Raw genomic sequence first — 41615 nt, forward strand, 5'->3', positions numbered from 1 at the left:
CGATGTCGTCCGGCACGGCGGGCGGGCCCTGCGCCGCGGCGGGGCGCCGGCGCAGCCGCGCGGCGGTGTCGGCGCACAGGCGGGCGGCCGCCGATCCGTCCTCGAAACGGGCCCAGGGGGCGTCCGGGTCGGCGCCCAGGCGGGGCGCGAGCTCGGCGATCTGGTCGGCGGTGAGGAGGGACGAGTGGTTCTGCGGGTGGCCCTCGCTGGGCAGGCCGTGGCCCTTGACCGTGTAGGCGAAGATCACGGTGGGCCGGGTGTCGTCGATGGCGTCGAACGCCTCGGCCAGGGTGCCGAGGTCGTGGCCGCCGAGGTTGCGGAGGGCCGCGAGGAGGGTGGCGTCGTCGAGTTCCGCGATCAGGCGGGCGACGGGCTCACTGCCGCCGGGGAGGCGGTCGCGCAGTTCGGCGGCGTCGCAGCGCAGCAGGCGCTGGTACTCGGGGTTGGGCATCGCGTCGATGCGGGCGCGCAGGTCCGCGCCGCCGGGGCGCTCGAACAGCTCGGTCAGCAGCCGGCCGTACTTCAGCGTCAGCACCTGCCAGCCGGCGGCGGCGAACATGCCCTTCAGCCGGTGCGCGGCCAGGTACGGCACGACGCGGTCGAGGGACTGGCGGTTGAGGTCGACGATCCACACGATCTCGCCCAGGTCCGCCACGCCCGGGTCGAGGATCGCCTCCCAGACGGCGCCCTCGTCCAGTTCGGCGTCGCCGACGAGGGAGTACTGGCGTCCCGCGGGCGCCCCTTCCACGTACCGGCGGGCGACCGCGCCCCAGATCGGCGCGGTGGCGCCGATGCCCACCGATCCGGTGGAGTAGTCGACCGGGTCGGGGTCCTTGGTCCGGCTCGGGTAGCTCTGCAGGCCGCCGAACTCGCGCAGGGTCGTCAGGTACCGCTCGTCGAGCTCGCCGAGCAGGTAGTTGATCGCGTGCAGGACGGGGGACGCGTGCGGCTTGACCGAGACGCGGTCCTGCGGCCCGAGGTGGCGGAACCACAGCGCCGTCATGATCGAGGCGATCGACGCCGAGGATGCCTGGTGGCCTCCCACCTTCAGCCCGGACGGGTTGGGCCGGACGCGGTTGGCGTGGTGCACGATGGCCGTGGACAGCCACAGCACCCGCCGCTCGACCTCCTCCAGCACCCCGGAGTGCGTGGCCGCCGCCACCGGTTCGTTCATCTTCGGCTCCTTTGCCTCAGCGCCAGGGCGGGGTCAGGTCGACGGAGATCGACTGGATCTCCGTGACGGCCTCCGCGATGTAGCGGCCGCCCAGCCGGCCGTGACCGCTGTCGGTGCCCGGCGCACCGCCGAACGGCAGATGCAGCTCCCAGTAGTTGCTGGTGTCGTTGACGGTGACCTGCCCCGCGCGGAGCCGGCCGGCCACCGCCAGGGTACGGTCCAGATCGCGTCCGAAGACCGCCGAGCTGAGCCCGTACCGGCCGCGGTTCGCGGCGGCGAGGATCGCCTCGGTGTCGTCGGCGACCCGCAGCACCGGCGCCAGCGGGCCGAACGTCTCCTCGCCCATGGCCGCGGCCTCCGCGTCCAGCCCGACCAGGACGGTGGGACGCCAGAACAGGTCGGTGGGGCGGTCCGGCAGGGGGCCGCCGCCGAACGCCGCGCGGCCGCCGCGGGCCAGACCGTCGGCGACGTGCCGGGCCATCGTGTCGGCCACGGCGCGGGTGTGGACCGGCCCCATGGTGGTGCCTGCCTCGAAGGGCGATCCGACCACCTCGCGCCGGGCCTCCTCGACGAGGCGTTCTTCCAGTTCCGCCGCGATCGACCTCGCGGCGATGACGCGTCCGGCGGCCGCGCAGGACTGGCCGGAGTTGGCGAACGCGGCGGAGGCGATCGCCGGGGCCGCCCGGTCCAGATCGGCGTCGGGCAGCACCACGATCGGCCCGTTGCCGCCCAGTTCCATCACCTGGGCCTTGCCCGCGGCGAGCCGGGCGATCTCGGCGCCCGCCTTCGAGCTGCCGGTGAACCCCACGCCGTTGACGGCGGGATGCGACACCAGGCGCTGCGCCGGGCCGAGGTCGGGGCCGGTGACGAGGTTGACCAGGCCGGGCGGGACGCCGGCGTCCTCGACGCAGTCGTACAGCGCGCCCGCCACCGCCGCCGTGGAGGGGGCCGGACGCCAGACGACCGCGTTGCCGTTGGCCAGCAGGGGGCCGAGGTACTCCACGGGGATGTTCACCGGGAAGTTGAAGGGGGTCATCACGGCGAACACGCCGCGCGGCTTGCGGGTCGTGAGCACGAGCTTGGCGCCGTCGCGCGCCGGGATGGTCTCGCCGCCGAGCCGCCTGGCCTCCTCGGCGGCGAGCCGGAAGCCGTCGGCGGCCAGCCGGATCTCGGCCTCGGCCTGGTCCACCGGCTTGCCGTGTTCGAGCGACAGGAGCCTGGCCATGGCCGCGGCGCGCTCCTCCACCAGGGCCGCGACGCGGTGGCACCAGTCCGCCCGGGTGAACGCGCTCTCCTGGCGGTGCGTCTCGAACGCCTCCGCCGCGGCGGCCACCGCCGCGTCCACGTCGGACTCCGCGGCCCGGGCGACGGCGGCGAACCGCTCCCCGGTCGCCGGGCTCACCGCGTCGTAGACCGCTCCCCCGTGGGCGGCGCGGGCGCGGCCGCCGATCCGCAGGACGACGTCGTCAGGCATTCCGGACCTCCTTGGCGACGGCCGGGGCGGGCGTCCACGCGACCGCGTCGCCGCTCTCGGAGTCGAACAGATGGACCTTCCCGGGACGGACGCGCATCGACACCGGGGCACCCGCGTCGAGGTCGACGTCCGGGTCGGCGCGGGCGATGACGTCGCCGGACGGGAACGAGGCCACGACGATCGCCTCGACACCGAGCCGCTCGATCAGGCGGACGCGGCCCGCCGCGCCGGGGCCGTCCGGCTCCAGGGTGACGTCCTCCGGGCGGACGCCGAGCGTCAGGCCGTCCCTGGCCTCGCCCGTCCAGCCGATCGGCACCGTCCAGTCGCCGTGCGCGAACGACCCGCCGGCGTCCACCGCGCCCGGCACGAAGTTCATGCCGGGCGTCCCGACGAAGCCGGCGACGAACCGGTTCGCGGGCCGCCGGTAGAGGTCGAGGGGCGGGGCCTCCTGCTGCACCACTCCGCCGTCCATGACGACGACCTGGTCGGCCATGCTCATGGCCTCCCCCTGGTCGTGCGTGACGTAGACGAAGGTGCCGCCGAGCTCGCGTTGGAGTTCGCGCAGGCTGATGCGCATGTCGGCGCGGAGCTTGGCGTCGAGGTTGCTGAGCGGCTCGTCCAGCAGGAAGACGTTGGGGCGGCGGACGATCGCCCGCGCCAGCGCCACCCGCTGCTGCTGGCCTCCCGACAGCTGGCGCGGCTTGCGGTCCAGGAGCGCGCCGATGCTGAGCATGTCGGCGACCTCGGCGACCCGTGCCGCGATGTCGGCGGCGGGAAGCCTGCGCAGCTTGAGGGCGAACGAGATGTTCTCCCGCACGCTGCGGTTCGGGTAGAGCGCGTACGACTGGAACACCATCGCGACGTCGCGCTTGTGCGGCGGGACGTCCTGGACCTCCGCGCCGTCGAACAGGATCTTCCCGGAGGACACCTCCTCCAGCCCGGAGATCATGTTGAGGGTGGTGGTCTTGCCGCACCCGCTCGGGCCGAGCAGCACGGTGAAGCTGCCGTCCTCGATGGTCAGGTCGACCGAGTCGACGATCAGCGTGTCACCGAACCGCTTGGTGACCTGCCGGAGTTCGATACTGGACACGCGTCACACCTTTCCGACGCCTGAGGTCAGGCCGCGTACGAGGAACCGCTGCGAGACGAGGGCGAGCAGCATCGTGGGGAGGGCGGCCAGCAGGGTGCCGGCGGCCATGATGCCGAAGGACTGCTCGCGCACGTTGTAGAGCCCGGAGATGGCCGGCTGGATCAGCATCGCGTCCGTCCGCGAGTTCAGGACCAGCGCGAACAGGAAGTCGTTCCACGACACCATGAACGAGAAGAGCCCGACGCTGATGATCCCGGGACGGGCCAGCGGCAGCACCACGCGGGCGAAGACCTGCCAGCGGGTGCAGCCGTCGATCATCGCGGCCCGGTCCACCTCGACGGGGATCCCGTTGAAGTAGGCCCGCATCATCCACACCGAGAACGGCACCGTGAACCCGAGGTGGGCGATGACGACGCCCGCGCGGGTGTCGGTGAGGCCCAGCGAGTGGAGCATCACGTAGAAGGGCACGACGAGCGCGAACACCGGGACGAGCTGGCTGCCGAGCATCAGGCCCGGGACCGTCCGGGAGCCGGGGAACCGGAACCGGGCGAACGCGTAGCCCGCCGTACTGGCGATCACGATGTTGAGGGCGGCGACGCAGACCGCGACCACGGCGCTGTTCTGCATGCCGGGGACGATCAGGTCGCTGGGGTTGCTCGGCGGCGCGGAGCTGAACGCCGAGTGGAGGATCTGCCGGAAGCTGCCGAAGTCCATGGCGGGGATCCACCGCGGCGGGGTGCGCAGCGAGTCGGCCCGGGACGTCAGCGCCACCAGCAGCAGGAAGTAGAACGGCAGCAGCACCCATGCCAGCAGCGCCAGGACGGTTCCGGCGCGCAGCGCGCGCACCGCGACCTTCCTGGCCGTGCGCCCGCGGTCTCCGGCGGCCATCACGCGGTCCTCCCTTCGCGGTTCCTGCGGGGTCCCCGGATGACGAGCGCGGTCAGCGCGGCGAGGAGCACCATCGCCAGCGTCATCAGGTAGAAGATCGCCGCGCCCCTGCCGAGGTCGAGGTCGCGGAACGCGGTGGTGTACCCCCACCAGGACAGCAGCGTCGTCTCGGTGCCCGGCCCGCCGCCGGTGAGGATGTAGATCAGCGCGAACGCCAGGAACGCGTTGATCAGGGCGAGCACGGACACCACCAGCACGGTGTCGCGGATCCAGGGCAGGGTGACGAAGAAGAACCGCCGGACCGGCCCGGCCCCGTCGATCCGCGCGGCCTTGTGCAGGTCCTCGGGGACGGTCTGCAGCGCGCCCAGGATCAGCAGCGTCGCGAACGGCACCAGGCTCCAGACGAACGCGACCGCCATCACGGTGAGGGCCACCCGCCCGGAGGCGAACCAGGCGACGTACCTGTCGATCACGCCGGCCTGCTGGAGCGCTCCGTTCAGCGGGCCGAACGTGGAGTTGAAGATCCAGCCGAAGGTGAGCGCCAGCGTGATCTGGGACAGCGACCACGGCAGGATCAGCACGCCCCGGACCACGGACCGGCCCCGGAAGTCCTGGTTCAGGGCCAGCGCGAACACCGTGCCGAGCAGCAGGGTGCCGAGGACGACGGCGGCGGCGAACAGGACGGTGCGGGTGAGCGAGGGCAGGAAGACGGGGTCGCCGAGGACGGCGGTGTAGTTGTCGAACCCGACCCAGCGGGCCGGGGCCCGGCTGCCGAGGGTCTGCTCGTGCAGGCTGACCCAGAACGAGTACACGAGCGGGTAGCCGAGCAGCAGCAGCGTGACGAGCAGGGCCGGCATGGCCATGGCCATGCCGAACCTCGCCTCGCCCCGCCCGTAGCCCGTGCGGCCCGTCCTGCCGGACCGGCCCCCGCGTCCGGTGCGGCCGGTCGCGGCGGTGGGAGGTGGACGTTTGCTGGAACGTTCCGGCCGCCGGCGGGGCTCCGCCGGGCGCCGGTCGGACTCGGTGGTCATGTCCGCGGCGGGCTCGCTTCCTTGGGTCGGGGACACGGCTACTTCTGCGCGCCCGCGAAGTCGCTCAGCTCCTTGAGCCCCTGGTCGGAGGACTTCTTGCCGAGCACGACCTCCTGGAGCACGGCGCACGCCATGTCGGCGAACTTCGGGTACCAGGTCTTGGTGGTGACGGGCCCGAGGGGCACGGTCTTGGCGAGCTGGCCGGTCAGGGCGTCCACGTCCGCCCACTTCGCCCACGACTTGAGCACGGCCGGGTCGGAGTCCACGCTCTTGTAGCCGCTGGAGAGGCCGAGCGCGGTCGCCACCAGGTTCTTGGGAACGTGGAACGAACCGTCCTTGCCCGCGCCGCCGAGGTAGTCGATGACCGTCCCGGCGTTCTTCTCGCCCTCGGTGTTGTACGAGAGCATCCAGTACGCGCCGAAGCCGTGCGTCTCACGGGTCTTGCCGGGCATCAGCACGTTCTTGATGTCCTTCGCCGCCGAGCTCTGCTTCGGGTCCTTCCACCCGACGACCTGCGCCTGGTAGCGCATCGAGAAGCTGCTCTTGCCGCCGCCGAAGACGTTGGTCACGCCGCCGTAGTCGGTGGTGAACAGGTCCTTCGGGACCAGCCCCTCGGAGTACAGCGTCCGCCAGCGCTCCAGGGTGGCGCGCGCGACGGGGTTCCCGGCGAGGTTCGCCTTCCCGGACGGGTCGAACAGCGAGCCGCCGCCCTCGGACGCGACCTCGGCGGCGAACTGGTGCCACATGAGGAACGCGTACTTGATCCAGTACGGCGAGTACGGCGTCTGACTGATCCCCTTGGCCTTGAGCTCGCGCGCCTGCTCCAGGAACTCGTCCCAGGTCGCGGGCGCCGGCGCGTCGATCTTCTTGAGGTGGGCGGTGTTGACGGCGAACAGCTCGGCGCCCTGGAAGTAGGGCAGCGCGTAGACCTCGCCGTCCGGCCCCTTGAGGGCGTCGGCGACCCCCGGGTTCATGTTCGCGACCAGCTTGTCCAGGCCGGGCAGGTCCTTGAGGGAGCGGACCCACTGGTTCTTCGACCACGACTCCAGGTAGCCCTCGTCCGCGAACAGCACGTCGTAGGACGCGTTGCCGCCGGCGAGCTGCTGGTTGGTCACGGTGAGGTAGTCCTGCGCGACGTAGGACGTGCCGAGCTTGAGCGGGGCGTAGTTGGTGTTGAAGTAGTCCACGTACGGCTTGAACAGCGGGCCGACCGCGGCGTCGTGGTGCATCTGGAGGTCGTTCGGCGAGCCGTCGCCGCCGCCGGACCCGCAGGCCGTCAGCAGGCCCGTGCCGCCGAGCCCGGCGACGGCGCCGAGCGCCATCGTTCCGCGGAGGAAGGACCGCCTGCTGACGTGCGGGGTGGCCGGGGACGCGTTGCTGGGTGCCATGGTCTGCTCCGTTCCAATCGGTGCGTGGGGGACGGTCATGGCGCGCGCAGGACCTTGCCTGGGCGCCGACCGGTGGGGCGGGAGTTCTCGATGGCGGGTTCGCCGTTCACGAAGACCCAGCGCATGAGGTCGGGATAGGCGCGCTCCGGTGCCGGAGCCGCGCCCTCCCCCGTCCCCCGGCCGCTCTCGTAGGCGGCGGCGCGTCCGGGGTCGGCGACGGCGATGTCGGCGAACGCGCCGGGACGCAGGGTGCCGCGCCCGTCCAGGCGGAGCCGCCGGGCGGGCGCGGTGGCCAGGTGCCGGACCGCCCGGTCGAGCGGCGTCCGCCCGAGGAGCGCGGGGACCAGCACCTCGGTGGTGCTCGCGAGGTTGCGGGGGTGCTCGTGCCGCGCCTGCCCGGCCGTCATCAGCCAGCCGTCGCTGCCGTGCATGGCGGCGGGGTGCGCGGAGACGCGGGCGAGGTCGTCCCGGGAGGCGGCCGGGACGATCATGGTGAGGCTCTCGCCCTCGGCCAGGATCAGCTCCAGCAGCACCTCCACGGGGGCGCGGCCGAGCCCGGCGGCGTAGTCCGGCAGCGCCCGCCCGGACGCGTCCGGGCGGTCCCGGGAGCGGCCGATGATGATCTCGTCGGGCCGGAACTGCGCCGCGCCGTCCAGGTGGCGCAGCAGGCGGAGCCGTTCGGCGCCCTCCCCCGCCCGCGTGCGCAGCAGCGGCCAGCCGCCGTCCAGCGAGCCGGGCGGCAGCAGGCTGGAGACCCCCGTGCTGCCGGAGGTGTAGGGGTAGTAGTCGACGGCGACCTCGACGGCGCCGCGGGCGTTGGCCTCGTCGACCATCGCGAGCGTCTGCTCCGTCCGCCCCCAGTTGGCCTTGCCGAGCGCCTTGTGGTGGGAGATCTGCAGGTCGACGCCCGCCCGCTCGGCGGTCGAGATCGCCTCGGCCACGGACGCGACCAGGCCGTCCCGCTCGTCCCGCAGGTGGGTGGCGTAGAAGCGGCCCGACCCGCGCAGCGGCGCGATGACCCGCCGCAGCTCGTCGGCGGCGGCGAACCGCCCGGGCGTGTAGACCAGGCCGCTGGAGACGCCGAACGCCCCCTGGTCGAGGCCGTCGGCGACGAGGCGGCGCATCGCGGCGACGGCCTCGTCCGACGGCGGCCGGGGGTCGGAGCCCGCGACGTGCTCGCGGACGGCGCCGAGGCCGACGAGCGGGGCGACGTTGACCGCCGTCCCGAGCGACTCCAGGTGGGCGGCGTAGGCGTCGAGATCCGGGAAGCCCGGGTCCAGCCGGGAGCTGAAGAAGGAGCCGAAGCCCCTGCTGGTCCGGGGCAGCGGGAACGGGGAGAAGCCGCAGTTCCCGGTGACGTCGGTGGTGACGCCCTGGTGCAGGCGCGCCGGGGCGCCGGGGTCGTGCTGGAGCGTGAAGTCGCTGTGCGTGTGCATGTCGACGAAGCCCGGCAGGACGACCAGCCCGGAGGCGTCGATCACCGTCGCGCCGGCCGGCGGCGCGATCCGCGCCGCCAGCGCCGTCACCCGCTCGCCCTCGATGAGCAGGTCGAGCACCGCGTCGGTCCCGGTGCCCGGGTCGACGACGCGCCCCCCTCGGATGATCTTCACCACTGTCCTCTGCGTTCCATTCTGTGGTTTGGCATTCCACGTGATGGGATGTTGTGGCAACCTAATCTCGCTGCCAGTCCCCGGTCAAGGCATTCCTGGAGGCGTTCGTGGTGCAAGTGGTCGATCGCGTCGGTGCTCTGCTCGCCGCGTTCAGTCAGGAGGAACCCGTCCTCGGCCTGGCCGAATGCGCCGAGCGGGCGGGGCTGAGCAAGAGTTCGGCGCACCGCCTGCTGAGCGGGCTCGCCGAGATCGGCATGCTGGAGCGCGACCCCGACGGCAACTGGCAGATCGGGGAGCTGCCGCTCCGGCTGGCCGCGATCCGGCTCTCCCACCGGAACATGCGCCGGGACGCCATGGCGGCGCTGGCCCCGCTCGGCCGCCGGTTCGACGCCGCGACCGCGTTCTCGGTCCCCAACGGCGACGAGATGGTCTACGTCGAACGCACCGACAGCAGCATCCCGTTCGCCCCGAGCGCCCGGCTCGGCAGCACCGCCCCGATCTGGGAGGGCGCCGCCGGGCGGGCCGTGCTGGCCCGGCTCGACGCCGCCCGGTGGCGGGAGCTGTGCGCCGGCCCCCGGTGGTCGGCGCTGCCGGACGAGGTCCGCGCCAGGATCGCCGACGACGTCGAGCAGTCCGCGACGCGCGGTTACTCGGTGGACCGGGGCGAGTTCTTCGACGGCATCGCCGGCGTCGCGTCGGCGCTCGGCCGGCAGGGCGAGCCGGTGGCCGCGCTCAGCCTGATCGTCTCGGTCGAGCGGATGTCGCCCGAGCTGGAACGCGAGATGGGACGCGCCGTGGCCGAACTGGCACGCGAGATCACCGGCAAGGCCACGCTGCCGGAGGTGCCCCGGTGACCGGCGGCGACGGCTGGGCCGCGCTCTGCGCCGGGGACGGGCCGCCGACGCCCTTCCTGGCGCTGCGCCACTCCCGGCTCATGGCCAACATCCGCGAGATGGCCGACCGGGTCACGGGCCGCGGCGGGCACTCCACACCCCACCTCAAGACCCACAAGTGCCTGGAGATCGCGCGGGCCCAGGTCGCGGCGGGGGCCGCCCGGGCGACCGTGGCGACCGTCGCCGAGGCCGCGCTGGCCTTCGACGCGGGCTTCCCGTCCGTGCTCGTCGCGTACCCGCCCGTCCCGGGCGAGCGCGTCCGCGCCCTCACCGCGCTCACCGGGCGCGGCCGGGTCGCCGTCACCTGCTCGCGCCCCGAGCACGTCGCCGCGCTCGCCGCGACCGGCGCGGAGTTCGACGTCTACTGGGAGGTCGACTCCGGGACGCGCCGGCTCGGCACCGACCCCGGCCCGCCCACCGCCGAGTCCGTCGCGGCCGCGCCGTTCGGCGGGCGGGTCCGGCTCCGCGGCCTGATGACGTTCGCCGGGCACGCCTACGGCGCCACCGACGCCGCCGGGCTGGCCGCGGTCCGCGACCAGCAGGACGAGGCGCTGGAGAGCACGGGCGCGGCGCTGGCCGGACGCAGGATCGAGGCCCCGGTCCACAGCGTCGGCGTCACCCCGCTGGCCCGGCTGGAGTCCGGCCGCGCGCACGAGTACCGGTACGGCAACTACGTCTTCTACGACGCCACCCAGGTCGCGCTCGGCGGCCCGGACGCGGCCGAGTGCGCGCTCGCCGTGATCAGCACGGTGGTGGACGTCCCGGCGCCGGACCGGCTGGTCCTGGACGCGGGGGCCAAGAGCCTGCCCGCCGAGCGGATGACCGCGCTGACACCGGGCTTCGGCCTGGTGGACGGCCATCCGGGCATCGTCGTCGAGAAGCTCTACGAGGAGCACGGGCTCGCCGGATCGGCGGAACCGCACGGCCTGGCGCCGGGCGACCGCGTCGCGGTGATCCCCAACCACGCCTGCACCGCGGCGAACCTGTTCGGCCGGTACGAGGTGCACGACGGGACGTCCTTCGCGGACACCTGGCCCATCCAGGCGCGCAGGCGCTGACCGGACGAAGGGACGCACACGATGACAGCGGTGACAGGGCGCCTCCGGGCCGGCCCGGACCTCGAACTGGAGACCGTCCGGTTCGGTGACGGCGGCGGCCCCGCGGTGACCGTGCTCGGCGGGGTGCACGGCGACGAGCTGGAAGGCGTCCTCGCGGCGTACCGCGTCGCGGACCTGCTCGCCGCGGCGCCGGTCCGCGGGACGGTGACGGTGCTGCCCCGCGCCAACCCGCCCGCCCTCGCGGCGGGCACCCGGCACGGCGACGGCGGCGCCAACCTCGCGCGGCTCTTCCCCGGCGACCCCGGCGGCGGGCTCAGCGAGCGCATCGCCCACACGATCGCCGCCGCGCTCATCGACCCGTGCGACCTGCTGATCGACCTGCACTCCGCCGGGCGCCGCTACCGGATGCCCCCGATGTGCGGGTTCGGCGCGAACAGGACGCTCGGGGGCCGGCCGCTGCTGGACGCCGCCCGCGCGACGCCCTTCCCCTACCTGTGGGCGCACGCGTCGGTCGCGCCGGGCCGGTCCGTCAGCCGCGCCGACGCCCTCGGCAAGCCCTGGGCCTACTTCGAGAGCGGCGGGGGCGGCGCTCTCCGCGAGGCCGACATCGACCGGTACGCGCAGGGGGTGCTGCGCCTCCTGGAGGTCGCGGGCGCGGTCGAGCCCGTCTCCCTCGCCGGCCCGCCGCCCGGACGGCAGGTCGTCGTGACGGGCGGGGACGGCAACACCGACACCGGCGTGCTGTTCGGCGCCGCGGGGGCCTTCGTCTCCTCCGTCGCCGCCGGGGACGCCGTGGACGCGGGCCAGACGATCGGCGCCGTGTACGACGACGGCGGGCGGCGGGTGGAGGAGGTGCGGGCCGACGCGTCCGGCGTCGTCATGATGCTGCGCCACGACCTGCGGGCCGCGCCCGGCGAGGTCGCCGCGATCATCGCCGGGGAGGACGGCCGTGCGGCTTGACGCGGCCGTCGACCTGGTCGGCGGCGGACGGCTCGGCCCGGGGCTCAGCAACGCCTACGACGGCAACGTCTACCTGCTGCGCGGCGACGACGGGGCCTGGCTGGCCGACACGGGAAGCGGGCTCGACCAGCGGGTGCTGCTCGCGCGCGTCGAGGAGGCCCGCGGAGAGCTTCCGCTGCGCGGCGCGGTGGTCACGCACGCGCACGCCGACCACGCGGGCGGCGCCGCCGGGCTCGCCGCGCTGGGCGCCACGATCGTTGCCGGCGCGCTGACGGCGAAGCTGGTCCGCGACGCCGACCCCGGGCCACTGGGCCTCACCGCCGCGCTGCGCGCCGGGATCTACCCGGCCGGCTACCGGTTCGCGTCCTGCCCCGGCGTGCTGACGCCCGCCGAGGCCGGCCTGGAGCAGGGCCCGCTCCGGGCCCTGCCCACGCCGGGGCACAGCGCCGACCACACGGCCTGGCTGTTCACCGCGGGCGGCACGACGTACGCCTGCACCGGCGACCTTCTCTTCAGCCGCGGCCGGATCGTGCTGCCGGGCGCCGCGGACGCCGACGTCCAGGCGCTGCGGCGGTCCCTCGAACGGCTCCGCGACGCGCGACCCGACGTCCTGCTGCCCGGCCACGGCACACCGGTCATGTCGGACGCGACCTGGCACATCGAGCAGGCCCTGTCCGCCTTCGAACTGGGCCGGCTGCCCGGCTCCTTCCACTGACCCGAGGAACCCCATGAGCACAAGCGTCATCGTCACCGGCGGAGGGGGCGGGATCGGCTCCGCCATCACGCGGCGGCTCGCCGCCCCCGGCCGGACCGTCGTCGTCTTCGAGGCCGGGCCCGCCGCCGGACGGGCCCGCGCCGAGCTGGGGTCCGCCGCTGAGGTCATGGCGGTCGACGCGGGCGACCCGGCCGCGATCAGCGCCGCCGTCGCGGAGGTCGCCGCCGCGCACGGGCCCCCGGAGATCCTGGTCAACTGCGCGGCCGTGACCGGCGTCCCGGCCAAGGCGCCCCTGCTCGACACCTCCGACGACCTGCTCGCGCGCATCCTCGCGGTCAACACCGTCGGGCCGTTCGTCTGCGCCCGCGAGGCCGCGCGGCACATGGTCGCGGCGGGCGGCGGGACCATCGTCAACATCGGGTCCATCGCCGCCCACCGGGGCCAGCTCGACGCCTCCGCCTATACCGTCAGCAAGTCGGCGATGACCGGGCTGACCCGCGCGCTCGCCATGGAGCTCGGGCCGTCCGGCGTCCGGGTCGTCCAGGTCGACCCGGGCGACATCAGCACCCCGGGCAGCGACCGGCTCGTCGAGCTCGTCGAGAAGGACCGGGCGCGCTCGGGCGTCGCGGGCCTGCCGCCGCTCGGCCGCCGCGGACGCCCCGAGGAGATCGCGGACGTGGTCGCGTTCCTCTGCTCGCCGGGGGCCTCGTTCGTCTCCGGCACCCAGATCGTCGTCGACGGCGGATACCTCGCCGGATAGGGGCCCACCATGATCGATCTTCGCTCGGACGTGATGACGCTGCCCACCGAGGGCATGCTGCGCGCGATGACCGCCGCCCCGCTCGGCGACGAGCAGGAGCGCGAGGACCCCACCGTCCTCGCGCTGGAGGACGAGCTGACCGGGCTGCTCGGCCAGGAGGCGGCGGTGTTCGTCCCCTCGGCGACGATGGCCAACCAGATCGCGATGCTGTGCCAGGTGCAGCGCGGCCAGGAGATCGTCGGGGAGCGGCACAGCCACATGTTCCGCTACGAGGCGGGCGGCCCCGCCTTCCTCGCCGGGGCGGTCGTCACCGGCCTGCCGGGCGAGGCCGGGGTGTTCACCGGAGCGCAGGTCCGCGAGATCGCCCAGGTCCGCGACTCCGAGCACCGCCCCCGGACCGCGCTCGCCGTCGTGGAGGACACCCACAACGTCTCCGGCGGGCGGACATGGCCGCTCGCCGCCCTGGACGACCTCCACGACACCTGCGACGAGCTGGGCCTCGCCGTCCACATCGACGGGGCGCGCCTGTTCAACGCCGCCGTCGCGCTGGACGTCCCGCCCGCCCGGATCACCTCGCGGGCGCGGACCGTCGCCGTCTGCTTCTCCAAGGGCCTCGGCTGCCCCGCGGGCGCGGCCCTCGTCGGACGCTCCGAGGTGCTGGCCCCGGCCCGGCGCATCCGCCAGATGCTCGGAGGGTCGCTCCGCCAGGCCGGCGTGCTGGCGGGCGCCGCCCGCTACGCGCTCCGGCACAACGTCGCGCGGCTGGCCGACGATCACGCCAACGCCCGCACCCTCGCCACCCTGCTCGCCGAGGGCGGTCTGCCGGTCGACCCCGCCGGCGTCGACACCAACTTCGTCTTCCTCGATCTGGCCTCGCTCGGGCTCGACCGCGAGGACGCCCGGACCCGGCTGCGCTCCAACGGGGTGCTGTGGTCCAACGCGCACCACCCCACCGTCCTGCGCGCCGTCACCCATCTCGGGCACTCCGAGGCGGACCTCCGCACCGCCGCGGCCCGCACCGTCGAAGCGCTGTCGAAGGAGGCGTGACCGGGGCGGTTCTAGCCGGCCGGTGACGGGGGGACGAGGTCCAGGGAGGCGCTGACGGCGGTGGGCAATTCGCGCAGGCGGTGGAGCGGCAGTTCGAGCGGGGTGACGTCCAGCGCCCACGGGGCGGCGTCGGCCACGACCGTGCGGGCCTGCCGCTTGGTGAGGCCCGCGTGCGCGTCGATCAGGGCGTCGCGCCAGACGTTGGCGACCTTCCCGTGCGCCCGGTCCATGACGGCGCGCACGATCCGCCGCGCCCGGTCGTCCGTGCCGGACGGGGTGCGCACCGCCTCCACGGTCGAGCCGCGCCGGGTCAGCTCGTACACGGGAGCCAGCGACGCGGCCTCGTCCGCCAGGTCGCCGGGGGGTTCTGCGAGGAACACCCGGACCTGCTCGGCGCGCGTGGCCAGCAGCACGCGGACCAGCGCACCCTCCAGCCCCGGGGGCAGCGCGACGGCCGCGCGCCGCACCCGCGCGGCGTACGGCTTGGCCAGCCACGTCGTCAGCCGCACCCGCGGCACCTGCGGAAGCACCTGCTTGGGCCAGTCACCGACCAGGACGTCCGGCCGCAGGTCGGCGACGTCGTCGGGCGACGCCAGCACCGCCGTCCTGGCTTCGACGGCCTGGGGCCCCTGGGTGTAGATGGCGGTGGCGAACCGGTCGGCGCGGGCCCCGGCGGCCGGCAGGCTCTTGCCGGTCGGCCGCAGGACGTACAGGTCGGCGCGCGAACCGATCGCCTCCGCGCCGAAATAGCTGTTGAAGTCCGGGTAGACGGCCTCGCTCACCAGGTTCAGCTCCTGCAGCGCCTGCTGGACCTTCAGCGCGAGCATCGGAGTGCGGTCGCTCGCCCCGTAGGCCAGCAGGACGCGCCCCTGCCCCTGGTCCCGCAGCCCCTGCACCGCCCGGGCCACGAACAGCCCGACGCCTTCCGGCGTGTACGGAGGATCGGTCACCGCCAGATCCGCGTACTCGACGGCCGACGCGGGCAGCCCCAGCCTCAGGTCGGCCCAGCGGGTGCGCACGTCAAGCCCCAGGTCGGCGGCGCATGCGCCGATGTAGGCCAGGATCCGCTCGTCGACGTCCACGACGGTGGTCTGCACGCCCGGATGGACGAGCCCGACGGCCAGCGAGGTCAGATCGTGGTCCCCGACGCACAGCAGGCGCGTGCCCGGCAGCCAGAACCGCGCCCCCAGCAGCAGCGCCCGCCGCACGACCGTCTCCGGCGTGGCCGAGACATGGTCGAGGACGTGCCGCGCCCGCGGCGCCCGCTCGATCAGCCCGGCCACGCGCTCCACCACGGCGGCGTACTCGGGGAGCAGGTGCCCCACGGGGTCGGCCGGGTCGAGCGGACGGTACCCGGTGCGCAGGGACTCGGCGATCTCGGCGCCCTGCTCCGGGGTGAGGCGGAACCGGTCGCCGCCGGCGTGCTCCAGCGAGAGCCCGGCCAGCAGCGACTCCACCGAGCGCCGCGGCGCGCCCGTCTCCCGGACCAGCTCGCCGAGCGTCCGCCAGCGCCGGTCCGCCAGCAGGCTCAGCGCGGCGTGGATCCGCCGGGGATCCATGTCCGCCGCGATCGGCACTCCCCCATCAGCCATCCGCGCATGCTATCGGCGCGCGGGTCCGCGGGGATTCGCCGCGGGGACGCCCCGAGGTCGCCGAAGATTCACACGGCCACCTCTGGTCACGATGAGCGCTTCTCACGCTACTTTCAGTAGCGTAGCCTCGGGGTATGCCCCTCCCCACAGAGCCCATCGGCAGCATCCCGCGTCCCCAGGAACTGCTCACCGCCTCGCCGTCCGAGCTGGCCGCCGCCCAGGACCGCGCCGTGCGCGAGACCCTCCGCCGGCTGGAGGAGCTCGGCTCACCGGTGGTGACCGACGGTGAGCAGTCCAAGCCGAGTTTCGCCACCTACCCGATCACGGGCCTGGCCGACCTGGCCCCCGACGGCGCGGTGATCCCGTTCGCCGACGGGCACCAGCGGCAGCTCCCGCGGCTGACGGCGGGCCCGTTCCGCTACACCGGCCACGCCGTCGACTACCTGCGCGCCGCCCAGCGCCACGCGACCGCGCCGGTCAAGCAGGCCGTGATCGCCCCCTCGGCGCTGAGCCTGCTGTACCCGGCCGACGGCATCGACGGCTACCCGCGCGAGATGTTCCTCGACGACCTGGTCAGCGAGGCCGAGGCCGACATCCGCTCCTGCCTGGACGCGGGCGCCCACGTGGTGCAGCTCGACTTCACCGAGGGGCGGCTGTCGCTCAAGCTCGACCCCAGCGGCGGCGTGCTGGACGCCTTCATCGCGCTCAACAACCGGGTCCTGGAGCGGTTCTCCGCCGACGAGCGCGCCCGGATCGGCGTGCACGTGTGCCCGGGCGGCGACCTCGACTCCACCCACAGCCTCGACGTCGACTACGCGGGGCTGCTGCCCAAGCTGTTCCAGCTCAGGGCCGGCAACTTCTACCTCCAGCTGGCCAGCGAGCCCGACCCCGACCGGATCCTGGCCATCGTCGCCGCGCACCTGCCCGCCGACGCCCGCGTCTTCGTCGGCGTCGTCGACCCCATCGACCCCCGCGTCGAGACGCCCGAGGAGATCCGCGACCGCGTCCTCGCCGCGGCCCGCCACCTCCCCGTCGACCGCCTCGGCACCTGCGACGACTGCGGGTTCTCACCGTTCGCCGACGACACCTCCACGTCCCGCGACACGGCCTTCGCGAAGATCGCCGCCCGCGTGGAGGGCACCGCCCTCGCCGCCGCCGAACTCGGCGTCTGACCCGCCGCCCGTCTCCGCCGCCACACCCTCGCACCCTCGGACCCGATGGCACGCCCGCGGCCGCCGCCGCAGACGGCATGGTCCGCTGACGGCGGTGCGGGGGTGGGGCGGCCCGTCCACCTCCAAGCGCCGCGTCCGGGCGGCGCGTGGACGGCTCACCACGTGCACCGGCCTCCCCGACGCCGACCCGGCCGTTCCGGCACGGTGGTCGGCCATCGCGGTCACCGGGAGGTGTGGTCGGTGGCCGCGTCCGAGGAGGGCGGGGTCCGGATGAGGAGCATCACCACGACGGCCACGGCGGTCAGGGCCAGTGCCGAGACGGTCGCCCCGGTGGTGTAGCCGTGCACGAGGGCCCCCGCCCGCGAGGCGGCCGGACCGTGCTCGCGCAGGTAGCCCGCGGTCGCGCCGATCGCGACGGTGTTGACGACGGCGGTTCCGATCGAACCGCCCATCTGCGACGCGGCGTTGACGACCGCGGCGGCGACCCCGGCCTCGCGCGGGGAGACGCCCGCGGTCGCCAGTGAGAACGCCGGCGGGAACACGGCGCCCATGCCGATCCCGAGCAGGACCTCGACCGGGACGACGGCGGTGGCGTAGCCGCTGCCCGCGTCGAGCCGGGTCAGGGCGGCCAGCCCGGCCGCGGCGATGAGCAGGCCGGCGGAGATCAGCAGCCGGGCGGGCACCCGCCGGGTGAGCCGGGCGCCGACGAGGTAGCCGCTCGCGGAGTTCGCGACGGCCATCGGCAGGAACGCCAGCCCGGTGCGCATCGGGGAGAAGTGCGCGACCACCTGGAGGTAGTAGGTGAGCGTGAGGAAGACCCCGAAGGCGCCGACGACCGCGGTGGCCACCGCGAGGTAGGCGCCGGCCCGGCCCCGGTCGGCGAGGATCCGCAGCGGCAGCAGCGGCGCGGCGTGCCTGGCCTGGCGCACGGCGAACAGGGCGAGCGCCAGGCCGCCGACCGCGAGCGGCGCGGTGGTCCGCCAGGCGTCCCAGCCGTGCGGGGCGGCCTCGCCCGCGCCGTACACGACGGCCGCCAGGCCGCCGGTGACGAGGACGGCGGAGATCCAGTCGACGCGCGCCCCGGGGAACGCCGGCGGCGCGGGAAGGACGATCCGTCCCGCCACCGACGCGGCCGCGGCGATGGCGACGTTGACGTAGAGGCACCAGCGCCAGTCGGCGTACTGGGTCAGCGCGCCGCCGAGCAGCAGCCCGACCGCCGCGCCGCTGCTCGCCACGGCGCCGTAGACGCCGAACGCCTTCGCGCGCTCCCTGGGCTCGGTGAACGTCACCGCCAGCAGCGACAGGGCGGTGGGCGCGAGCAGCGCGGCGAACGCCCCCTGCAGGGCGCGCCCGACCACGAGGACCCCGAAGCCGGGCGCGGCCCCGGCGATCATCGAGGCGACGGCGAACCCGGCCAGCCCGGCCAGGAAGCTGCGGCGCCGCCCGACCAGGTCGGCGATCCGGCCGCCGAGCAGGAGCAGCCCGGCGAAGGACAGGGTGTACGCGGTGATCACCCACTGCCGGTCGGCGTCGCCGAAGCCGAGCGCGTGCTGGGCCGTCGGCAGCGCGATGTTCACGATGGTGGCGTCGAGCGCGATCATCAGCTGCGCGACGGCGATGACGACCAGCGCCGCCCAGCGCCGGTTCGGGACGGCCGCGGACGGACCGGACGCGGTCCGCGCCGGGATGGCGGTCATGGAACCCACCTCCTCTAAGTGAAGGGTTCTCCTCCGGATATTAACTGGAGGTTTCTCCTCCGTCTAGAGGCGCATCGGGCCCGGATCGCCTCCCCGGCACGCCCACAACGGCGGCAGGCGACGGCCGGGGTGCCGGGTCGGCACGGCACTGAGCTGCGGAATCATCGCCCGCGACCTTGCCGTCTCTTGGTGATTTCAGTAGCTTTGCCCCTTCAAGACGCCTTCCAGGCGTTTTGTCCCACCGTGGGGTTTCCGAGCGCGGTGGGGCGGGGTGCCGTCCCCGCGCGACAAGGCCCGAGATCCCTCATCGATCGGGCCCCACATCGTCAGCGCCGCTGTCTCTCAGCGGCACCCGCCGAGTCCGCCGTGGCGCGGAGCCGGGGACCCAACCCGAACTGGGGTGAATCGGCCTGTCAGGCCGTAGGGCGACTTCCACGTCCGAACCCGTCAGCTAACCCGGTAGGCGGCACATGGAAGCAAGGAGCCCCCCTTGAAAGGCAAGCACCTCGACCGGCCGCGCGTTCTGCGGCCCGGCCCCTGGGTCACCGTCACGCTGACGGGCCTCGCCGTCTTCGGCGCGACGGCGGCCATGCCGACGACCCTGCAGCACGCGTCCACCGAAACCGTCGCCGCCGTCCAGACCGTGCCGCAGCAGCGGACCGCGCCGCGGCAGGCGGCGCCGCGGGAGCAGGTCAGAGCGCAGGCCCAGGTCCAGAAGGAGTTCAAGGCCCCAGCGAAGGCCGAGCCCTCGGCGAAGACCGAGTCGTCGGCGAAGGCCGAGCCGCGGAAGCAGGCCGCCGCGCCGAAGTCGGACGCGCGGTCCAAGGTCATCGCGCGGGCCAGGACCTGGCATCCGCACACCGGCCGGCGGGTCCCCTACAGCCAGACCAGCACGCACAACGGCTACCGCACCGACTGCTCGGGATACGTGTCCATGGCGCTGGGGCTGCCCAAGCCCGGGACGAACACCGTCGGCCTCACCGCGTCGCGGTACACCGAGCGAATCGCGATGTCCGAGCTGAAGAAGGGCGACCTCGTCATGGACGCCCTCGGCAGCAACACCACCCGGCACGTCGTCATCTTCGAGAAGTGGGCCGACAAGGAGCACTCGTCGTACTGGGCCTACGAGCAGCGCGGCCGGTACGGAACCGACCACCGCGAGCTCGACTACGGGCTCTCCTCGGGCGACGAGTACAAGGCGTACCGGCCGACGTCCCTCACGTAGGCGTCCCTGAAGACGCCCGGCATCGGCGGGACGCCGGTGCCGGGCGGAACGGGCTTGGAGAGAGAGGGGTCAGACCGAGCGGACGGCCCGCAAGGACTCCTTCAGGGAGCCGAGGGTCGAGAAGACGGCCGTGGGTTCGTAGCCGCAGTGGGCCATGCAGTTGGCGCAGCGGGAGTCGCGTCCCCTTCCGTAGGAGTCCCAGTCGGTCTCGTCCAGGAGTTCCTGGTAGGTCTGCGCGTAGCCGTCCGACATCAGGTAGCAGGGACGCTGCCAGCCGAAGAGGGAGTAGGACGGGATCGCCCAGGCCGTGCAGGGGAAGTCGACCTTGCCTTCCAGGAAGTCCAGGAACAGGGGCGAGTGGTTGAAGCGCCACCGCTTGCGGTTGCCGTCCCCGAACGCCTTGCGGAACAGCTCCCGCGTCTCCTGGACGCCGAGGAAGTGGTCCTGGTCGGGCGCCTTGTCGTAGGCGTAGCCCGGCGAGATCATCATCTCGTCGACCCGGAGGTCGTCGTTGAGGTAGTTCATGACGTCGATGACGGTCTGCGGCGTGTCCGTGTTGAAGATCGTCGTGTTGGTGGTGACGCGGAACCCCCGCCGCTTGCACTCCCTGACGGCCGCGACGGCGTCGTCGAAGACGCCCTCCTTGCACACGGACGCGTCGTGGCGTTCCCGCAGCCCGTCGATGTGCACCGCCCACGCGAAGTACGGCGAGGGCGCGAACTTGTCGATCTTCTTGGGGATGAGCAGCGCGTTCGTGCACAGGAAGACGTACTTCCTGCGGCGGACGAGCTCGTTCACCAGCTCGTCGATCTGCGGGTGCATCAGCGGCTCGCCGCCCGCGATGGAGACCATCGGCGCGCCGCACTCCTCGATCGCGGCGAGGGCCTGCTCGACCGGCATCCGCTTCCTCAGCACGTCGTGCGGGTGCTGGATCTTCCCGCAGCCGGCGCAGGCGAGGTTGCAGGCGAACAGGGGCTCCAGCTCGACGATGAGCGGGAACTTCTCCCGGCCGCGCAGCTTGTTGCGGAGGATGTAGCTTCCGATGCGAAGGCTCTGGCGGAGCGGCATGCTCATGGTGTCGGGACCTCCTCGTGCAGGGTGAACTCGGCGGTCCCGCCCGGTCCGCGCCCCCGCCTCATGCCGCGCCCTCCAGGTAGCGGCCGAGGGCGCTCAGGGGGAAGACCAGGCGGTACAGGTGGTAGTTGATGTAGAAGTCGCCGGGGAAGCCGGTGCCGGTGAACTGCTCCTCGTCCCAGTTGCCGTCCGGGCGCTGGTGGTCGACGAGCCACCGCACGCCGGCCTCCACGGCAGGGGTGCGCTCGCCCGCGGCGAGCAGCGCCAGCAGTGCCCAGGCCGTCTGCGACGGGGTGGACTCGCCCCGCCCGATCCACGCCGGGTCGTCGTAGGAGCGCAGGTCCTCGCCCCAGCCGCCGTCGGGGTTCTGGTGGTCCTCCAGCCAGACCACGGCGCGCCGGATCGCGGGCTTGCCGGGACGCACCCCGGCCGCGACGAGCGCGGGCACCACGCTTCCCGTGCCGTAGACGTGGTTCGCCCCCCAGCGCCCGAACCACGAGCCGTCCGCCTCCTGCGCCCGGAGCAGCCACACGACGGCACGCCTGACCACGGCCGACTCCGCGAGGCCCTCCTTGGACAGCGCCTCCACGACGTGGGCGGTGACGTCGGCGGACGGCGGGTCGATGACGGCGCCGAAGTCGCAGAAGGGCAGCTTCGTGCACAGCTCGCGGGTGTTGTCGGCGTCGAAGGCGCCGAAGCCGCCGTCGCGCGAGGCCATCCCCTCCAGCCAGCGGACGGCCCGCCTGATCGGCTCCTCCGCCGCCGGTAAGGCGGCCCGGCGCAGCGCCAGGATCGCCTCGGCGGTGTCGTCGGTGTCGGGGTAGACGTCGTTGTCGAATTCGAACGCCCAGCCGCCCGGCGGGACGTCCGGCCGCTTCACCGCCCAGTCCCCCGGCCCGCGGACCTCCTCGCCGACGATCCATTCGGCGGCCCGCAGCAGGGACGGGTGGTCGGCGGCCACCCCCGCGTCGGCGAGCGCGTTCACGGCGAGGACCGTGTCCCAGACGGGTGACTGGCACGCCTCAAGGCGGCGTCCCTTCCCGTCGCGGATCGTGAAGCGTTCGAGCCCGTCGAGGCCGCGCCTGATGACCGGATGGTCGAGGCCGTAGCCGAGCTCGTGCAGCGCCATCAGCGAGTACACCCACGGCGGCTGGATCCCGCCCCAGCAGCCGTCGGCCTCCTGCCTGGCGACGATCCAGTCGGCGGCCCGGCGCAGCGCCGCCCGGCGCAGCGGGCGCACCGGCCGCCTCTCGTACACGTGCAGGACGCGGTCGAGGGCGTTGAACGCCGCCCCCCAGCCGCGGGCCTCCCGGGCCGGCATCACGCCGCGGCGCAGTTCGGGCAGGTCGAACGGCAGGGCCCGGACCGGGCGCAGCGACCCGAGGATCGTCAGCGGGACGATCGTCTGCCGTGCCCAGCACGCCCAGTCGTAGACGTTCAGGGGGACGCGGCTCGGCAGGTACATCAGCTCGGGCGGCATGACCGGCAGGTCGTCCCAGGACCACTGGCCGAACAGCGCCAGCCAGACGCGGGTGAAGACGCGGCTGCCCTCGATGCCGCCCGCCTCCCGCACGTAGGCCGCGGCCTCGCGCATGTGCGCGGCGTCCACCGGGTCACCGGCGAACCTCAGCGCGACGTACGCCTCGATCGTGGTGGACAGGTCGGCCGGGCCGCCGTGGAAGTTCGCCCACGTGCCGTCGTCGCGCTGCCGGGAGCGGATCCAGCGCGCCGCGTCCTTGGTGTCGGCGTCGGAGCGGATGCCGAGGAACTGGCGGAGCAGCAGGTCCTCGGCGTCCATGGTCACGTTGGTCTCCAGCTCGGCCTTCCACCAGCCCTCGGGCGACTGGAGGCCGATCAGGCGGTCGCGGGCGGCGTCGACGGCGGCGGCGGCCGCGCCGGTGAGTCCGGACACGTCGGTGGTGGTCATGCAGCGCTTCCCTTCTCGCCGGCGCGGCGGGGTCAGTGGTCCCGGGAGGTGACGAACAGGGCGATGTCGCGGAACTCGGCGGCCACGGCGCCGTCCATGCCGGACTCGTCGAGGTGGCGCCCGGCGGCGGCGACGCGGCGGTCGGCCTCGGCGGAGGCCCAGTCGCGCCCGCCCGCCGCCTCGACGAGCCGGGCCGTCTCCCGCAGGGCGTCGTCGGACGGCGCCCCGGGGTCGGCGTACAGCGCGGCGAGCCGCCGCGACTCGGGGCGCCCGGCGTTCAGCGCGTACACCACCGGGAGCGACTTCTTGCGCGCCCGCAGGTCGGCCAGGACGGGCTTGCCGGTCGCGTCCGGGCTGCCCCAGATGCCGAGCAGGTCGTCGACGAGCTGGAACGCGAGGCCCATCTCGGCGCCGAAGCCGGTCAGGTGGGTGACGAGCCGGGCGGGGCCCTCGGCCAGCATCGCCCCGATCGAGCACGCGCAGGCGAGCAGGGCGCCCGTCTTGTCGGCCGCCATCGCCAGGCACTCGTCGAGGGCGACGTCGTCGCGCTGCTCGAATCCGATGTCGAGCGCCTGGCCCGCGATGAGCCGCTGCGCGGCGGCGGTCAGCGCGCGCGCCGCCCAGTGGGCGCCGCGCGTCTGCTGGTCCAGGAGCAGGTTCTCCGACAGCGCCATCAGCGCGTCGCCGCCGAGGATGGCGGCGGACGGGCCGAACACCGTCCAGGCGGCCGGGCGGTGCCGGCGGGTCCGGTCGCCGTCCATGATGTCGTCGTGCAGCAGCGAGAACGCGTGCACGAACTCGACGGCGACGGCGCCGGGCAGCGCCGTCTCCTCGGACGCGCCGGCGGCCCGCGCGGACAGCAGCGCCAGCGCGGGGCGCAGCGCCTTGCCGCCCGCGGCGGCGGGCTCCCCGTTCTCGTCGGTCCAGCCGAGGTGGTAGGCGACGACGCGGCGGGTCCACGGGTCGAGCCGCTCCGCGGACGCGCGCATGGCCTGGTCGACCAGGGCGCGCCCGCCGGTGATCGAGGTCGGGACGGTCATCGCCCGCTCACCCCGTCCGGGGCCGTCCGGCGCAGGTGGCGGCGGACGAGCCGGGCCGCGGTCAGGCCGCTGCGCACGGCTCCCTCCATCGTGTCCGGCCAGCCCGTGTCCGTCCACGCGCCGGCGAGGAACAGCCACGGCAGCCGGGTCGCGGACGCGGGGCGCAGCGCCTCGCTGCTGGGGCTCTGGCGGAACGTCGCGTGCCGCTCCCGCGTCACGAAGAAGTCGGTGACGCGGGCGCGGCGCGCGGCCGGGAACAGCCGCTCCATCTCGGCGAGGTAGACCGCGCGCAGCGCGGCGGTGGGCGTGTCGATCCAGCGGTCGGCCGCCGAGACCGAGACCGCCAGGTACTGGCCGCCGCCGGTGAGGCCGCTGACCGCGGTGCGGTCGAACACCCACTGGACGGGCGAGCCGACCGCCGCGGCGAACGGCGGGTCGGCGCCGTCGACCCGCAGGACGGGACGGTCGTAGACGACGTGGACGTTGACGATCGGGCTGGAGCCGAGGCCGGCCCAGCGCGCCCGGCCGGGGGCCGCCTCCTCGGGGACGAGCGCGGCCGCCGCCCGGTGGGGCACGGCGACCACGACGGCGTCGGCGCCGACCGGGGCGCCGTTCACGACGAGCTTCGGACCGGCGTCGATCGCCGTCACCTTCGCGTTCAGGTGGATCCGGCCGCCGTCCCGCTCGATCCTGGCCGCCGGGAGCGCGCCGTGCAGGTCGCCGAGCGGGACCGCCGGCACGCCGATGTCGGCGGCGTCCGGGCGGCCGAGGAGCGCGGTCCGGCACACGAACGCGGCGGGGCCGAGCGCGGCGCCGTCCAGCCGGGCGTTGAGCGCGGCCGTGACGAACAGCTCCCAGAGCGCCTCGCGCGCCCAGGGCCCCTGCCCGTGCTCGGCGAGCCAGGTGCCCATGCTGATCCGCTCGTGCGACGGGTCGGAGAGGTCGAGGCGGTCGAGCGCCAGCGACGCGCCGACCGCCCGCAGCCGGTCGGCCGGCGAAAGCAGCCGGTACCCGGCGAGCGCGGGCAGCAGGTGCAGGGGGCCGGGGGCCTTCACACGGCGGAGCCGTGCAGTGGACACCGCACGGCGGAGCCGTCCGGCGCGGCCGTCCGGGGTCAGGACGCGGACGTCGAAGCGGTCCTGGACGCGGACGCGGTCCTGGGCGTCCAGCCGTGCGAGCAGGCCCCGGTACGCCGAGCAGCACTTCAGGAAGATGTGCTGCCCGTTGTCGACCGTCAGCCCGTCCCGCGAGAACGAGTGGGTGGCGCCGCCGAGCCGGGGACGCGCCTCGTAGATCGTCGCGCGCACCCCCGTCTCCTGGAGCGCCAGCGCGGTGGTGACCCCGGCGAGCCCGCCGCCGACGATCGCGACCTCCGGCGGGGCGCCGTCGCGGGCGCTCACCGGTGGATCCCGGCCATCGCCATGGCGGACACGGTCGCCTTCTCCCAGGCGGGCAGGGACGTCCGCGTCTCCAGCGCGGTCAGCGGGTCGGCCGTGATACGCCGCAGCAGGTGCCGGTAGATGCCCGCCATCGCGCCCGCGCACGCGGCGCTGCGCCGGTCGAGCATGGGCAGCAGCTTCAGGCCGTCGGCGTACCACCGCCCCGCCCGGTCCGCCTCGAACCGGACGAGGCCCGCCAGCCGGTCGGGGTCGTCGGTCGTCCGGCCCGCCTCGTCGCGCTCCAGGGTGCACCCGAACCGGGCGAGGTCCTTGGCGGGGAGGTAGACACGGCCGTTCGCCCCGTCCTCCCGGACGTCGCGGAGGATGTTCGTCAGCTGGAGCGCGACGCCGAGCGCGTCGGCGCGCGGCACGGCCGCGGCGGGGTCGGCCGCCCCGAACACGCCGAGCGACAGGCGGCCGACGGCCCCGGCGACGCAGCGGCAGTACCAGAGGAGATCGTCGAAGGTGTCGTAGGTCTCGCCGCGCACGTCGGCCTCGCAGCCGTCGATCAGCTCGCCGAACGCGTCGAGGGGGATCGCGTGGCGGCGGGCGGCGTCGGCCAGCGCGACCAGCACCGGGTCGGAGGGATGGGCACCGGGCTCGGCGAGCCGCGCCCGCTCGGCGGCGAGCTTCGCGAGCCGGTCCGCCGCGGGCGCGCCGTGGTCGTCGCCGATGTCGTCGATCCGCCGGGCGAACGCGTACACGGCGCTGAGGGCCCGCCGTTTGGGCGGGGGAAGCAGCCGGATCCCGTACGAGAAGTTGCGCGCCTGGGAGCGCACGACGCTCTCGCAGTGCCGGTAGGCGGTGGAAGCGTCCATCTAAGCTGCCCTTCTCCTTCCCATGGTCCGCGACCACTCGGCGAGCAGCCGCACCTTCCTCGGCCGCGGCGGGCCCGGCAGGACGTCGTAGGCGGCGCGCTCCAGCGCGTCGAGGGCGGCGAGGCCGCCCGCGACGTATCCGGCGACGGCGATGCGCGCGAACCCCCGGAGCCCGCCGGTGAGCCCGGCGCCCTCGTCGAGCATGCGCCGCGCCCGCCTCGCCTGGAGCGCCACGACGCCGCGCAGCCGGGTCGGGGTCGCCGGGGCGGTGAGGTCGTCCTCGACGCACCCGAACCGCCGCAGGTCGTCCGCGGGCAGGTAGACGCGCCCGTTGCGGTGGTCCTCGCCGACGTCCTGGCAGTGCTCGATGATCTGCAGCGCGGAGCACACCCGGTCCGACAGGCGCAGCCGGTCCGGCGTGGCGGCGCCGAACACGTGCAGGACGATGTGCCCGACCGGATCGGCGGACAGCGCGCAGTAGCCGAGGAGGTCGTCGAACGTCGCGTACCGGGTGACCTCCTGGTCCTGGCGGTTCGCCCGGACCAGGCGGCGGAACGGCTCGGCGGGGATGCGGCGGGCGACGATCGTCGCGGCGAGGTCGCGCAGCACGGGCAGGTCCGGCCGCTCCCCCGCGTAGACGCGGTCGAGGTCGCGCTCGACGAGATCGAGGAGACCGGCCCGCTCGCCCGGCGGCGCCTCGTCCCCTATGTCGTCGACCAGGCGGGCGTACCCGTACACGTTGAGCAGATGCGCGCGGTGGCGCGCGGGCAGCAGCCGGGAGGCGACGGGGAAGTTCTCCCCGGACTGCAGTTCGGTCCTCGCCCGGCGTTCCTCGGTGGCGTTCCACAAACGCTCGCTGACGGACATGGCGTTCCCCCTGGGGCGGTGGCGGCGCGGGGGCGTACATCGATGCCCGTTAACCGGGTGGCCGGCCGGTAAACATGGCCATCGACGGGGCCCATGACGCGTACGTCCCCGATCGGCCGCGCCGAGCCTCCCGATTTTCCGTCCTTTATGAAAATAGGCCGGAAGCGGTCAGGCGGGAACAGGGAATCGGAGAGTCCGGCGATCACCGGCGGTCACCGCGCATTCACCTGTGGACGATCATTACCTGGCGGGATGGAGGCGGCGATCCGGGCGGAACGGGCGGTGGCCGGCTCAGTAGGTGGTGAGGATTCGCGCGAGTATCCGGGGCGTCTGCTCGGGCGGTGCGGCCTCGGTGACCAGCGTGTTGAAAATGTGCCAGTGGTGCTCGATGTCGGCGCGCCGCGTCGGGTAGACGGCATTGTCGGGACGCTCCAGATAGACCATGTCCTGGAGGCCCTGCTGCGGGAACCGGACGAGCGTGAGCGACCCGTCGCCGGCCACCTGGCCGGAGATGCCGAGGGGCGCGATCTGGATCGTGACGTTCGGCCGCCTGCACTGCTCGATGATGTGTCTGATCTGCAGCCGCATCGTCTCGGGCGCGCAGACGGGACGCCACAGCGCCCCCTCGTCGAGCACGACCCAGAGGTTGAGGGGGCGCGGCCGGCGCCGCAGGACGCGCTGGCGCCGCATCCGGAACTCGACGCGCCGCTCGACCTCGTCCTCGGACTCGGGGCGCAGGCCGCGGACCAGGCCGCGGGTGTAGTCCTCGGTCTGGAGCAGGCCGGGGACGAACTGGGCCTCGAACGTGCGGACCAGCCTGGCCGCCTGCTCGGCGCTCAGGTAGTCGCGGACCCAGCGCGGCACGATGTCGGCGTCGCCGTGCCACCAGGGCCGCGCGCCGGTCTGCTCGGCCAGGGCGAGCAGGGTCGCGCGCTCGCCGGGGTCGGCGCCGTAGCGGTCGAGCAGGCCGGCGACGTCGGCGGCCTTGGCGCCCGTGCGGCCCAGCTCCAGCCTGGCGATCTTCGACTCGGACGCGCCGATCGCCAGGCCGGCCCCGGGCCGGGGCAGCCCGGCCGCCTCCCGCAGCTCGCGGAGCCGCTTGCCGAGCAGCATGCGCGGGACGAACGGGTCGCCCTGCGCGGGGACCGCGCCGGCCGGAGCGCTGCGCCCGGGCGGCGGTTTCCTGCTGCCGGTGATCGTGACGGAGGCCAAGGGGGGACTCCTCATCGGAAGACGGCATGGACGACCGCTCCGACTATAGTTCACGCTCCGCGTCGGAGATAAGACCGTATGTTACTTACCGTCCCGGCCACGCGGCCCGGACCCCGGAGACGGTTCCCGGCACGGCGCGTCAGGGTTTACGGGCCACCCCGCACCTGGTCGGCAGGCTCTCGCCCTCGATCGGCCCGACTTCGGGACGCCACGCCCCGCTCGTCACCAGCCCCGGTTCCTCCAGCTCCAGGCCGTCGAAGTAGCCGCGGATGAACTCGGGGTCGCGCAGCCGGAACGGGATCGCGCCGGTCTCGTCGTAGGCGCGCTGCGCCGCGTTGAACCGCGCGTTCTCGTCGGTGGAGTCGTGCAGGATGAGGTAGCTGCCGGAGGGCAGCGGGTCCATCAGCCCGCGGACGACGCCGTAGGCCTCGTCCGGGTCGACGATGTGCCCCAGCACGCCAATGATCATCAGGCCGACGGGCTGAGACAGGTCCAGCAGCTCCGAGGCCCGGTCCATGATCGTCTTCGGGTCGTGCAGGTCGCAGTCGATGTAGGCGGTGCGGCCCTCGTTCATCAGGGCGCGGGCGTGCGCGAGGACGAGCGGGTCGTTGTCGACGTAGACGACCTTGGCGTCGGGGGCGGCGCGGCGGGCCATCTCGTGGGTGTTGTCGACGGTGGGAAGGCCGGTCCCGCAGTCCATGAACTGGCGGATCCCCCGCTCGCGGGCGAGGAACCGGATCGCCCGGTCCATGAAGTAGCGGCCCGCGCGGGCGATCTCCACGATGCCCGGGTACAGCGAGACGTAGTGGTCGCCGGCGAGCCGGTCGACCTCGTAGTTGTCGGTCCCCCCGAGCCAGTAGTTCCAGATCCGCGCCGACTGCGGCACCTCTGTGTTGATCTTGGTGTCCGATCCCTTTCCCGGGCCCCGGGTGGTATCCGTCATGTCTGACGCTCCTTCCAGCAGGTACGGGCACCTCTCGCGGCAAACCTAGACCCCGCGCCCCAGAGGCGGCCGGAAAAGTGAAATTCGGACCTGTCCGCGCACCGATTCGGGACGATAATGAATACACAGAGTGGCGGAAACCCCGAAAATCGGGTGGCGCGTGCGCCAGGTGTGACGAAAGCGATCGCCGAACGCCCTCCGCCCGGAGGACCGATCGATCTCTTACGGGCGGGACACGGATCGGTGTCCGCGCCGCCAGGATGAACCGGCCGGACCACCGCGGAAATTCACCTTTCACTTTTCCAAGATTTTACTTGACCGAGCGGCGCCCGTGACCGAAGGCTCCAAACCCTCATAGTCGCCTATATCAGGTGATTCTTGAAAAACCGTCACCCGGCACCGCACCTAATCACACGTTTCTTCAATGCGGCGTTTCGGACATTCGCCTCGTCCAGCCTGAGAGCGTCCAGGGGGACGGCCCTCAGCGGCCCGCCCAGACGGCGATCGCGAGCGCCACCCGGTCCTCGAACCGCATGGGGTCGCGGCCGGTCAGCGACTCGATCCGGGACAGCCGGTGGCGCAGGGTGTTGGGATGCAGGTACAGGGCCCGCGACGTCGCGCCGACCGCGCCGCCCATGTCCAGGAAGGTGCGCAGCGTCTCGGTGAGGCGGGTGCCGTGCGCGGCGTCGTACTCCCTCAGCGGACGGGCGATCTGTTCGGCGAACGGGGCGAGCTGCTCCTGGTCGAGGCGGCCGAGGAGGGCCTGGAAGGTGGCGAGGTCGGCGGCGTGCACGACCCCGCCGGTGCGGCGCGCGGTGTCCAGGGCGGTGAGGCTCTCGGTGAGCGAGACCGGCAGGTGCTCCAGCGGGCCGGGGCTGCCGACGCCGGCGGGCTCGGCCCAGGCGTGCGCGTCGTTGGTGACGAGCAGGGCCGTGTGGTCGTCCAGGCCGAGGACGCCGGGCAGCTCCTCCTCGACCGCGCCGTCCATCGCGATCACCAGCAGGGACGCGGGGTCGAGCCCGGCCTCGTCGATCCGGGGCCGCAGCGCCTCGGCGGACGCGAGCCCGTCGCGCACCATGCGCAGCAGCCGCCCGGTCTCCTCCCGCTCGTGCCGCTCGTCGCCGACGGACGCGAGCCGCTCGGCGAACCACTCGGTGAACCCGAGGAACGGGACCTCCCGCGGCACCTCCAGCAGCGGGAGGCCGACGCGGTCGCAGGCGTCGCGCAGCTCCTCGGGGACGGCGTCGGTCACGTCGCCGATCCCGTAGCCGACGGCGCTCGCGCGGGCTGCTTTGACCGAACCGGCGAACGCGGCGCACGCGCCCCCGTCCCGCAGCGACGCGCCGACCGTCAGCACGATCTCGTGCCCGTGCAGGTAGGGGCCGGGGTCGAGGAGCTCGGTGGAGTGCGCCCAGCGGACCGGGCGGTCGAGACCGTCCTGCCCGGCGACAAGGCGCAGCCGGAAGCGCGGCACCTCGAGGAGCTGCCGGACGGTCAGGTGCGGCAGCGTGGAATCGCTGGTCACATCCTCACCCTCTCACCCCGCCCGGGTGCCCTCCCGCGCCCGTGACCGTGTTTTGGGCAAGTGCACGAAAGGTCGGGCGCGCCGCGGTGGGTTCGGCCAAGAAATCCCCATGACGCTTGTCACCAGCGGTTATGCCGGGTTTGCCTGGTGCTTTCGGAGCGTTGCGAGGTGATCTCATGGACGGGCGGGTCGCGCTGGTCACCGGGGCGGCCGGCGGCGTCGGCGCCGCGCTGGTGCGCGAGCTGGCGGGACGCGGCTGGCGGACGGCGGGCCTCGACCTGCGCCAGGCCCCGGACACCGACCACTCGGTGAGCGTGGACGTGGCGGAACCCGCGCAGGTGCGCGCGGCGGTCCGGCGGATCGAGCGGGAGCTCGGCCCGGTGGAGGCGGCGGTGAACGCGGCCGGGCACCACATGATCGTCCCGGTGTCCGACATCGCCTGGCCCGACTGGCGGCGGATGCTGCGGGTGCACCTCGGCGGCGTGGTGAACATGTGCGCCGCCCTCGCGCCGGGAATGGCCGAGCGCGGCCGGGGGAGCATGGTGGCGATCACCTCTCACCTCGCCGTCGGCGGCGCGAGCGCCGAGGCGCACTACGCGGCGGCCACCGGCGCGGTGCTCGGGTTCGTCCGGTCGCTGGCGGCGGAGCTCGGACCGTCCGGGGTACGGGTGAACGCGGTGGCGCCCGGCCCGACCGACACGCCGATGCTCCCCTACGACTCGCCCTGGCGCAGGCCGTCCTATCTGCAGGGCGTGCCGGCCGGGCGGCTGACCTCCCCGGAGGAGGTCGCGCTCGCCGTCGCCTACCTCATCGAGGACGGCACGTTCTGCACCGGCGAGGTCCTGTCCCCGAACGCGGGGACGGTGGTCTGATGACGATCGCGCTGATCACTGGGGCGGCCGGCGGGCTCGGCGAGGCGGTGGCGCGCCGGCTCGCGGCCGACGGCCGCCTGGTCGTCCTCAACGACCGTCCCGGGCGGGACGTGGCCGGGCTCGCCGCCGAGCTGAACGGCATCGCCGCGCCGGCCGACGTCTCCGATCCGGCGGCGGTCACCGCGATGGTGGCGGAGGTCGAGCGCCGTACGGGCGGGCAGATCGCGCTCCTCGTCACCTGCGCCAGTCGGCTGGAGATGGCTCCGTTCACCAGGTCGGAGGACCTCGACGACTGGTGGCGGACGGTCGACATCGACCTCGGCGGGACGTTCGCGTGCGCGCAGGCCGTGATGCCGGGCATGGTCGAGCGCGGCGGCGGCCGGATGGTGTTGACCTCGTCCGAGTGGGGCGTGGTCGGATGGCCGGAGGCGAGCGCCTACTCGGCGTCCAAGGCGGGCGTCGTCGCGCTCGCCAAGTCGCTCGGCCGCGAACTCGCCCCGCTCGGCATCGCGGTGAACGCCGTCGCGCCGGGCGCGATGGACACGCCGCTGCTGGAGGCGGACGCGACCGCCGCCGGGGTGTCCGTCGAGGAGATCCGCGCCCGGTACGCCGCCCGGACGCCACTCGGCCGGATCGCGACCCCCGAGGAGATCGCGGCGGCGGTCGCGTTCCTGGCCGACGAGCGCCTTCCGACGCTCGTCGGCCAGATCCTCCACGTCAACGGCGGCACCACCCGCTGCCGCGCCTGACCGTCACTCGCGGGCGCCGACGGCGTCGGCGGGGCGGGAGGCCATGGCGAGGCGGGCGGCCGGGAAGGTCGCGGCCGCGGCGAGCAGGAGGCCCCAGGCGAGGACCCCCAGGTGGCCGAGCGGCGGGACGTGCGGAGGGCCTCCTGTCATGCCCGCGCCGAACGCGGTGAGCGCGGCGAGGGCGACGGCCGTGCCGAGGACGGCGGCGATCACGACGACGGCCAGCGTCTCCCACCCGAGCATCGCCATGACCTGGCGCCGGGTCGTCCCGGCGAGGCGCAGCACGGCGAACTCGCGGGCCCGGCCCGCGGTGGCCATCGCGAGGGTGTTCACCACGGCGATCGCGGTGAACGCGATGATCAGCCCCATCGCGACGTAGGCGACCTCGGCGTTCCCGGCCGTCCGGGCCTCGGCGAGCGCGCCCGGGGCCGCGACCGGGAGACCGCGCGGCGGGGCGCCCGCGATCAGCAGCGCGCCGCGGGGGTCGTCGACGTGGGCGGCCAGCAGGTCGCGGTCGACGGTGAGGTCGCCGAAGCCGAGGCCGCGCCCGTAGACGGCGATCACGGTGGGCCGGAACGGCGTGCCGTCCCCGAGGGTGAGCGCGAGCCGGTCCCCGGGCCGGACGCCGAGGCGCCGGGCGGCGGTGGCGCTGACCGCGATGCCGGAGGCGTCCAGGCGGTCGAGCGACCCGGCCCGGACGTCCAGGTCCATGGTGCGGTCGAGGCCCGCCGGCGTGACGCCCTGGACGCCGTAGTTCTCCAGGCCGACCCGGACGGTGCCGTGCAGGACCTCGGTCACGGCGGTCACACCGGGCGTCCGGCGGAGCCGCTCGGCGGTGCCGTGCGGGACCGCGGGGCCGGCGGCGTGCGCGGCGACCGTGCCCTCGCGCGCCTGCCGTGTCGCGGCGTGGCCGATCGTCGTCTGCGTGAACAGGATCGTCGAGGTCAGCCCGATCATCAGCGTCAGCGGGGTGACGACGGACGCCCGGCGCCGGGCGGCCGCGGCGAGGTTGGCGGCCGCCAGGTGCCCGCCGCCCGGCAGGAGCCGGAGCGGGACGGCGAGCCCGGCGACCGCGGCCCGGACGAGGGCGGGGCCGAGGAGCGCGACGGCCGCGGTCCAGACGATCGCGGTCAGCATCGTCACCGGGCTGGACGCCGCCTCCGTGTCGAGGTGCGCCAGCAGCGCCGTCAGGGCGGCGGCCCCGGCCGCGACGGCCAGCCCGGCCGCGATCCGGACGGCGCCGAGCCGGGCGCGGCCCGTCGCCGCGTCGCCGAGGGGCTCGACGGGCCGGACCCGGGCCGCGCCGCGGGCGGTGATCCGGGGTGCGGCCACGGCCGCGAGGACGGTGGCGAGCGCGGCGGCGAGCGGCGGGAACGGGCCGACGACGAGGTCCAGGTTGGGCGGCAGGGCGCCGAGCCCGCGGAACTCGTCCCGCAGCTGGAACGCCAGCGGCAGGCCGGCCGCCGCGCCGAGCGGTCCCGCGACGAGCCCGACCAGCAGCGCCTCGCCCCCGATCATCCGGCGGACCTGCCGCGGCGTCGCGGCGACCGCGCGCAGCAGCGCGACCTCGCGCTCCCGCTGCCGCACCGACAGCGCGAACGTCCCGGACACCACGAGGACGGCGACGAGCAGGGCCGTCCCGCCGAGGGCGCCGCCCAGGGAGATGAGCTTGACGCGGGCCTTCTCCGCGCCGAGGAACTCCGCCCGGCCCCGGTCGCCGCCAGTGTGGACGGTCGCCCCGGTGCCGCGCACGGCGTCCTCGACGGCCCTGGTGGAGCCGCGGGCGCCGACGGCGGTGACCATGCCGCCGCGGCCGGACAGGCGGGCCGCCTGAGCCGTCGAGAAGAAGACGGCGGTCTGGTGCGCGAGCGCCTGCCGGGTCACCCCGACGACGCGGTAGGCGCCGGGGACGGCGGCCTCGACCCGCACCGACGTGCCCGGGTGCAGGCGGCGGGCGCGCGCCGTGGCGGCGTCGACCACGATCTCGTCGTCCGCGGCCGGGGCGCGGCCCTCGCGGAGGGTGAACGGGGTGAGCGCGGCGGACTCCCACCCGTGGCCCCAGGACGGGCGGTCCTCCTCGGGGGCGCCGATCTCGGCGGGGAACGTCACCTCGGTGACGACGTCCCGGACGCCGTCCGCCGCCCGGACCCGGGCGGCGACGGAGGCGGGCAGCCACACGCGCTCGGCGAGCGGCTTGGCCTTGTGCTTGCGCTTGCCCTTCTTCTTGACGACCACCTGGTGGACGGACTGGTCGCCGGTGACGACGACCGGCGCCCCCGCGTACCGTTCCGGCGCGACGGAGCCGCGCAGGCCCGTGTCGAGCAGGACGCCGCACGCGCAGATCAGGGCCGCCGCGCACAGCAGCGCGGCGAACGCCCCCGCGAAGCCCGCCTTGCGATGGCGCAGCGTGCTGAGCACGATTCCGAACATCACTTCCACGCTCCCAGCCGGGTCATGCGGGCGGCGACCTTGTCGCTGGACGGGGCGTCCATCGAGTCGACGATCCGTCCGTCCGCGAGGAACAGCACCGTGTCGGCGTAGGAGGCGGCGACCGGGTCGTGCGTGACCATCACGACCGTCTGGCCCATGCCGTCCACGGTCTCGCGCAGCAGCGTCAGCACGTCCCGGGCCGTCATCGTGTCGAGCGCGCCCGTGGGCTCGTCCCCGAACACGACGTCCGGGCGCGTCACCAGTGCGCGCGCGATCGCGACCCGCTGCTGCTGCCCGCCGGACAGCTGCCCGGGCCGGTGCCCGGTCCGGTCCGCCAGCCCCACGCGGGCGACCACCTCCGTGAGCCACGCCTTGTCCGGGCGGGTGCGCGACAGGCGCAGCGGAAGGGTGATGTTCTGCTCCACCGTCAGGGACGACACCAGGTTGAACGCCTGGAACACGAAGCCGACGCGCCGCCTGCGCAGCTCGGTCAGCTTCGTCTCGTTCATGGAGGACAGCTCGGTGTCCCCCAGCCGGACCGTGCCGGACGTGGGCGTGTCGAGACCCGCGGCGCAGTGCAGGAACGTGCTCTTGCCCGAGCCGGACGGCCCCATCACCGCCGTGAGCCGGCCCCGCGGGAGGGTCGCCGTCACCTCCCGCAGCGCCGCCACCGCTCCCCTGCCCCGTCCGTAGACCTTGCTCACCGCGTTCAGGCTCACCGCGTCCACGCGCACCGCGTCGTTCATGCCCACAAGTCTTGTGACCTGCGGTTCCGGCCACCAGAGAGGAGATCACCGGCCACCCGTGACCTCGTCATGGGTCCGGGCGTGACGCCGTCCGGGGCGGTCGGCGCCGGCTGGTAGACATATGCCGTGATCAAGGTGCTTCTCGCCGACGACCACCACGTGGTGCGCGGCGCCCTCGCCGCCCTGCTGGGGCTCGAACCCGACCTCACCGTGGTGGCCGAGGTCGAGCGCGGGGACGAGGTGCTGCCCGCGGCCCGCTCGACCCGTCCCGACGTCGCCGTGCTGGACATCGACATGCCGGGCCTGGACGGCCTCGCGGCCGCGGCGGCGCTGCGCGAGGCCCTCCCCGACACCGCGACGCTGATGCTCACCGGGCACGGCAAGCCCGGCCACCTGCGCCGCGCCCTGACGGCGGGGGTCCGCGGCTTCCTGCTGAAGACGGCGCCGCCGGACGAGCTGGCCGCCGGCATCCGGAAGGTCGCCGCCGGGGAGCGGGTCCTCGACCCGAACCTCGCGCTCACCGCCTGGGACCTCGCCGACAACCCGCTCACCCCGCGCGAGACCGACGTGCTGCGGCTCGCGGCGGAGGGCGCGGAGGCCCCGGAGATCGCCGGGCGGCTCCACCTGTCCGCCGGGACGGTGCGCAACTACCTGACGGCCGCCGTCACCAAGCTCAACGCCCGCAGCCGCACCGACGCCGCGCGCATCGCACGCGAAGCGGGCTGGCTCTAGCCGATCCTCGCCTCCAGCCGGAAGCATCCCTTTCCGTCGGCGCGCGCGCTGAGCGTTCCGCCCGCCGAGGCGAGCCGCGTGGTCAGGTTCCCGATGCCGGCGCCGGGCGCCGTCCGGGGGGCCGCCGGGTCGAGCCCGTCGTTCTCCACGACCAGCCAGACGGCGGCGCCGTCCTCCCCGGTCGCGATGGTGCAGCGGGTGGCGGCGCTGTGGCGGAGCACGTTGGTCACCGCCTCGCGCAGGACCGTGCCGAGCACCGCCGACACGCGCCCGTCCAGGACCGGGTGCCCGAGGACGGTCTCGACCTCGACCCCGGCGGCGGCGAGCACCGACCGCGCCGACGCCGCCTCACCGTCCAGCGCGAGTTCGGCGTCCCCGCCGGTCGCGGTGCGCAGGTCCGCGCGGGCCTGCTCGGCCATGGCGACGACCTCGGCGAGCTCCGCGCGGGCGCGGTCCGGGTCCGCCCCGGCGAGCCGGCGGGCCAGCTCGCACCTGAGCAGGATCGCCGCCAGGCTGTGCCCGAGCAGGTCGTGCAGGTCCCGGGCGGCGCGCAGCCGCTCCTGGACGGTCGCCGCCCTCGCCAGCTCGTCCCCGGCCGCCCGCAGGTCCCGCACCAGCCGCGCCAGCCGGACGAGCCCGTACACCACCAGGCCCGTCACCAGCGTGCTGACCACGTAGTTGGCGACGGCCGCGGCGCCGAGCCCGAGGGCCCGAGCGGCGGCGCCGGTCACCGCCATGGACGCCGCCACGAGCGGGACGGCGGCCCACGCGGGGAGCCCCACCAGGAACGTCCCGGCGAGGAACCCGGCGACGCCCAGCCACGCCTTCCCGAAGACGGCGAGGGGGGCGAAGCAGAGGACGGCCAGGACCGGCGGCCACCACCGGGGCCGCCCGCGCCCGGCCCAGAGCAGCTCCACCGCCGAGATCAGCGCCAGCCCCGCCGCGGCGGCCGGCCACCGCGGCCCCCACGGGACCAGCAGCAGCCCCTTGACGGAGAACCCCGCCAGGACCGCGGCCAGCAGCGCGAGCGAGAGCCGGTAGGCCGCCCGGTCGGGCAGGCTCACGGTGCGGTCCCCCGCCGCGACGGCGGCCTCCACCGCGAACCGGCCGTCCCCGTCCAGGCCGGCCGAGAAGGTCCCGCCCGCCGCGCGCACCCGTTCCGCCGCCTGCTCCAGGCCCTCCGCGCCGCGCTCGGCCGTGCGGACGCCGTCGTTGACCACCCGCAGCCCGACCAGGACGCCCCGCTCCGACGTCGCGATCAGGCAGGTCCGCGCGGAACCGGCGCGCACCACGTCCGTCACCGCCTCGCGCAGGACCGTCGCCAGCAGCGCCCCGGCCGGGCCGAGCGGCTCCCGGTGGCCCTCGCGCACCTCGGGCCGGACGTCCGCCGCCTCCAGCAGCGCCCGCGCCGCCGCCATCTCGGGGGCCAGCGACATGCTCCGCAGCCCCGCCGCGGCCGTGCGCGCCCTGTTCAGCGACTCCCTGGCCACCGCCAGCACGTCCGCGACGGACTCCGGGCGGTCGAGGGCGCGCCGGCTGCCGGCCGAGATCGCCCGCAGGCCGTCGCCGAGCCCGCCGTCCAGCTCCGCCGCGATCCGCAGCCGCTCCCGTTCCACGGCCGCCACGGTGAGGGGCAGCCGGGCCGCCGCGACGTCGTCCGCCCGGTCGGCCAGCCGCACCAGCCCGTAGACGACGAGCCCGGTCAGCAGGCAGCTGATCGTGACGTCGGCGCTCGCGCCGCCGCGCAGGGCGTCCGCGAGCGCCGCGCTCGCCAGGACGCAGGCGGCGGCCGGCCAGGCGCCCGCGAGCAGCAGCGACCCGACGACGAAGCCGAGGATCCCAGCCGACGTCCCGAACGCGACGACGCCCGCGTAGGCGGCGGCCGCCTGCGCGGCCAGGCTCCAGCCGCCGCGCCATCGCCGCCAGCGCGGCACGACCTGGACGAACTGGGCCAGCAGGACTACCAGCACGAGGGCGGTCGCCGCGGCCGCCCGCGCGGCGCCCTCAGTCCGCGAGGGCGCCGCCAGCGCGTACACCGCGGCGAACGAGGCGAGCACCACCCCGACGATCACCCGTGCCGACCGCGGCCCCGCCGGTACCGCCCCTGCCACCCGTCCCCCGCTTCCCGGCCCCTGCTTCCCGTTCCGAGGGCCGCCGTCCCCGCCGCCCGCGCCCGCGAGTCCGGACCACGGCGGCGGGTGCCAGGGTACGAGGTCGTCGAGAACGTGACCGTCCGGGACGCCGTCCCGGCGCAGCTGTGGTGCCGCGACGACGTGCTGCGGCCGTTCGGCTTCTTCCGGCTGGTCAGGGCGGTCGTCCGGAATGGCCGGTGATTTCGCCGATGTCGGCGGACGCGGCGCGGGCCGAGAATGTGCGTCCCGGAGCCGGGTGACCGGCCCCGCCCCGTTTCCGGAGCCGCCCCTCGGCTCCGCCCCCCGGAACAGGAGCGAACCGACGTGCCCACCCTCACCGCACGCGCGGCGAAGACGGCGCTGGCCGCGGCGCTGACCGCGGCCGCCATCGCCGTCCCCCAGACCGCCCGGGCCGCCGACAACCCCTACGAGCGCGGCCCCGCCCCGACGCAGCAGAGCATCGAGGCCCTCCGCGGCCCGTTCGCGACGTCCCAGACGAGCGTGTCGTCCCTGAGCGTCACCGGCTTCGGCGGCGGAACGATCTACTACCCGACGAGCACCGCCGAGGGGACCTTCGGCGCCGTGGCAGTGGCGCCCGGCTACACCGCCGACCAGACCAGCATGGCCTGGCTCGGGCCCCGGCTCGCCTCGCAGGGCTTCGTCATCTTCACGATCGACACCCTCACCCGCCTCGACCAGCCCGACAGCCGCGCCCGGCAACTGGAGGCCGCGCTCGACTACCTCACGCAGCGCAGCACCGTCCGGACCCGGATCGACACGACCCGGCTCGGCGTGATGGGCCACTCGATGGGCGGCGGCGGGACGCTGGAGGCCGCCGAGGACCGGCCGCAGCTCCAGGCCGCGATCCCGCTGACGCCGTGGGACCTGCAGAAGAACTTCTCGGACGTGCGCGTCCCCACCATGATCATCGGCGCGCAGGCGGACACGGTCGCGCCGGTCGCCACGCACTCCCAGCCGTTCTACGAGAGCATCCCGGCGGCGTCGGAGAAGGCGTACCTGGAGCTGGCGGGCGCCAGCCACTTCGCGCCCAACACCTCGAACACGACGATCGCGAAGTACAGCATCTCCTGGCTCAAGCGGTACATCGACAACGACACCCGCTACGACCAGTTCCTGTGCCCGGCGCCCTCGCGCGACCTCACCATCTCCGAGTACCGGGACACCTGCCCGAACTCCTGACCCCGGTCGCCGACCGGACCCCCTACCGGCCGGGCCGCCCGCCTCCCCGCGCGGGCGGCCCCTCGGCGTTCGGGCCGGGCCCGCCGTCCCCGGGGCCGTGCAGCCGCAGCGCGCTCAGCGCGAGGACGAGCTCGACCAGGTCGCCGGGCCGGGCGAGGGTCCGCCCGGTGAGCCGCTCGATCCTGCGGAGCCGGTTCAGGACGGTGTTGCGGTGGCAGAACAGCCGGTCGGCCGCGCGGGCCGCCGAGCCGCCGCACTCCAGCCAGGTCTCCAGCGTCGTCAGCAGGGCGTCGCGGAACCCGGGGTCGACGTCCCCGAGCCCGCCGAGCGCGACCTCCCCGAGGCGTCCGGCGAGACGGGGCTGGGACAGCACGAGCGCGTCGGGGAGCCGGCGGTCCAGGCGGGCGATCTGGTTGCCGGGGCCGCGGCACGTCCGCAGCGCCAGCTCGGCGAACCAGCGGGCGCCGCCCAGCTCGGCGAGGCTGCCGACGACCGGGCTCACGCCGGCGTGCGACCGGGCGTAGGGGCGGACGGCGTCGACGAGGTCGTCGAGCTCCGCGGCGCCGAGCGCGACCAGCGCCACCTGCGCGTCGGTGCGCAGCCGCCAGATGAACCGCATCCCGCCGGTGTCGCCCGGCCGCCGGTTCACCCCGTCCCCGAAACCGCCCTCCGCGCCGAGCATCACCACGGCGTAGCGGCCGGTCGCGGGCAGCCCGAGGACGGACGTGGCGGTCGCGAGCAGCCCGCCGTCGGCGCCCTGGCCGTCCAGGAGGGCGTCCACGATCGCCTGGACGCGCTCCTCGCTGCGCCGCGCGAGGTCCAGCTCCGTGCGGTGGTAGGCGGCGGCCGCCGCGCCGGACTGCTGGTCGATCGTGTCCCAGGTGCGGGTCGCCTGCCGGATCAGCGCCGCGACGTTCTCCGGGTCGTGCCGTCCGACGACCTCGACGACGGCCTCCCAGAACACCCGCCCGGCGAGCCGGTAGGAGCGCAGCAGCTGGTCGAGCGGCTGCCCCTGGTGCGCGCGCCGCTGCCCGAGCCGCCGCGCCCACTCCAGGTCGGCGCGGCCGCGGCCCGGGTCCAGGATCGTCTTGAAGCCGTGCCCGAGCCCGGTGTGGCACATCTCCCACACGTCGTGGCGGAAGGCGTCGTCGCGGTCGCCGCGGTCACCGGAGAGGATCTCGGCGGTGAGCCGGTCGGCGAGGTCCGGCAGCCGGTCCGCGAGCCGCAGCACCGCCTTGCGCATGATCGTGCGATCGGCGTCCACCTGGCCGACGTTCATCGCGGGCCACCTCCAGCAACGGGCGCGCCCCGCACAACGCGGGGGCCTCATCGTGCCACCACGGGGGCGCACGGGCCATCGTGGGACGCCGACACTGTGCGCGGTCACAACGGCCGCCGCTCCGCGTTGCGCCGCGTCCCCGAAACCGGAGCCCGCTCTGGACCGGTGCCGGGCGCCCGTGTTGCCCTAGGGTCCCCTTCCCTTTTTGAGACCCCGTCCAATAGGGCCTCCCACGGCTCGCGGGCGAGGGTGGTTCCCGCCGAGGAGGGACCGGCATGACACACGAACGGCTGCACGGACGCGAACGCGACCTTCGGACGATCGAGGCGATGCTCGACCGGGCCCGGGACGGGCACGGCGGCGCACTGGTCGTCGCCGGAGACGCCGGTATCGGCCGGACGGCCCTCCTGGAGGCCGCCGTGAGCGGCGCCGGCACGGGCTTCCGCACGCTCGGCACGACCGGGGTGCCCGGCGAGACCGGCGTCCCCTACGCGGGGCTGCACCGGCTGCTGCGCCCCCTGTCCGAACAGGTCGCCCAGCTGCCGCCGACGCACCGGGACGCCCTCGCCGCGATCCTGTCCGGCGCGCCCCGCGCCGCGCCGTTCGTGCTGTTCACGGCGGTGTGCGAGCTGCTGGGCCGGGCCGCGCGGAAGGGGCCCGTGCTGTGCTGGGCCGACGACGTCCACCGGCTCGACGCGGGCTCGCTGGAGGTGCTGGCGTTCGCGGCGCGGCGCGTCGAGGACGAGCCCGTGGCGGTGCTAGTTGTGCCGCCGGTGAACAGAAGAGCGGCCAGGTCGTCGGGGGCCGGGCCCTCCACCGGGGCCGCCGAGTCCGCGGGTCTGGCCGGCCGGAGATC

36 protein-coding genes and 1 riboswitch are annotated in these 41615 nt (G+C 74.7%); of the genes, 14 read left to right on the plus strand and 22 right to left on the minus strand.

The window, feature by feature from the left end; all coding sequences use genetic code 11:
• The 7 genes from ABWI04_RS21630 to ABWI04_RS21660 form a co-directional block, all read right to left on the minus strand.
• Positions 1-1174 (minus strand): thiamine pyrophosphate-binding protein (locus tag ABWI04_RS21630; RefSeq protein WP_502913142.1); only part of this gene is annotated, 1174 nt, incomplete at its 3' end.
• A gap of 16 nt (positions 1175-1190) precedes the next feature.
• Positions 1191-2648 (minus strand): aldehyde dehydrogenase family protein, encoded by a 1458-nt coding sequence (locus ABWI04_RS21635; RefSeq protein ID WP_353833576.1) that lies wholly within the window; start codon positions 2646-2648, stop codon positions 1191-1193.
• Positions 2641-3738, minus strand: coding sequence for an ABC transporter ATP-binding protein (locus tag ABWI04_RS21640; RefSeq protein ID WP_353833577.1), 1098 nt, complete (start codon positions 3736-3738; stop codon positions 2641-2643). Before ABWI04_RS21640 ends, ABWI04_RS21635 begins: the two co-directional genes overlap by 8 nt.
• A 3-nt stretch (positions 3739-3741) precedes the next feature.
• Positions 3742-4626: a carbohydrate ABC transporter permease gene (locus tag ABWI04_RS21645; RefSeq protein WP_353833578.1), complete on the minus strand. Its 885-nt coding sequence runs from the start codon at positions 4624-4626 to the stop codon at positions 3742-3744.
• A complete protein-coding gene (locus tag ABWI04_RS21650; RefSeq protein WP_345182648.1) occupies positions 4626-5693 on the minus strand; it encodes a carbohydrate ABC transporter permease in 1068 nt (355 codons plus the stop codon). Before ABWI04_RS21650 ends, ABWI04_RS21645 begins: the two co-directional genes overlap by 1 nt.
• Before the next feature lie 2 nt (positions 5694-5695).
• Positions 5696-7045 carry an ABC transporter substrate-binding protein gene (locus ABWI04_RS21655; RefSeq protein WP_353833579.1) on the minus strand — a complete coding sequence of 450 codons (1350 nt, stop codon included), beginning with the start codon at positions 7043-7045 and terminating at the stop codon, positions 5696-5698.
• Between the two features lie 35 nt (positions 7046-7080).
• Positions 7081-8655 (minus strand): N-acyl-D-amino-acid deacylase family protein, encoded by a 1575-nt coding sequence (locus tag ABWI04_RS21660; RefSeq protein WP_353833580.1) that lies wholly within the window; start codon positions 8653-8655, stop codon positions 7081-7083.
• A gap of 107 nt (positions 8656-8762) precedes the next feature.
• On the opposite strand from ABWI04_RS21660, the gene ABWI04_RS21665 reads away from it, so the two are divergent.
• Genes ABWI04_RS21665 through ABWI04_RS21690 form a run of 6 tightly spaced genes read left to right on the plus strand, consistent with a single transcriptional unit; the run spans position 8763 to position 14088 of the window.
• Positions 8763-9509 (plus strand): IclR family transcriptional regulator, encoded by a 747-nt coding sequence (locus tag ABWI04_RS21665; RefSeq protein ID WP_353833581.1) that lies wholly within the window; start codon positions 8763-8765, stop codon positions 9507-9509.
• On the plus strand, positions 9506-10606 hold the full coding sequence (locus tag ABWI04_RS21670; protein ID WP_353833582.1) for an alanine racemase: 1101 nt from the start codon (positions 9506-9508) through the stop codon (positions 10604-10606). Before ABWI04_RS21665 ends, ABWI04_RS21670 begins: the two co-directional genes overlap by 4 nt.
• Positions 10607-10627: 21 nt before the next feature.
• On the plus strand, positions 10628-11566 hold the full coding sequence (locus ABWI04_RS21675; RefSeq protein WP_345182654.1) for a succinylglutamate desuccinylase/aspartoacylase family protein: 939 nt from the start codon (positions 10628-10630) through the stop codon (positions 11564-11566).
• Complete coding sequence (locus ABWI04_RS21680; protein ID WP_345182655.1) at positions 11556-12281, plus strand: MBL fold metallo-hydrolase; 726 nt, start codon at positions 11556-11558, stop codon at positions 12279-12281. The genes ABWI04_RS21675 and ABWI04_RS21680 overlap by 11 nt, the downstream gene beginning before the upstream one ends.
• Before the next feature lie 13 nt (positions 12282-12294).
• Positions 12295-13041 (plus strand): SDR family NAD(P)-dependent oxidoreductase, encoded by a 747-nt coding sequence (locus ABWI04_RS21685; protein WP_345182656.1) that lies wholly within the window; start codon positions 12295-12297, stop codon positions 13039-13041.
• A gap of 9 nt (positions 13042-13050) precedes the next feature.
• Positions 13051-14088 (plus strand): threonine aldolase family protein, encoded by a 1038-nt coding sequence (locus ABWI04_RS21690; protein ID WP_353833583.1) that lies wholly within the window; start codon positions 13051-13053, stop codon positions 14086-14088.
• Between the two features lie 11 nt (positions 14089-14099).
• On the opposite strand, the gene ABWI04_RS21695 is transcribed toward ABWI04_RS21690, so the two are convergent.
• A complete protein-coding gene (locus tag ABWI04_RS21695) occupies positions 14100-15680 on the minus strand; it encodes a bis-aminopropyl spermidine synthase family protein (RefSeq protein WP_345182658.1) in 1581 nt (526 codons plus the stop codon).
• Between the two features lie 134 nt (positions 15681-15814).
• On the opposite strand from ABWI04_RS21695, the gene ABWI04_RS21700 reads away from it, so the two are divergent.
• Positions 15815-16852, plus strand: coding sequence for a cobalamin-independent methionine synthase II family protein (locus ABWI04_RS21700; RefSeq protein WP_353833584.1), 1038 nt, complete (start codon positions 15815-15817; stop codon positions 16850-16852).
• Positions 16853-17073: 221 nt separating this feature from the next.
• Here ABWI04_RS21700 and ABWI04_RS21705 read toward each other — a convergent pair whose 3' ends face one another.
• Positions 17074-18549: an MFS transporter gene (locus ABWI04_RS21705; protein ID WP_353833585.1), complete on the minus strand. Its 1476-nt coding sequence runs from the start codon at positions 18547-18549 to the stop codon at positions 17074-17076.
• A 343-nt stretch (positions 18550-18892) separates the two neighbouring features.
• Positions 18893-19030, plus strand: a riboswitch (cyclic di-AMP (ydaO/yuaA leader).
• A 9-nt stretch (positions 19031-19039) separates the two neighbouring features.
• Between ABWI04_RS21705 and ABWI04_RS21710 the strand changes: the two genes are divergently transcribed.
• Positions 19040-19774 (plus strand): NlpC/P60 family protein, encoded by a 735-nt coding sequence (locus ABWI04_RS21710; RefSeq protein ID WP_353833586.1) that lies wholly within the window; start codon positions 19040-19042, stop codon positions 19772-19774.
• A 69-nt stretch (positions 19775-19843) separates the two neighbouring features.
• Here ABWI04_RS21710 and hpnH read toward each other — a convergent pair whose 3' ends face one another.
• From hpnH to ABWI04_RS21755, 9 genes are all read right to left on the minus strand, one after another.
• On the minus strand, positions 19844-20848 hold the full coding sequence (gene hpnH, locus ABWI04_RS21715) for an adenosyl-hopene transferase HpnH (protein WP_353833587.1): 1005 nt from the start codon (positions 20846-20848) through the stop codon (positions 19844-19846).
• 61 nt (positions 20849-20909) lie between these two features.
• On the minus strand, positions 20910-22775 hold the full coding sequence (shc, locus tag ABWI04_RS21720) for a squalene--hopene cyclase (protein ID WP_345182665.1): 1866 nt from the start codon (positions 22773-22775) through the stop codon (positions 20910-20912).
• Positions 22776-22807: 32 nt separating this feature from the next.
• Positions 22808-23815, minus strand: coding sequence for a polyprenyl synthetase family protein (locus ABWI04_RS21725; RefSeq protein ID WP_353833588.1), 1008 nt, complete (start codon positions 23813-23815; stop codon positions 22808-22810).
• Entirely contained in the window at positions 23812-25215 is a 1404-nt protein-coding gene (gene hpnE, locus ABWI04_RS21730) for a hydroxysqualene dehydroxylase HpnE (RefSeq protein ID WP_353833589.1), read from the minus strand. The genes ABWI04_RS21725 and hpnE overlap by 4 nt, the downstream gene beginning before the upstream one ends.
• Positions 25212-26072 (minus strand): presqualene diphosphate synthase HpnD, encoded by an 861-nt coding sequence (gene hpnD, locus ABWI04_RS21735; protein WP_353833590.1) that lies wholly within the window; start codon positions 26070-26072, stop codon positions 25212-25214. Before hpnD ends, hpnE begins: the two co-directional genes overlap by 4 nt.
• A complete protein-coding gene (gene hpnC / locus ABWI04_RS21740) occupies positions 26073-26939 on the minus strand; it encodes a squalene synthase HpnC (RefSeq protein ID WP_353833591.1) in 867 nt (288 codons plus the stop codon). It lies immediately after the preceding gene.
• 291 nt (positions 26940-27230) lie between these two features.
• Entirely contained in the window at positions 27231-28151 is a 921-nt protein-coding gene (locus ABWI04_RS21745; protein WP_345182668.1) for a helix-turn-helix domain-containing protein, read from the minus strand.
• A 139-nt stretch (positions 28152-28290) separates the two neighbouring features.
• Positions 28291-29094: an SAM-dependent methyltransferase gene (locus ABWI04_RS21750; protein ID WP_345182669.1), complete on the minus strand. Its 804-nt coding sequence runs from the start codon at positions 29092-29094 to the stop codon at positions 28291-28293.
• Between the two features lie 481 nt (positions 29095-29575).
• Positions 29576-30619, minus strand: coding sequence for a PucR family transcriptional regulator (locus tag ABWI04_RS21755; protein ID WP_345182670.1), 1044 nt, complete (start codon positions 30617-30619; stop codon positions 29576-29578).
• A gap of 176 nt (positions 30620-30795) precedes the next feature.
• Between ABWI04_RS21755 and ABWI04_RS21760 the strand changes: the two genes are divergently transcribed.
• Positions 30796-31491, plus strand: a complete 696-nt coding sequence (locus tag ABWI04_RS21760; RefSeq protein WP_345182671.1) for an SDR family NAD(P)-dependent oxidoreductase — start codon at positions 30796-30798, stop codon at positions 31489-31491.
• Positions 31491-32240, plus strand: a complete 750-nt coding sequence (locus ABWI04_RS21765) for an SDR family NAD(P)-dependent oxidoreductase (protein ID WP_345182672.1) — start codon at positions 31491-31493, stop codon at positions 32238-32240. The genes ABWI04_RS21760 and ABWI04_RS21765 overlap by 1 nt, the downstream gene beginning before the upstream one ends.
• Before the next feature lie 3 nt (positions 32241-32243).
• On the opposite strand, the gene ABWI04_RS21770 is transcribed toward ABWI04_RS21765, so the two are convergent.
• Both ABWI04_RS21770 and ABWI04_RS21775 read right to left on the minus strand, forming a co-directional pair.
• Positions 32244-34670: an ABC transporter permease gene (locus ABWI04_RS21770; protein ID WP_353833592.1), complete on the minus strand. Its 2427-nt coding sequence runs from the start codon at positions 34668-34670 to the stop codon at positions 32244-32246.
• A complete protein-coding gene (locus ABWI04_RS21775) occupies positions 34670-35416 on the minus strand; it encodes an ABC transporter ATP-binding protein (protein ID WP_353833593.1) in 747 nt (248 codons plus the stop codon). The genes ABWI04_RS21770 and ABWI04_RS21775 overlap by 1 nt, the downstream gene beginning before the upstream one ends.
• A 126-nt stretch (positions 35417-35542) precedes the next feature.
• Here ABWI04_RS21775 and ABWI04_RS21780 point away from each other — a divergent pair, with 126 nt between their 5' ends.
• Entirely contained in the window at positions 35543-36148 is a 606-nt protein-coding gene (locus ABWI04_RS21780; protein ID WP_353833594.1) for a response regulator transcription factor, read from the plus strand.
• On the opposite strand, the gene ABWI04_RS21785 is transcribed toward ABWI04_RS21780, so the two are convergent.
• A complete protein-coding gene (locus ABWI04_RS21785; RefSeq protein ID WP_353833595.1) occupies positions 36145-38220 on the minus strand; it encodes a sensor histidine kinase in 2076 nt (691 codons plus the stop codon). The genes ABWI04_RS21780 and ABWI04_RS21785 overlap by 4 nt on opposite strands.
• Before the next feature lie 126 nt (positions 38221-38346).
• On the opposite strand from ABWI04_RS21785, the gene ABWI04_RS21790 reads away from it, so the two are divergent.
• Both ABWI04_RS21790 and bdeA read left to right on the plus strand, forming a co-directional pair.
• Positions 38347-38481: a hypothetical protein gene (locus ABWI04_RS21790; protein WP_353833596.1), complete on the plus strand. Its 135-nt coding sequence runs from the start codon at positions 38347-38349 to the stop codon at positions 38479-38481.
• 123 nt (positions 38482-38604) lie between these two features.
• Entirely contained in the window at positions 38605-39480 is an 876-nt protein-coding gene (gene bdeA, locus ABWI04_RS21795; RefSeq protein ID WP_378190560.1) for a bis(hydroxyethyl) terephthalate hydrolase, read from the plus strand.
• Between the two features lie 22 nt (positions 39481-39502).
• On the opposite strand, the gene ABWI04_RS21800 is transcribed toward bdeA, so the two are convergent.
• Positions 39503-40759 carry a PucR family transcriptional regulator gene (locus ABWI04_RS21800; RefSeq protein WP_345182679.1) on the minus strand — a complete coding sequence of 419 codons (1257 nt, stop codon included), beginning with the start codon at positions 40757-40759 and terminating at the stop codon, positions 39503-39505.
• Positions 40760-41034: 275 nt separating this feature from the next.
• Between ABWI04_RS21800 and ABWI04_RS21805 the strand changes: the two genes are divergently transcribed.
• The coding region (locus tag ABWI04_RS21805; RefSeq protein WP_353833597.1) for an ATP-binding protein at positions 41035-41615 on the plus strand (581 nt) is incomplete at its 3' end.

Source organism: Actinomadura sp. NPDC000929 (assembly GCF_040492065.1).
Classification (GTDB): domain Bacteria; phylum Actinomycetota; class Actinomycetes; order Streptosporangiales; family Streptosporangiaceae; genus Spirillospora; species Spirillospora verrucosospora.

What these genes read in the sequence shown, in the direction of transcription:
- ABWI04_RS21635 (WP_353833576.1), bottom strand. Translation starts at nt 2,648, where the DNA reads ATGCCTGACGACGTCGTCCTGCGGATCGGCGGCCGCGCCCGCGCCGCC.
- ABWI04_RS21645 (WP_353833578.1), bottom strand. Translation starts at nt 4,626, where the DNA reads ATGGCCGCCGGAGACCGCGGGCGCACGGCCAGGAAGGTCGCGGTGCGC.
- ABWI04_RS21655 (WP_353833579.1), bottom strand. Translation starts at nt 7,045, where the DNA reads ATGGCACCCAGCAACGCGTCCCCGGCCACCCCGCACGTCAGCAGGCGG.
- ABWI04_RS21675 (WP_345182654.1), top strand. Translation starts at nt 10,628, where the DNA reads ATGACAGCGGTGACAGGGCGCCTCCGGGCCGGCCCGGACCTCGAACTG.
- ABWI04_RS21685 (WP_345182656.1), top strand. Translation starts at nt 12,295, where the DNA reads ATGAGCACAAGCGTCATCGTCACCGGCGGAGGGGGCGGGATCGGCTCC.
- ABWI04_RS21690 (WP_353833583.1), top strand. Translation starts at nt 13,051, where the DNA reads ATGATCGATCTTCGCTCGGACGTGATGACGCTGCCCACCGAGGGCATG.
- ABWI04_RS21695 (WP_345182658.1), bottom strand. Translation starts at nt 15,680, where the DNA reads ATGGCTGATGGGGGAGTGCCGATCGCGGCGGACATGGATCCCCGGCGG.
- ABWI04_RS21700 (WP_353833584.1), top strand. Translation starts at nt 15,815, where the DNA reads ATGCCCCTCCCCACAGAGCCCATCGGCAGCATCCCGCGTCCCCAGGAA.
- ABWI04_RS21705 (WP_353833585.1), bottom strand. Translation starts at nt 18,549, where the DNA reads ATGACCGCCATCCCGGCGCGGACCGCGTCCGGTCCGTCCGCGGCCGTC.
- hpnH (WP_353833587.1), bottom strand. Translation starts at nt 20,848, where the DNA reads ATGAGCATGCCGCTCCGCCAGAGCCTTCGCATCGGAAGCTACATCCTC.
- shc (WP_345182665.1), bottom strand. Translation starts at nt 22,775, where the DNA reads ATGACCACCACCGACGTGTCCGGACTCACCGGCGCGGCCGCCGCCGCC.
- ABWI04_RS21725 (WP_353833588.1), bottom strand. Translation starts at nt 23,815, where the DNA reads ATGACCGTCCCGACCTCGATCACCGGCGGGCGCGCCCTGGTCGACCAG.
- hpnD (WP_353833590.1), bottom strand. Translation starts at nt 26,072, where the DNA reads ATGGACGCTTCCACCGCCTACCGGCACTGCGAGAGCGTCGTGCGCTCC.
- hpnC (WP_353833591.1), bottom strand. Translation starts at nt 26,939, where the DNA reads ATGTCCGTCAGCGAGCGTTTGTGGAACGCCACCGAGGAACGCCGGGCG.
- ABWI04_RS21750 (WP_345182669.1), bottom strand. Translation starts at nt 29,094, where the DNA reads ATGACGGATACCACCCGGGGCCCGGGAAAGGGATCGGACACCAAGATC.
- ABWI04_RS21760 (WP_345182671.1), top strand. Translation starts at nt 30,796, where the DNA reads ATGGACGGGCGGGTCGCGCTGGTCACCGGGGCGGCCGGCGGCGTCGGC.
- ABWI04_RS21765 (WP_345182672.1), top strand. Translation starts at nt 31,491, where the DNA reads ATGACGATCGCGCTGATCACTGGGGCGGCCGGCGGGCTCGGCGAGGCG.
- ABWI04_RS21770 (WP_353833592.1), bottom strand. Translation starts at nt 34,670, where the DNA reads ATGTTCGGAATCGTGCTCAGCACGCTGCGCCATCGCAAGGCGGGCTTC.
- ABWI04_RS21775 (WP_353833593.1), bottom strand. Translation starts at nt 35,416, where the DNA reads ATGAACGACGCGGTGCGCGTGGACGCGGTGAGCCTGAACGCGGTGAGC.
- ABWI04_RS21800 (WP_345182679.1), bottom strand. Translation starts at nt 40,759, where the DNA reads ATGAACGTCGGCCAGGTGGACGCCGATCGCACGATCATGCGCAAGGCG.